Origin of the sequence: Burkholderia sp. BCC1993 (assembly GCF_905339865.1) — a bacterium.
Lineage (GTDB): Bacteria > Pseudomonadota > Gammaproteobacteria > Burkholderiales > Burkholderiaceae > Burkholderia.
Genome location: NZ_CAJPGZ010000011.1, coordinates 287,160 through 327,779, shown reverse-complemented (window position 1 = coordinate 327,779; position 40,620 = coordinate 287,160). Strand labels below are relative to the sequence as shown.

Below are 40,620 nucleotides of genomic sequence, written 5' to 3'. Positions count from 1 at the left end.
GGCGTCGCGCACGCAAGGCACGGGTGAGGGTGGCCCGTGCCTTGTTGCGTTTACCGGGGGGCAGGCGTGCGGCGTGTCGTATGCGTTGCCGGTCAGAACCCGCATGCCTCGGTCGTCGTCAACGTCGCGAACGGCCCGCCGAGCGTCGCATTGTGATGCGCGACGATCCGCTCGGCCGGTAACGCGGGCGTATCCATGCAGGTATGCGCATCGGCGACGAGCACCGCACGAAAGCCGAGATCGGCGGCCGCGCGGCACGCGGTGTCGATGCAGTATTGCGTCTTCATTCCCGCAATCACGATCTCGCCGATCCCTCTCGCATGCAACCACTCGGCGAGCCGCGTGCCCGCGAAACAACTCGGCCGGGTCTTGTCGAACACGATGTCGCGTGCCGTATCGATCGCGAGCGCCGGCAGCAATGCGGCGAGCGGCGCATCGGGCGCGATCGGCGAACCCGCCGGACCGGTGTGGCGCACGGCGAACACGGGCGCGCCGGCTTCATGCGCGCGGCGAATCAGCTGGTTGACGTTGGCCAGCACGCGTTCGCCGTCATGCGGACGATCGGGGCCATGGAACAGCCCGACTTGCATGTCGATGACGAGCAGCGCACGTTTCGGGGATGGGACTTCGGACATCGCGTTTCTCCTGAAGGGCCGGTTCGGACGGAGAAACGACGAGACCCCGTCCGGAACCGGCGGGGCCTGTGGAAATCGGTGAAGGGCGCTACGACCTTGCGCGCACTCGCCGCACGGGCCCGCCGAAGGCGGTCGTGCGCGTGGTCGTCGAAAGGGTGAGCGTGGCGTCGTGCATGGAGCGATCATGCACGATGTGCGTTCGCTGCGTCAATGACGTGTCGCACGTCCCGCGCCGCCACCGCTCAATCGAGCGCCTTCCCGGCCTTCTCGTCCATGCAGCGAATCGCGAGCAGCGTGAGCACGCCGCAGCCGATCGCATACCACGCGGGCGCATTCGGATTGCCGGTCGCCGCGATCAGCCACGTGACGAAGAACTGCGCGAAGCCGCCGAAGATCGCGACGCCCACGCTGTACACGAGCGCGCCGCCGGTCGCCCGCACCGCCCGCGGGAACAGCTCGCCGAGCATCGCACCCGTCGCGCCGATGTTGATCGCGTGCACGATCGACAGCGCGGCGATGATCGACAGCAGCGACGCGGCGCCCGGCCAGCGGTTCAGCGCGATGAACGCGGGATAGATCGCGGCCATCAGCACGATGCGCGTCCACCAGACGATCCGGTTGCGGCCGAACACGTCGGACAGGTGGCCGCCGATCGGCGTCACGAGCATCAGGATCGCGCCGGCGACGCAGCCGGCCGTCATCGACAGCCAGGTCGGCAGGTGCAGCACCTGCACGCCGTAGATCGCCATGTAGAACACGATGATGTAGTGGATCGACGTGCCGCCGATCGTCACACCGAGGCCCGCGAACACGGCCTTGCCGTGATGGCGCAGCACGTCGGCGAGCGGCAGCGACGCAACCGGGTCGTCGTGCGCGGCGGCCGGCGTGGCCGCCGGCACTTCCTCGACGGTGCGGCGCAGCCAGTAGCCGAGCGGCACGAACAGCGTGCCGATGATGAACGGCACGCGCCAGCCCCAGCTTTCGAGCTGCGCGGCGTTGAGCGTCGACGTCAGCGCGACGCCGGTGAGCGCCCCGGCGAGTGCGGCGAGCCCCTGGCTCGAGAACTGGAACGACGCGTAGAAGCCGCGGCGATGCTGCGGCGCCTGTTCGAGCAGCAACGTCGTCGACGCACCGACTTCGCCGCCCGATGCAAACCCTTGCAACAGGCGCGCAAGCACGAGCAGCAGCGGCGCGGCGAGGCCGATCTGCGCATAGGTCGGCGCGATGGCGATCGTCGCGGTGCCGAGCGCCATCAGCAACAGCGTCAGGATCATCGCCTTCTTGCGGCCGGCGCGGTCGGCATACATGCCGATCACGAGGCCGCCGAGCGGGCGTGTGACGAAGCCGACGCCGAAGCTCGCGACCGCGAGCATCAATTGCCCGAACGACGAATGCACCGGGAAGAACAGCTTGCCGATCAGGATGGCGAAGAAGCTGTAGACCGTGAAGTCGTAGAACTCGAGCGCGTTGCCGACCGCGGCGGCCGCGATCAGGCGGCGTTTCTTCGCGGCGGCGCGGGCGTCGGCCGGCGAGCCGGCGAACGGAAGGGCGGACGTTTCCATGAGGTTCCCCTGCTAAGGCGCGGAACTGCGTGATGAAGGGCCGTCAGGCCGCGAGCCAGGCTTCGGCGACGCGGACCCAGTAACTCGCGCCGATCGCGAGGATGTCGTCGTTGAAGTCGTAGCCGGGGTTGTGCACCATGCAGCCGCCCTTGCTGCCGATGCCGTTGCCGATGAACGCATAGCAGCCGGGGCGTGCTTCGAGCATGTAGGCGAAGTCCTCGCTGCCCATCAGCGGTGCGGCTTCGGTTTCAACGCGATCGGCGCCGAGCATCTGGCGGGCGATGTTGGCAGCGAATGCGGTCGGTTCGGGATGGTTCACGAGGACCGGATAGCCGTAGTCGTAGTCGACTTCCGCCGTGATGCCGAAGCTTTCCGCCTGGCCCTTCACGAGCGCGTCGATCCGGCGTGCGAGCAGCGCGCGCACGTCGGCGTCCAGCGCGCGCACCGACAGCTTCATCACGACGGTTTCCGGAATGATGTTGAAAGTCTCGCCGGCCTGCACGCTGCCGACGGTGATCACGGCCGCATGCTGCGCATCGACCTCGCGCGCGACGATCGTCTGCAGCGCGACCATGATGCTGCCCGCTGCCGACATCGGGTCGCGCGCGAAGTGCGGCATCGCGCCGTGACCGCCGACGCCGCGCAGCGTGATCGTCACGCGGTCGGCCGACGCCATCGCGGCACCGGTGCGGAACGCCATGTCGCCGGCGGCGCGGCCCGGCATGTTGTGGATCGCGAAGATCGCGTCGCACGGGAAGCGCTCGAACAGGCCGTCGTCCATCATCGATTTCGCGCCGCCGAAGTTTTCCTCGGCCGGCTGGAAGATCAGGTTCAGCGTGCCGGAGAACTGGCGCGTGGCGGCGAGGTGGCGCGCCGCGCACAGCAGCATCGCGGTGTGGCCGTCGTGACCGCATGCATGCATCTTGTTTGCGTGGCGGCTCGCGTACGGCAGGCCGGTGGCTTCGGCGAGCGGCAGCGCGTCCATGTCGGCGCGCAGGCCGACGGTGCGCGTGCCTTGTCCTTCGCGCAGCACGCCGACGACGCCCGTCTTGCCGATGCCGCGATGCACTTCATAGCCCCACCCCGTGAGCAGCTCGGCGACGAGATCGCTGGTCAGCGTTTCCTCGAACGCGAGCTCCGGATGCGCGTGGATGCGGCGGCGCACGTCGATCAGGTCGGGGGCGATCGCGGCGATGCCGGGGATGACGGGGTTCACGGCTTGCAGCATGGTGTCTCCTGTGGGGCAGGTGGGGCCGGTGGGCGTTTGACGCACATATGACGGCCAAGCATATAAATTTCTGTCGGGTACCAGAAGCTGCTAAATTGCTTTGGTGCTCACCACCGGTTGCCGCTCGGGAATACCCTGATCCGCTATGCGTGGCCGGGCGTCGGGTTTCCACGAATCACGCATGCCGCCATGAAATACCATCAGCTGAAAGCGTTCGTCACCGTCGCGGACGAAGGGAGCATCCGCGCGGCCGCGCGGCGCCTGAACGTGTCGCCGGCGGCGCTGACGAAGGCGGTCAAGGAGCTGGAGATCGCGCTCGGCGTGTCGCTCGTCGTGCGCACCGCGCGCGGCGTGCAGCTCACCGCGTTCGGCCAGCAGCTGCAGGTGCGCGCGCGGCTGATCGTCGCCGAGATGCAGCGGGCGCGCGACGACATCGAGCAGGCGCAGGGCGCGATGACGGGCTCGGTCGCGGCGGCGATCACGCCGGCCGCGGCGGTGACGATCCTGCCCGACGCGTTTCGCGCGTTCCGGCGGCGCTTTCCGGTCGCGCGCGTCAATCTGATCGAAGGGTTTCCGGGCGTCGCGCTGCCGCGGCTGCACGACGGCTCGCTCGATTTCGCGGTGGCCGTCGTCGTGCCCGAACTGCTGGCGGCCGAGTTCGACCACGCGGAACTCTATGCGAGCCGATCGTTGATCGTCGCGCGCAAGGGGCATCCGCTCGCATCGGCCACGTCGCTGGCCGATCTCGTCGAGGCCGACTGGCTGATGAATCCGTCGCCGGAAAGCTCGACCCAGGTGCTGTTCAACTCGTTCGTCGCGTACGGGCTGCCGGTGCCGCAGCGGGTCGTCGAATGCCCGAGCTTCGGGCTCGCGCACAGCCTGATGACGGGCTGCGACCTGATCGCGTCGATGCCCGAACAGCTGCTGCAGGGCGAGTGGGCGCGCGACCAGCTCGCGGTGCTGCCGATCCGCGAGCGGCTGCCCGGCGTGTCCGTGCAGGTCGTCACGCGTCGCGACAGCCCGCTCACGCCGGCCGCGTCGATGCTGCTCGACTGCCTGCGCGATTCCGCGCGGCGCAAGGGGCTCAGATGAGTCGGACAATGCATCGCGTAGTGGTCCTGATCATCTGCCGTGCACCCCCGACCGTTCCCGCTCGCGGCGTGCTCGCCGCGAGCCGGTATCATAGCGGCCGGCCCGCCGTTCCGGCCGGCTTCCGACAACACGCCATCCGGCATCCAGCAATCAGAGGCATCACATGACCAGTGCAACCCAATTCGACAACGTATCGGTCGTCAAGCGCGCGAACGTCTATTTCGACGGCAAGTGCGTGTCGCATACCGTGCTCTTCCCGGACGGCACGCGCAAGACGCTCGGCGTGATCCTGCCGTGCGCGCTCAACTTCGGCACGGACGCGCCCGAATTGATGGAAGTGCAGGCCGGCAAGTGCCGCGTGAAGCTCGACGGCAGCAGCGAATGGCAAACCTACGGCGCCGGCGAGTCGTTCTCGGTGCCGGGCAAGAGCCGCTTCGACATCGAAGTGCTCGAGACGCTCGACTACGTGTGCAGCTACCTGTAAGCGTATGAACACCGGCCGCAGCGCATGCGCGCGGCCGGCGCGCTGAAAGCAGAAAGCCCCGCCGAAGCGGGGCTTTCTCGTATGCGGACGGCGCGCTGCCATCCGGCGCGGAGCTTACAGGCAGGCGTTGATGTCGCCCGCGGAAGCGGCGTCGCCACGCATGCCGACCCACGTCTTCGCGCCCGGCTTCGACGACGGACGAACCATCGCGGCCGCGCCGTTCGGCGGTTGCTGGCCCGGTACGTAGACATCGGTCGCGAGGCCGTTGGCGAGCACGTTCTGCGTGACCACCTGTTGCTGCGACTTGTCGGCCCAGGTCTTGGCGATGCATGCCGAGACGTCTTGGGCGGACTTCTGACTTTGTCCCATATTCTGCGCGGCCGGGTCGGCTGCGTGTGCGGAAATTGCCACGGTCAATGCGATGAGCGGTAAGTATTTCACGTTCACGTGTTATCTCCCTCGAGTCGTGATTGATTGAATGCGATGCGCAGCAGAACTGCGTACTTGTGAGAGTGCGTCGGACAAGTGCGGTTCCGGCGATTCCGAAACAAGTTGTTAGCGCTTGTTAGCGCGCTTGCCAAGCGGCAAACCCAGGATGCTGGGCGTTCTGTTGCGCTGCCGCATGCATCGCGCGCGGCCCGTATGGAGGCGGGGACACGGCGACGACGTCATGCGTCGTGAGGTCGGCTCGCTGCCCTGTGGTGTGGCGGATTGACGGCCGCGGCGTGCTGCATGTATCTGCATGTCGCGCCGCGACGCTTCTTTATTGGATGACGAAGTGGAATGGCTGAAATGGTGGCCCCGTCGCATGAGTACCATGATGACAAACTTTCGTCCGACGAATTGTCAACCAAGTTTAAACGCCGGACGCGGCGGAATGCGAACCGGCGCGCAGGGTGCGCGCCGATCCGGAACGGCAGGGGACGGTGAAGCGCGCGGTACGTATCAGCTGGCCTTGCGCGCACCGGCGTCGCGCAGGTTGACCGGTACGACCGGGCGGAAGCGTTCGCGCTTGTGTTCGTCGTCGAAGTGCTGGAGCGCGGGCTTGATGAGGTCGCTGCGCGACACGATGCCGATGATGCGCAGCGATTGCGGATCGTCGACGACCGGCAGGCGTTCGAGGCCGAGCATCGCGAGCCGCGACGCGACCACGCGGCACGTTTCGTGCGCCTGCGCGACGGCCGGCGCACGATCGATGAACGCGTTCCCGAGCGCCGCGTCGGGACCGGCTTGCGCACGCTGCGCGTCGAGTGTCGCGCGATCGACGAGACCGAGCAGGCGACCGTTCTGCACGACGGGGTACGCACGGTGCGCCTGCTTCGCGCCGAAGTACTGCGACTCGACGGCGTCGAGCGTCGTGGCGCCGTCGATCGCGACGAGATCGTCGGCCGGCGTCATTACCTCGGCCACGTCATGGCGTTCGAGCGGATCGACGCCGTATTCACGGTAGATGTGGTAACCGCGGCGCGCGATCTTTTCCGTCATGATCGAACGCTTCATCACGACGGTCGCGAAGCCGTGCGCGACGAGCGTCGCCGCGAGCAGCGGCAGCAGCGCGTTCGCGTCGTGCGTGAGGCCGAACGCGAACACGATCGCGGTCAGCGGCGCGCCGAGCGTGGCGCCGAGCGTCGCGGCCATGCAGACGAGCGGCCACAGCGCCGGATCGCCGCCGGGCAGCACCGGCGACAGCACGGTGCCGAGGCCCGCGCCGAGCATCAGCAGCGGGGCGAGCACACCGCCGGACGTGCCGGAGCCGAGCGCGATCACCCACATCACGGCCTTCACGGTCAACAGTGCGAGCGCGATCTTCAGCGCGATGTGCTGGTGCAGCAGGTCGCCGATCACGTCGTAGCCGACACCGAGCGCGCGCGGCTCGAGCCAGCCGCCGATGCCGATCACGATCGCGCCGAGCGCCGGCCACCACATCCAGTGCACCGGCAGCTTCGCGAAGGTGTCCTCGACGCGGTACAGCGCGGCCGACAGGCCGCACGCGAGCACGCCCGACAGCAGGCCCGCGACGATGCACGACAGCAGCGCGACGGGCGTCGGCGGCGCCGTGGTCAGCGCAAACAGCGGGTCGACACCGAAGAACACGGCGCGGGCGAAACCGGCGACCGCGCAGGCGAGCGCGACCGGCAGGAAACTGCGCGGACGCCATTCGAACAGCAGCAGTTCGACCGCGAGCAGCACGGCGGCGACCGGCGTGCCGAACACGGCGGTCATGCCGGCGGCCGCGCCCGCGACGAGCAGCGTCTTGCGCTCGGCTGCGGTCACGTGCACGCATTGCGCGATCAGCGAGCCGAGCGCGCCGCCCGTCATGATGATCGGGCCTTCGGCACCGAACGGGCCGCCGCTGCCGATCACGACACCCGACGACAGCGGCTTGAGGATCGCGACCTTCGGCGACATGCGGCTCTTGCCGAACAGGATCGCCTCGATCGCTTCGGGAATGCCGTGGCCGCGGATCTTCTCCGAACCGAAGCGCGCCATCAGCCCGACGATCAGCCCGCCGATCACCGGCACGACGATCACCCATGCGCCGAGCGTGTGGTGCGCGGGCGAACGGTCGGCGAACGAAAACTGCTGGAAGAAGAACAGGTTCGTGAACAGGTGGATCAGGCTCGACAGCACGAACGCCGCCAGCGTGCCGAGCAAGCCGATTCCGGCCGCTAGCAACGCGATCCTGGGCAGGCGTTCGTTGGTCGAGAAGTCGCGTTTGTGTGGTGCGTTCATCGGCGTGAGGATAGGTCGGTAAAGCCTGGGTCAGTAATCGATCTGCGGAACCTGGAACGTGCCCTTGAGCGATTTCAGTTCCGCGCGGTGCATGGCCGCGAGGCGCGCGAGCAGCGTTTCGCCGGCTTCCTCGAGGTGGACCTCGACCTGCCGGCGGTCCGCTTCGCTCGTCTTGCGCTTCACGAGCCCGAGCGCCTCGCAGCGCGTCACCAGCGCGACGACGCCGTGATGCTGCGCCTGCAGGCGTTCCGCGAGTTCGCCGATGGTGGCCCATTCGCGGTGCGGGTAGCCCTTGATGTGCAGCAGCAGCAGGTACTGCAGCGGCGTCACGCCTTCGCTTTGCGCGGCGCGTTCGGAGAAGCGCTCGAAGCGGCGCATCTGGTAGCGGAACTCGGACAGTTGCTGGAAATCGCTTTTGGTCAGCGCGCGGCGGGTGTCGGTCATTGCGGTCGGTCGGGCAGCAGTTTCGGTAACGCTAAATATATCACAACATGATATAAATGGCCGAATTTCAGCGCAATACCTGCATTACGCTGTCGTCGGCCCGCTGATCGTCCGCGTTACGCGGCCTCGAGCATCTGCGTCTGCCGGTACAGGCCGGTGACGAGATCCGTCTGCGTGATGATGCCGACGAGCCGGCGCGATGCGTCGACGACCGGGATGTGGTGGTGGCCCGAATGCGTAAACAGCGGCACCAGCGCGGTGATCGGCATGGTCTGCGGCACGGATGCGACGTCGCGGGTCATCACGGTCGCGACGCTGGGCGGCCGGCCGCCGAACGACTGCGGCAGCCGCGCGGCCAGCCGCTGCCACAGCGGGGCCGGGCGGCGCAACGGGCGCGTGAGGTCGGCGCGCGTGACGATGCCGACCAGGCGATCGTCGCCGTCCACGACGGGCAGCGCCTTCACGCGATGGCGGTCGAGCAGCGTCAGCGCGGCCGTGATCGACGTCGACGGCGCGATTTCGATCGCGTTCTTCGTCATCAGGTCGGCGCACGCGAGCTGGCCGAACGTGCGCGCATAGGCCTGCATCTCGGTTTCGCGCAGCAGCATTTCGAGGTCGTCCGGGTCGACGTCGAGCCATTCGCCGCGGCGCTTCAGCACGGCGTCGAGATCGGCGCGCGTGAAGCCGCTGCGTGCCGGCGCGGCGCTGCCGCCTTGCGGCTTCGCGTCGTGGCGCACGCCGCCGTGCGGATAGCGGTGGCCCGTCAGTGCGTGGTACACGAGCGCGGCCGACAGCAGGATCGCCGATTGCAGTGCGATCGGCTCGACCACGAAGCCGAAGCCGAGCGCGTGGATCGCCGGGCCGCCGAGCACGGCCGTCAGCGCGACCGCGCCCGATGGCGGGTGCACGCAGCGCAGGACGAACATGCCGCCGATCGCGAGGGCGACCGCGACCGCGGCGGCCGTGATCGGATCGGCGATCCACTGCGCGCAGGCGACGCCGACGGTCGCCGCCACCAGATTGCCGCCAATGATCGACCAGGGCTGCGCGAGCGGACTCGCGGGCACCGCGAACAGCAGCACGGCCGACGCGCCCATCGGCGCGACGAGCAGCGGCACGAGGCCCGGCACGCCGGGCAGCAGCCGCATCGTGACGCCGACCGTCGCGATCCCGACGAGCGCGCCCGCGCACGAGCGCATGCGCTCGCGCCAGCCGAGCGTCATCGGATGGGGAATGAAGCTGTGCAGCCATTGGCGGAACGTGCGGCGCGACGGGGAGGAGCCTGACGACATGGACGGTTGAGCGGTAAAAATGACGATGCGGATGACGCAGCGCGAGGACGTCGCCGATTATATCGTGTTGTGATACAAATTGTCGCGCTGCATCAACGCGTTGCCTGCGCGCGCCGCATCCGTCTTGCAGGAACCTTTCATCGGATGAAAGCCTGGCGGCCCTGCGATCGCGCAAATTTGTCTGCAGCGGCGTACAATTCGGGCCACCGAATTCCCCGATATGCCACAACCACGCACGCGATGCCCGCTCTCCCGCCCGTTCCCCGGCATGGTGATCGCTTGCGCGTGGTTCGCGCGCACGCCCCGATTGCCGTCTGACGCGAGCGCCGCCGACGTTTCCCCACCGACACTCCCCAAGCCAATTCAATGGACATGCTCGAAAACATGCGCCTGTTCGTGCGCGTTGTCGAAGCCGGCAGTTTCACCGCGGTCGCCAAAGAAATCGATGCGACCACCGCGCAGGTGTCGCGCGCGGTGTCGAACCTCGAAGCCCACGTACAGACGCGCCTGCTGCATCGCACGACGCGCCATCTCGGCCTCACCGAAAGCGGCGAGCGTTACTTCGAGCGTGCGAAATCGATCCTGGCCGAATTCGACTACGCGAATGCCGAGGCGCGCAACGCGCTGCTGCGGCCGAGCGGCAAGATGCGGATCCATGCGATGACGGGGCTCGGGCAGAGTCATGTCGTGTCGTCGATCGTGCGCTACCAGGAAGACAACCCGGACGTGTCGGTCGAGCTGACGCTCGCGCAGCGGATGCCGAACCTCGTCGAGGAAGGCTACGACGTGTCGATCGTGACCGCGTCGCAGCTGCCCGATTCCGGCTACGTCGCGCAGACCTGCGGCACCAGTTGCAGCGTGCTGGTCGCATCGCGCGAATACCTCGCGCGGCACGGCACGCCGAAGACGCCCGACGACCTGCCGAACCACGTGTGCCTGCGCCTCGATACGCCGGCATCGCCGGCCAGCGAGTGGCGGCTCGAGCGCGACGACGACGAGGAGACGGTCTACGAACTGCAGCCGGCACCGTTCCAGGTCAACGTGCCGGATGCGCTGTGCGTCGCGGTGCGGGCGGGGCGCGGCATCGCGTGCGTCGCGCTGTATACGGTGCTCGACGACCTCCGCGCGGGGCGCCTGATCCGCGTGCTGCCCGAGTACCGGCTGCAGACGGTCAGCGTGTACGCCGTCTATGCGACGCGGCGCTATCTCGATGCGAAGATCCGCACCTTCCTCGACCATCTGCGTACGACGCTCACGCCCGCGCTGGAGAACGACCTGCGCGAACTCGACCGGCTTGCGGTCGCACCGATGCCGGGCAGCCGCCAGCGCGCGTGACGCTGCCGGCCGCTCGCCCGGCGGCGCCCGGTATCACGCGTCCGGCGTGACGCGAATCCGCTCGAAGCGGCCGGCGAGCCACGCGTAGGCGGCGATGCCGAGCAGCCCGTGCGCGGCGACGAACCACAGTGCGCCCGCGAACGAGCCCGTGTGCGCGACGAAGTAGCCGATCACGAGCGGCGTGACGATCCCCGCGATGTTGCCGAGACCGTTGAACACGCCGCCGCTCAGGCCGACCATCCCTTCGGGCGCGGTGTCGGCGAGCACGGCCCAGCCGACCGCCGCGAGCCCCTTGCCGAAGAACGCGATCGTCATCAGCGCGATCACGACGGCATTCGACGACGCGCCGTTCGCGAGCACGAGCAGCGTCGCCAGCGCCATCCCGACGACGAACGGCGTCTTGCGGGCGCGCGACGGATGCACGCCGCGCCGGATCAGCCAGTCCGACAGCACGCCGCCGAGCACGCCGCCCGTGAAGCCGCAGAGCGCCGGCAGCGCGGCCACCCAGCCGGCTTCCATGATCGTCATCCCGCGCCCCTTGATCAGGTAGATCGGGAACCACGTGATGAAGAAGTAGGTGAGCGCCGTGATGCAGTACTGGCCGATGTAGATCGCCCACAGGTTGCGGTGGCGGAACAGCTGCGACGCGTCGCGCCACGATATGCGCGGACGCTCGCGGACGCGGTTCGCTTCGAGATCGACGAGCGCACCGTGCGCGCGCAGGTAATCGCGCTCGGCGTTGCTCACGCGCGGATGGCCGTGAGGCTCGCGATACCACGCGAACCAGAGCGCCGACAGCGCGACACCGAGCATCCCCATCCACAGGAACACGTGTTCCCAACCGAGCGCGTGCGTGAGCCACGCCATCGCGGGCGTGAACAGCACGACGGCCATGTACTGCGCGGAATTGAACAGTGCGGATGCGGTGCCGCGCTCCGCGGTCGGGAACCAGCACGCGACGATCCGCGAATTGGCCGGGAACGCCGGCGATTCGACCAGGCCGAGCATGAAGCGCATCGCGAACAGGGCGAGCGTCGCGGCCGCCCCCTGCACGGCGAACCAGCCGACCGTGCCCTGCAGCATCGTGAAGACCGACCACAGCAGCAGGCTCAGGCCGTACACGCGGCGCGCGCCGAAGCGGTCGAGCAGCCAGCCGCCCGGGATCTGGCCGAGCGCATAGGCCCACGCGAACGCGGAAAACACGATGCCGAGCTGCATGGGCGTGAGGCCGAGGGCGTGCGCGACACCGGTGCCGGCGATCGACATTGTCGCGCGGTCAGCATAGTTGACGACGGTGACGGCGAAGATCAGCGCGAGGACCGTGTAGCGGACTCGGCCGATCGTGCGCGACGCGGTGGATGAGGCGGGAGAGGTGGAAGAGGCGGCAACGGCTGCGCCGCCGCTGGATCGATTGGGCATGCGAGTCTCCTGGCCTCCGTCGTGCGGAGGCGTTTCATTGGATGTCTTGGTCGGGGAGGGACGTGCGGCGGTCAGCCTGTGACGCTAGTCGGCGGCCGTTGGCCCGCGAAGCACGCGGCGAGGTTGGCGAGCACGATCCGGCCCATGCGTTCGCGTGTCTCGTGCGTGGCGCTTGCGCGGTGCGGCTGCACGACGACGCGCTCGAGTTCGAGCAGCGCGGCCGGCACGCGCGGTTCGTCGGCGAACACGTCGAGCCCCGCGCCGGCGATCGTGCCGTCCGCGAGCGCGCGCACGAGCGCGGCTTCGTCGACGAGCTTGCCGCGCGCGACGTTGATCAGGAATCCTTTGCTGCCGAGCGCGGCGAGCACGTCGGCGGTCACGAGCACCTTGCCGTGATCGGCCGACGCCGCGAGCACGAGCACGTCGCTGTCGCGCGCGAGCGCGGCCAGGTCGGGCACGTAGCGATAGCCGCTGTCGCGGTGTTCGCGCGGGCCGAAATAGCTGACCGGCATCCGGAATGCCTGCGCGCGCTGCGCGATCGCACGTCCAACGCGGCCGAGGCCGACGATGCCGAGCCGCTTGCCCGTCACCTGCGTCGCGAGCGGCTGCGCCGCCTTGCCCCAGCGGCCGGCGCGCACGATGCGCTCGCCGGCGCCGAGGTCGCGCAGCGTCATCAGGATCAGCCCCAGCGCCATGTCGGCGACGTCGTCGGTCAGCACGTCGGGCGTCGTCGTCACGTGAATGCCGCGTGCGCGGGCACGGTCGAGATCGACGGCGTCGGTGCCGATGCCGTTGATCGCGATGATCTCGAGCGCGCTCAACCGCTCCATCAACGCGGCCGGCAACCCGTTCGCGCCGCCCGTGACGACGCCGCGGATGCGCGATGCGACGCGATCGAGCAGCGCGTCGGGCTGGTCGGCCGCATACAGCCGATGCACCGCGTAGCGGGCGGACAGTTCGGCGTCGATGGTGTCGGGAAGCGGCTGGGTGAGCAGGAGGTCGATGGTCATGAAGGTCTCGGTCGGCGTGCGCGGCGCGGGCCGCGCATCAGGTGCAACCGAGTATAGGAATCGTATCGATATCGGTCTAACATCAAGAGGCTATCGATTGATTCAAGATTTGAATGATTGAACTGAACCAGCTTCGCTGCTTCGTCGCCGTGGCCGAGGAACTGCATTTCGGGCGCGCGGCCAAGCGGCTCTTCATGACGCAGCCGCCGCTCAGCCGGCAGATCCAGTTGCTCGAGCACGCGCTCGGCATCGCGCTGCTCGAACGCAGCAGCCGGCAGGTCAGGCTGACCGCGGCCGGCGAGCGCTTCTTGCGCGACGCACGGCACATCCTCGAGTTTTCGGCGCGGGCCGAACAGGCCGCGCAGCGCGTCGCACATGGCGGGGCCGGCCGCATCACGCTCGGCTTCACGGCTGTCAGCGCGTACCGGATGATTCCGGCGCTGCTCGCGCATGCGGCGCACGCGCTGCCCGACGTCGACGTCGAACTGCGTGAAATGGTGTCGACCGTGCAGATCGACGCGCTGGCGTCGCGCATGCTCGATGCGGGCTTCGTGCGCCAGCGTGCGGCGCGCCATCCGCTCGAATACCGGCTCGTGCAACGCGAGCCGATGCTCGTCGCGGTCGCGCAGGGCGCGCCGCTGGCCGCGTACGAGCGGATCGGCCCGGACGAGCTCGACCGGCAGCCGTTCATCGCGTATTCGCCGAACGAGGGCAAGTACTTCCACGACATGATCTCGGGGATGTTCGCCGGCGCCGGGCGCTTGCCGAACTACCTGCATTACGTCGGGCAGACGCATACGATCCTCGGCCTGGTGCGCGCCGGGCTGGGTGCGGCGCTAGTGCCGGCGTCGGCGCGCGAGCTGCATGTGGACGGCGTGGTGTTCCGGCCGCTCGCGGACGTCGACGTGGCGGCGGAGCTGTATCTCGCGTGGCGCGCGGACAACGACAATCCGGCGCTGCCGGTGTTCAACGCGATGGTCGAGCAGTTTCTGACGGAAGGGACGGACGGCGGCCTCGTTTAGATGAAGTCGGACCGAGCGCGGCGAATCGCGGCGTCGGCAACATCCTTACCGCTCCGAAAGCTGACGCGTCGTGCACGCTTTCGATCGCGAAAGGCAACGCACCGCGCCGACCGCTTGACGCTGCATGCCGGTCGGCGCAGGATACGTGCGTGCATTTGGAGCGGGGCGCGCTGGCCGCGCGTTCCCGCATCAGCGACGCGCACAAGAACAGCGATGAGCCTTCACGCACTCGTACCGGAATCCCGGCGCCGCAGCCACCGGCCCGCCGGAACCACGATCCTCCCGACGCCCGTCGCGTCACGTATCCGTCATCCCGTTTCGTACCGTGCGTCGGTACACTTTCCCGTCCGCGCGCTGGCCGCGCCGCTGAACGGTGCCGATCGGCGCCGGCGTGTCGTGCGCCAGCCCGCCGCACCCGAATACCGTATCGCGCATGACGCCTGCACCGGTGTCCCGTGACGCCGCCGCCGCGCGTCCACGCATCGTGGCGCCGACCGCCTTGCGCGCACGGCGTCACTGGAGTCCGAAGCATTTCGATTGAGCATGACGTAGCACACGCACGCAGTTCAGTTCGAGGTTCAAGGAGAGAAACTCATGTCGCAGCTTTCGAACGAAGCAAACGGCAGTTCGGGGAGTGGCAAGGCACGGCTGATCAAATGGGCGATCATCATCGCCGGCGTCGCGATCGCGGCACCGGCCGCGCTGTTCATCCTGAAGGGGGTGATCGCGCTGGTCACCGCGGCCGTGATCGGCCTCGGGGCGATCTATTTCGCGCCGGTCGTCGCGATGAAGTTCGCGAACCAGAAGGTGAAGATGATCGTCGAGGAAGCACAGGCGAATCCGATCGAGACGCTGATCAACCAGCTCGCGGAAAAGCGCCAGGCGGCGCAGAAATTCGCGGACAGCATTACCGCGTTCCGCACCGAAGTGAAGAACTTCGAGGACAAGACCGAGCTGTTCGAGAAGCAGTATCCGGACGACGCGCCACGCTTTCGCGCGCAGCTCGACACGATGAAGCAGCTGCTCGCGTTCCGCGAAGGCCGCTACAAGCAGGTGCAGGTCGAGCTGAAGAATTTCGCATCGGCGATCGACCGCGCGAAGGCGATGTGGGACATGTCGCAGGCGGCGCAGCACATGAACAAGCTCGCGGGCCGGCAGACGGCCGATACGTTCGAGCAGATCAAGACCGACGCGGCCGTCGATTCGGTGATGCGCTCGGTGAACAAGGCATTCTCCGAAATGGAGACGTCGCTGCTGGACAACCCCGAGGTCAAGCAGGCGCAACAGCAGGCGGTGATGAACGGCACCCCCGTGCCCGGCCCCGATGCGGCACGGGCCGCCGCATTGCCGTCGAAACAACAATAACTTTCCGCAGGCACGCAACCATGAAAAAACTTCTCGGTGCAGTCGTGTTCCTGGTGGTGCTCGTCGGCGTATGGATCGTCCACCAGGGCGGCCTGTCGACACTGATTCCCGCGCACGACGCGGCGCCTGGCGCGACGTCCGCGCAATCGGCCGGCGCAGGCCAGCCCGCGCCGCCGTCGGGGTCGGGCAACGTGCTGCCGGCCGGCTTCACGCCGCAGGCCAGCACGCTGAAATCGATCGCGGAAAACGGCATCGTGCGGGTTTCGGTGCAGAACCCGAGCGAGCCGTTCTTCGGCGAGGACAAGGGCGCGCCGCACGGCTTCAACGTCGAATTCGCGCGGCTGCTGTTCGCGGATCCGTCGTTCTCGCGCGGCGGCAAGCCGATCGTCGTCGATACGCGTCACGAAGTCGACACGTATCCGGGCGTGCCGAAGCAGTTGCTCGACACCGATGCGAAGGGCAACCATGTCGTCGACGTCGCGATGGACGGGCTTACGTTCCCGGACAACACGCCGGCGGGCGTCGTCTACTCGGTGCCGTACGTCGACGATTTCGGCTATTCGCTGATCGTGCGGCAAGGCTCCGCGATCCGCTCGGCGGACGATCTGGCCGGCAAGACGGTCGGCATCCTGAAGGGCGACCCGGACGTGCGTGGGTTCGTCACGCGCCAGTATCCGAACGTCCGTTTCGTCGAGATCGACGATTCCGATCCGGCATTCATTGCGAAGAGCCTCGACGGCCATGCGGTCGACGCGTTCGTCTACGACTATCCGTTCGCGGTCAGCTCGATCAGGGGCACCGACCTGAAGTTCGCGGTGACCAAGCTCGACGGCTCGAACATCGCGTACAAGATCGGCGTGCGCGCCGACGACCAGGACCTGCTGATCTACCTGAACGCCGCGATCGCGAAGCTCAAGCAGTCGCCGCAGTATCTCGACCTGCTGCGCAAGTACTTCGTCAGCGACCAGACGATGACGACCGCGGCCGCGTCCGGCGAGCATACGTACGTGGTGAAGGCCGGCGACACGCTGAACCTGATCGCGGCGAGCAAGCTCGGCAGCGGCCAGCGCTATCGCGAGATCCAGCGCCGCAACAACCTCGCGAACCCGAACCTGATCCTGGCTGGGCAGCATCTGGTGATTCCGGTGCGGTAGGGGCGGTGTGAAGCGAAGAAGGTGAAGCGGAAGAAGGTGAAGCGAAGAAGGTGAAGCGAAGAAGGTGAAGCGAAGAAGGTGAAGCAGAGGAAGGTGAAGCAGAGGAAGGTGAAGCGGCGCGGGGCCCGACGGAGAGAATCCGCCGGGCCCCGCGCCGTTTGCATCAGTGCGTGACCGACAGGAACAGGTATGCCGCGAACAGCGACAGATGCACGACGCCGTGCAGCACCGTTGTGCGTCCCTGGCTGAGCGTCAGCGTGCTGACGAGCAGCGTCAGCGACAGCAGCACGGTTTCCATCGCGCCGATGCCGAGCGTGAGCGGCTGGCCGACCCAGATGAACACGGCCGCGACGGTCGGGATCGTGAGCCCGATGCTCGCGAGCGCCGAACCGAGCGCGAGGTTCATGCTGGTCTGCAGGCGATTCGCCCGCGCGGCGGTGACGGCCGCGAGCCCTTCGGGCAGCAGCACCAGCGCGGCGATCACGATACCGACCGCCGCTTCCGGCGCACCGAGCCTCATCACCGCATGCTCGACGGCCGGCGACAGCAGCTTCGCGAGCAGCACGACCGCGACGAGGCTCACGAACAGCAGCACGAGGCTGATCAGCGCGGTGCGGCCGCTCGGCGGTGCCGCGTGCACTGATTCGTTCGCGCTGTCGTGCTCGGTGAGAAAGTAGTCGCGGTGGCGCACGGTCTGCACGAATACGAATGCGCCGTACAGCACGAGCGACGACACGCCGGCGAACGCAAGCTGCGATTTCGAAAAGAACGGGCCCGGCGCGGCGTTCAGGTAGTTCGGCATCACGAGCGACAGCACCGACAGCGACGCGAGCACCGCGAGCGCCTTGCTCGCGCCGCGCCCCTGGAAATCCTGCTCGCCGTGCTTCCACGCACCGACCAGCAGGCAGAGGCCGACGATGCCGTTGCAGATGATCATCACCGCGGCGAACACGGTATCGCGCGCGAGGCCCGATTTCTCGGGGCCGGCGCCGAGCATCACCGACACGATCAGCGCGACCTCGATGACGGTCACGGCGACCGCCAGCACGAGCGTGCCGAACGGCTCGCCGACGCGGTGCGCGACGACTTCGGCATGGTGGACGGCGGCGAACACGGCGCCGGCGAGGGCGGCGGCGAACACGGCGATGACGAGGCCTTCGGCCGGCACGACGCGCGACAGCGCGAGTACCAGCCATGCGGCAAGCGGGGCCCAGAGGGTCCAGCGCGGGAGCTGGTTGGACGAGAGCGGCATGGACGGTTTCCTATGCGAGTGGCGGCGCGCGACGCGCCGTCACGGGTTGACGAAGCCCGGCCGGATGATCCGCCGAACGTGGACGATGATGCTGATGGGCGGCAGCGCGGAGCCGTGCTGCCCTGGATTCGCCGCCGTGAAGCGGCGAGGGGCGCGGGCGGGCCGAAGCCCGTCGCGGGATGAAACGGTTCGATGCGACCGGGCGCCGAGGGCGGGGCGCGGGTAGGTCACGACAGGCGGACCGGTGGCGCGATTCCGACCCCGAAAAGGCGGCAGGCGGTGGACGGCAGCGGCGTGACACGCGATTTCCCCCTGAAATTCGGCGATTTGTCGAATTTTATCAGGCGTTCGGGGGACACTATCTCATAATCGAACGCTTTCATTGACCTTTCGGTTTCAAAAAAGTGCCCCGATCGTTCGATTTTTTGTTCTTGCGCTTTTCGTAACGATCTCTTGCACGACAAATTCGGGCTCGCCCTGACATAAATCTACCGACCGGTCGGTTTATAATTGCTCGCACTTCCACTTCATGACGGATCGCAAGCGATGGCTGTTTCTTCTGCACATTCGATGAATTCGGGCGCGCTGGCGCCGTCGGCGCTCGTCGGCGTGATCGGCGCGGGCGCGATGGGCGCGGGCATCGCGCAGGTGGCCGCGGCGGCCGGCCATTCGGTGCTGCTGTACGACCTGAACGAAGCCGCGTGCGACAAGGCGCTGGCCGGCATCCGCGCGCAGTTCGCGCGGCTCGCGGAGAAGGGCCGGATGGAACCGGCCCAGGCCGACGCGGCCGGCAGCCGGATTCGCGCGGTGCGCGCGCTGGCCGACTTCGCGGGCGCCGCGCTGATCGTCGAGGCGGCGGCCGAGCGGCTCGACGTGAAGCGCGAGATCTTCGCGACGCTCGAACGCCATGTCGACGACAGCTGCGTGCTGGCGACCAACACGTCGTCGATCTCGATTACGTCGATCGCGGCCGGGCTGCGCGCGCCGCAGCGCGTGGCCGGCCTGCATTTCTTCAATCCGGCGCCGCTGATGGCGCTCGTCGAGGTGGTCAGCGGGCTCGCGACCGCGCCGGACGTCGCGCAGGCGCTCTACGACACGGCTGCCGCGTGGGGCAAGCGGCCGGTTCTGGCGAAGTCGACGCCCGGCTTCATCGTGAACCGCGTCGCGCGGCCGTATTACGCGGAGGCGCTGCGCGTGCTGAACGAGCAGGGCGGCACGCCGGCCTCGATCGACGCGGTGATGCGCGACGCCGGCGGCTTCCGGATGGGGCCGTTCGAGCTGATGGACCTGATCGGCCACGACGTGAACTTCGCGGTGACGGAGTCGGTGTTCCGTGCGTACTTCAACGATCCGCGCTATACGCCGTCGCTGATCCAGCAGGAACTCGTGAACGCGGGCTTCCTCGGGCGCAAGTCGGGCCGCGGCTTCTATTCGTATGCGGACGGCGCGACGCCGCCCGCGCCCGCGTTCGAACCGCCGTGCGATGCGCCGGCCGACGTCGTGCTGTTCGCGCAGGACGGCCCGGCCGCCGCGCTGCAGGCACGCCTTGCCGAACGCATCGCGCTCGCGCGGCAGAACGGCGCGCATGCCGACGAACTGCTCGCCGTGGCCGGCCGCGCGTCGATCGCGCTGACCGACGGCCGCACCGCGACCGTGCGTGCCGCGCAAACCGGCGTGGCCGACCTCGTGCTCGTCGATCTCGCGCGCGATTACGCGCAGGCCGGGCTCGTCGCGCTGACGCGCGCGCTGCAGTGCAGCGACGCGGCTTACGCGGATGCGGTCGGCCTGTTCCAGCAAGCCGGTTTTCGCGTCGTCGGCATCGCCGACGTGCCGGGCATGGTCGCGATGCGCACCGTCGCGATGCTCGCGAACGAGGCGGCCGACACGGTGAACCAGGGCGTGTGCTCGCCCGCCGATCTCGATCTCGCGATGGAGAAGGGCGTGAACTACCCGTGCGGCCCGCTCGCGTGGGCCGATGCGATCGGCATCGGCCGCGTGCATCGCGTGCTGTCGAACCTGGCGGCGAGCTACGGCGAGGACCGCTATCGCGTGTCGCCGCGCATCGCCGCGCTGCACTCGGCCGGCCGCACGTTCCGCTAGCCGCCGGCCCCACCACCTCGATCACGACAACGACATCACTCCATTGGAGGAGCACCCCGATGACTCACCCGACGCACCCCGCCGCCGCCCTCGAGCCGATCGAGACCGCCAGCCGCGACGAACTGCAGGCGCTGCAGCTCGAGCGCCTCAAGTGGTCGCTGCGCCACGCGTACGACAACGTCCCGCACTATCGCCGCACGTTCGACGCGGCGGGCGTGCATCCGGACGACCTGAAGACGCTCGCCGATCTCGCGAAATTCCCGTTCTCGACCAAGCACGACCTGCGCGACAACTATCCGTTCGGCCTTTTCGCGGTGCCGCGCGAGCAGGTCGTGCGCGTGCATGCGTCGAGCGGCACGACCGGCAAGCCGACGGTGGTCGGCTACACCGCGCGCGACATCGACACCTGGGCGAACGTGACCGCGCGTTCGATCCGCGCGGCCGGCGGCCGCCCGGGCGACACGCTGCACAACGCGTTCGGCTACGGGCTCTTCACGGGCGGCCTCGGGATTCACTACGGCGCGGAGCGGCTCGGCTGCATGGTCGTGCCGATGTCGGGCGGGCAGACTGAAAAGCAGGTGCAGCTGATCCGCGATTTCGAGCCGAAGATCATCCTCGTCACGCCGTCGTACATGCTGAACCTGATCGACGAGATGGTGCGGCAAGGGATGGACCCGGCCGAGTCGTCGCTGCAGATCGGCATCTTCGGCGCGGAGCCGTGGACGCAGGCGCTGCGCGAGGAAGTGGAGACGCGCGTGGGCATCGACGCGCTCGACATCTACGGGCTGTCGGAAGTGATGGGCCCGGGCGTCGCGTGCGAATGCGTCGAGACCAAGGACGGCCCGGTGATCTGGGAAGACCATTTCTATCCGGAGATCATCGACCCCGTGACCGGCGAAGTGCTGCCGGACGGCAGCGAGGGCGAACTCGTGTTCACGTCGCTGACGAAGGAAGCGATGCCGGTGATCCGCTACCGCACGCGCGACCTCACCGCGCTGCTGCCGCCGACCGCGCGCGCGATGCGCCGGCTCGCGAAGATCACGGGCCGCTCCGACGACATGTTGATCGTGCGCGGCGTGAACGTGTTCCCGAGCCAGATCGAGGAAATCGTCGTCGCGCAGACGAAGCTGTCGGGGCAGTTCCAGATCACGCTCTCGCGCGACGGCCACATGGATCGGCTCGATCTCGCGGTCGAGCTGCGCTCCGAGGCCGCCGCGTGCGTGACCGACGCCGAGCGCGCGGCGATCGCGCGCGAGCTGCAGCACCGGATCAAGACGATGATCGGCGTGTCGGCCGGCGTGACGGTGCTCGCCGCGGGCGGCATTCCCGCGAGCGCGACCGGCAAGGCCCGGCGCGTGATCGACCGCCGGCAGGCCGCCTGAGTTTCGCCGTTCCCTGTTCTACCCCGAGGAAACCTGTTCGATGGATGGATTGAAAACCCTGGCCGTGGCCGTCGATGCGCGCGGCATCGCGACCGTCGCGCTGCTGCGCGGCGACGTGCTCAACGCGTTCGACGAGACGATGATCGCCGAGCTGACCGACGCGTTCACGACGCTCGGCCGGCGCGACGACGTGCGCGCGATCGTGCTGCGCTCGGACGGCCGCGCGTTCTGCGCGGGTGCCGACCTGCAGTGGATGCAGCGCGCGAGCGCGAACGACGCGGCCGCGAACCTGCGCGACGCCGAGCGGTTCGCCGCGATGATGCGGGCGATCCGGCAGTGCCCGAAGCCGACGGTCGCGCGCGTGCAGGGCCACGCGTTCGGCGGCGGCGTCGGCCTGTGCGCGGCTTGCGACATCGTGATCGCGAGCGATCACGCGCGCTTTTCGGTCAGCGAGGCCCGCTTCGGGATCCTGCCGTCGGTGATCGGCCCGTATCTGGTCGAGGCGGTCGGCCAGCGCCAGGCGCGCCGGCTCGCGCTGACCGCGACGCAGCTCGCGGCCGCCGAAGCCGTCGCGATCGGGCTGATCCACCAGGCCGTGCCGCTCGACGCGCTCGACGCCGCCCTCGACAAGACGCTCGCCGAGCTGAGCCGCAACGGCCCGAACGCGCTGATGGAGATCAAGCGCTTTTTCGACGCGATCGGCGAGTACCCGCCGTCGGACGAACGCGCGGCGTTCACCGCGCAGACGATCTCCCGCGTGCGGGCGACGCCGGAAGCGAAGGAGGGCTTCGCCGCGTTCTTCGCGAAGCGGCCGCCGGCCTGGGAGCCGGGCGCCGAATAAGGCCGCGGCGCGGCCCGCCGGGCCCGGGGCGCGATTTGCGTCTCGGGCGCGGGCGCTTGCTCTACAATGCGTGACCCCCGGCGCGCCGCCGGCCCAGCCCCGACCGCTTCTTCGCCCCGATGATCGTCAACCGCCTTATCTCCGAGATCCTGTTCGGCTTCACCGGCCTGATCGGCATCATCAATCCGATCGGCATCGCGTTCCTGTTTCTCGAACGCACCGAGGCGCTGACCGAGCACGAGCGCAACCTGCTCGCGAAGAAGGTGGCGTTCAACGCGTTCATCGTGTTGCTGGTCGCGTTCTTCGCCGGCACGCCGGTGCTGCATTTCTTCGGGATCTCGATGGAAGCGCTGCGGATCGGCGGCGGCTTCGCGGTCGCCGTCGCGGGCTGGCAGATGCTGAACGAGCCGGACGGGCCGGCGGGCGGCGGCGATACGCCGATCAAGCCGATCGATGCGAACGCGATCATGACCCGCGCGTTCTTCCCGCTGACCGTGCCGCTGACCGTCGGCCCCGGCTCGATCGCCACCGCGATCGCACTGAACGCGAACCGCACGCACAAGCTGTCGGAATTCATGCTGTCGAGCATCGTGTCGATCTCGGTGTCCGCGCTCGTCGCGGTCGTGATCTGGCTGACCTACAGCCGTGCCGCGCTGCTCTCCCGCTATCTCGGCACCGAAGGCACCAAGGTCGCGAAGCGCGTGTCGGCATTCCTGCTGCTGTGCATCGGCGTGCAGATCATGCTGACCGGCTTCTCCGAATTCCTGCAGCCGCTCGCCGACCAGATCAAGTAAGCCGTTCGTCGTTCGCGAGTAATCCGTTCGTTCGTCGACGCGGCAACCGGCGCGGCGCCACGCCGCGCATTCTGATCATGGATGCTGCGTGGCGCGTCGGTTTGCGCCGTCGAAGCCTTGCTCAAGTGCGATTGGGCTGCGGTTCCGGCGCGTCGGCGTTCCTGGGCGACCCGGCCGGGCAGCAGGCGGTCGCGTCGACTACGCGTTCGCGCGCTGCGCGATACCATGCGACGTCTGGCCGATGCAGCGCACGGCGTTCGTGCCCGGCGCACCGAACCGGGCCGCGCATCCGGCCGCAACCCCACTTCAATGACGAGGCGAGCGATGGAATACGTGAAATTCGGGTCGACCGGGATGGACGTGTCGAAGCTGGTGCTGGGCTGCATGACGTTCGGCGAGCCGTCGCGCGGCACGCACCCGTGGACGCTGCCGGAAGCGGAAAGCCGCCCGATCATCCAGCGCGCGATCGAGGCCGGCATCAATTTCTTCGATACCGCGAACATGTATTCGGACGGCACGTCCGAGGAGATCGTCGGCCGTGCGTTGCGCGACTTCGCGAAGCGCGACGACGTCGTGATCGCGACCAAGGTGTTCTACCGGATGCGCCCCGGGCCGAACGGCGCGGGATTGTCGCGCAAGGCGATCATGACCGACATCGACCAGAGCCTGAAGCGGCTCGGCACCGATTACGTCGACCTGTACCAGATCCACCGCTGGGACTACGGCACGCCGATCGAGGAGACGCTCGAGGCGCTGCACGACGTCGTGAAGGCCGGCAAGGCGCGCTACATCGGCGCATCGTCGATGTTCGCGTGGCAGTTCGCGAAGGCGCTGTATACGTCGAAGCAGAACGGCTGGACCCGCTTCGTCAGCATGCAGAACCACCTGAACCTGCTGTATCGCGAGGAAGAACGCGAAATGCTGCCGCTGTGCGAGGCCGAAGGCATCGCGGTGATTCCGTGGAGCCCGCTCGCGCGCGGCCGGCTGACGCGCAACTGGGACGAGTCGTCCGGCCGGCAGCAGAGCGACGAGGTCGGTCAGCGGATGTACGACGCGACGGCCGGTGCCGATCGCGCGGTCGTCGAGGCCGTCGCGGCGATCGCCGCCGCGCGCAACGTGCCGCGTGCGCAGGTCGCGCTCGCATGGGTCGCACACAAGCGCGGCGTCACCGCGCCGATCGTCGGCATCTCGAAGCCGCATCATCTGGACGATGCGCTCGGCGCGCTGCAACTGAAGCTGACGGACGATGAAGTCGCGACGCTCGAAGGCCCTTACGTGCCGCACGCGGTAGCCGGCTTCAACTGAGTTCGACCGCACGAAACCGGCGGGATGCCGCCGCCGCGCATGGCGTTCAGCGCACGGCGGCGAGCATCGGGTAGGTGAACAGCGCGAAGTGGATCACATTCAGCCCCGCATGCGCGAGCGCGGATGCGAGCAGCCCGCCGCGCCGCCATGCGAGGCCGTAGCCGATGCCGGCCACCGTGCCGAGCACGATCCAGGGCCAGCCGCCGGCCGCGTGCGCGGCGCCGAACAGCCCCGCGCCGATCGCGAGCGCGGCCCACGGCCCCCAGCCGAACCGTCCGAGCACGCGCGTGAGCCCGCCTTGCACGTAGCCGCGGAACAGCGCTTCCTCGGCGAGCGTGACGAGCAGCACGTTGTTGACGAGCCACATCCAGCCCGACGCCGGCCATTTCGGCGCCCAGCCGACCATGCCGAACGCGAGCGCGCCGGCCAGGCAGGCCGCCGCCGTCGCGACGGCCGCCACGGCACCGGTGCGCAGCGCGCGTGCCGGCGGGACGTCCGGCGCCACCCACGGCAGCACCCACAGCAGCCACAGGCCGACGAGCGGCTTGTCGAAATTCAGGTACATCGTGAACGGCACGGCATCCGGCGTGAAACGCGTCGGCTCGATCACGCGCGGATTGTGGAAGCCGGGAATCAGGTGCAGGCTCAGCGCGATCGCGAGCGCGGCAAACACGACGTGCGCGACGATCCGCACCACGAGCGGGCGGCCCGGCGCGACGCCCCACGCGGCGGCCGCGAGCAGCGCGAGCGGCGCGAGCACGATCGGTTCGAGCTTGCCGAACGCCAGCGCGCCGGCATAGCCGAGCGCGGCAACGGCGATGCTCAGGCCATGCAGCGGTCGCTGCCACGCGAACGCGGCGGCCGCGAACAGTGCGAGCCAGATCGTGGCACACGGGAGAAGCGAGAGAGACATGGGGCGATGCAGGGGGCGAACGAGAGGCGCGCATCATACCCCAGCGGCCGTGACAGGCGGTCCGGCAGGCCGCGCTCGCGCAGGCGGGGCGCAGGCGCTCAGCGGCCGGCGATTTCGGTGACGCCGTCGCGGGTCGGGATGTCGACGCTGTTGCGCTCGCGCATCCGCCGCCGGTACCAGAAGGTCCACAGCAGCAGCGTGCCGAACACCGTGTAGCCCATGATCGGCGACACGACGAGCACGCGCTCGACGGGCCAGGTGACGACCATCCACAGGCGCAGCAGCATCTCCAGCGTCATGCAGGCGCCCCACACGAAGGTCATCAGGCGGAGCATCTGGCGCAGCCCCGGCTGCTCGGCCCAGACCGTCTCGAAACGCGCGGCGCCGCCGGCCATCTCGCGGGCCACCGTCGCGCGCGCGAGATAGAAGATCAGCGGACGATCGCGGAACAACGACAGCAGGAACACGACGCCGATCGTGCCGGACGCGAGCGATTCGCGCATCAGCAGCGTGCGCGCGCTGCCGCCGAGCGCCATGCCGGCGATCGACAGCGCGATGCCGAGCAGCACGACGGCGGCCACCGCATCGATGCGGCGCGAGCGGATGAATTCGACGACGGACCAGACGATCGGCGGAATCGCCGACGCGTACAGCGCGCCGGTTTCGCCGAAAAACGGATGCGCGACCCGGTACGCGACCCAGGGCAGCATCAGGTTGACGAAGAGTTCGAGGATCAGGCCGGCTCGTGGTTTCACGGAAGCGGGCGCGCGGGTGGCGCGCGGGGCGGTGATGTCGCTTCGAGTATATCGAAGTCCGACCCCGCGCGCCGCACCCGGCGCGGTTGTGCACGCACCGAAAACGGGCGGAAACACGCGGCGGCCGGGGGCGGGGCCGCGCCAGGGATGCCCCGGGGCTGCCCCGGGACCGTTCGGCGCCGCGTCCGGCCGCCGAGCGGCCGTCATCGCCCGGTCAACGGTTCGTCAGGCGGCCGCGGGCTGGACGATGATCTTCACGTTCCGGTCCTTGTGGTTGACCAGCTCCTCGAAGCCGTGCGTGACGATGTCGCCGAGCGTGATCCGGCCGGTGATCAGCGGCTGCACGTCGATGCGGCCGTCCGCGATGAAGCGGATCACGTCCGCGAATTCGCCGTTGTAAGCGAGCGAGCCGATCACTTCCTTCTCGGTCGACACGATGTCGAAGAAGTTGAACGACGTCGGCTCCTCGAAGATGCCGACCATCACCGACTTGCCGGCCTTGCGGATCACGTCGATCGCGAGCTGCGCGGTGGCCGTGTGCCCGATGCACTCGAACGACACGTCGGCGCCGTAGCCGCCCGTCAGCGCCTTGACTTCCGCGACCGCGTCGGACGCCTTCGGATCGATCACGATCGTCGCGCCGACCTCCAGCGCCTTCTGCTTGCGCGCGGCCGACATTTCCAGCGCGATCACGCGCCCGGCGCCCGCGGCCTTCGCGCACATGATCGTGCACAGGCCGATCGTGCCGGCGCCGACCACGACGACGGTCTGGCCGACGATGTTGCCGGCCTTCTTCACCGCATGCAGCCCGACCGCGAGCGGCTCGATCAGCGCGCCGGCCTCCGTCGGGAAGTTGTCGGGCAACTTGTACAGCAGCTCGGCCGGCACGTTCACGAATTCGGCGAACGCGCCGTTGTTCATCAGCCCGGTGAACGCGAGGTTCTCGCAGATGTTGTACAGCCCGTGCCGGCAATACCAGCAGGTGCCGCAATGCTGGCATGCGTCGGCCGTCACGCGCTCGCCGACCGCGAAGCCCGTCACGCCCGCGCCGAGCGCCGCGATCTCGCCGCTGAACTCGTGGCCGAGGATGCACTGGCCCTTCAGGCCCGTCAGCGGGTGCGGTGCGTCGACGGGAATGAACACGGGCCCGGCGACGTACTCGTGCAGGTCGGAGCCGCAGATCCCGCACCAGTGCACGCGGATCTGGACCCAGCCGGCCGGCGGATGCGCCGGAACGGGAACCTCTTCGACGCGGATGTCGTGGCGGCCATGCCAGACGGCGGCCTTCATGCTGGGAGCGGTGTTCGATGCCGGTGTACTCACGTTGCTGTCTCCGTCAGGTTGTCGTCGGACGCGCGGCCCCAGGGGGCCGGTTCGTCCGTCGCGCGATTGCGCGAGCGACCGACATGCAGGAACGGGGCCAGCGTGAATCGGCGCTCGGGTGGCGAAGGCGCCGGGCGGGCAGTGTGCGATGCAGCAGGCCGCGTTGCATTGACATCAGCCGGGGCCGAGCGAATCACACGCGAAATTTGCTGCGATTGCGACGGGACGCGGCGGGTGAGACGCCGCGACATTCGTCTCAGCCGTTTGAGACGAAACGCGAGACGCGCGGTTCGGTCGTGGGCGTCGTAGCCGTGGCCGTTGCGGTCCATTGTGGCGATCAGCGAAACGCATCGTTGCGCATGTTTCCCCTTTACTTGAAGTTAACTTCAATTTGTATCATCTGCGGCAATGTCCGATCGCCATGCGTGCATGGTGGTTGCACCGGAGGCGGGGTGCATGACCGAATCGGTCGTTGCTGCCGTGCGAACGGCCGAGCGCGGCTCGTCTCAATCTTCACGGAATGTCGTCAAGCATGCCAAACGTTATCGAATGCCTGATCTGCGAGTACGTGTCGTACCACATGCTGGTAGCCGACGAGCGGGACGCGATACCGTTACCGGCAGACGTCGGGATGGCCCGGCCATCGGAGCGTGCCGATCGCGCGCCGTCTCCGGAGCCTGTCGCACCGGGCGTTTCACCGTTGCGGCCGCAACTGTTCGTGTCGGTTCTGGAGGCGGGCGACGACGGCTTGCTGGTGCGCTGGAGCGAAAGCGGGCGCTGCCATTACGGCGAGCAACGCTGGCGCTTGCGCGTCGCGTTGCAGGCGGGCCGCTGCGCGATCTCCGGGCAGGCGATCGAGCCGGGCGAACCGGTGTACCGTCCGGTGCGGCGGCCGGTGCCAGTCAACGGCGACGAGATGATCCACCCCGCGTCGGTGCCGCCTGCGGCTGGAGCCGCGTGTCACGCGGCACCAGCCTGCGGCGAGGCGACGGATCCGGTTGATGCCTTGGGCTGAGCGCGACCCGTTGCACTCTCGCGTTACTTGAGATCCTTCCGGTACTGGATGAACCCCGCGTTGTTCGCGAGCTTGTCGTACAGCGCGCGGGCGGTCGTGTTGGTTTCGTGCGTGAGCCAGTACACGCGGCTTGCGCCGGCTTCGCGGGCCCGCTCGTACATGGCTTCGATCAGTGCGCCGCCCGCGCCTTGCCCGCGGGCGTCCGCCGCCGTGAACAGGTCTTGCAGATAGCAGTACGGCCCTTCGGTCCAGCACGAGCGGTGATAGATCGCGTGCACGATGCCGACCAGCGTACCCGACGCGTCGAAGGCGCCGAGCACGAACATCGGTTCGGCGGGATCCATCAGGCGCGCCCAAGTCGTCGCGAACACGGCGTCGCTCAGCGCGGTCTCGTAGAAGGTCTGGTAGCCCTGCCACAGCGGGCGCCACGCGGCTTCGTCGGCGGCCACGAGCGGCCGGACCGTGACGCGCGTCGCGTCGTTCGCGCGGCCGGCCGCGTCGCGCGCACGCGCCTGCGCGTGGCGGATCGCGACGAGCGCCTCGCGCTGCGTACCGCTGGCGTCGAAGTTCTCCGGCGCGAGCCAGGCTTCGAACGCGGCGCGCACGTCCGGCCATTCGCCGTCGATGATCGAGAACCACGCGGTATCGCGGTTGCGGCCCTTGTAGATGATCGCCTGCCGGAACGTGCCTTCGTAACGGAAGCCGAGCCGCGCGGCCGCCTTGCGCGACGGTTCGTTGAGGTCGTCGCACTTCCATTCGTAGCGCCGGTAGCCGAGCGTTTCGAACGCGTACTTCATCAGCAGGTACTGCGCTTCGGTCGAAATCGGCGTGCGCTTGAGCAGCGGCGAGAAGGTGACGGAACCGACCTCGATCACGCCGTTGGCCGGGTCGATGCGCATCAGCGCGAGCGTGCCGACGGCGCGGTTCGTCGCGCGGTCGATCACCGTGTAGTGCAGTGGATCGGCGCTCGCCGCCGCGCCACGCGCGTAGTCGCGGTAGCCCGACTCGTCGGCGTACGGCCCGTGCGCGAGATAGGTCCAGTCGCTGTCGTCCGGCGCCTGCGCGTACGCGGCGTACAGGTCGGCGGCATGGCGGTCGGCGTCGAGCGGTTCGAGGCGGCAATAGCGGCCCTCGAGCACGACGCGCGCCGGTCGCGGGCGCGCGGACCAGTCGGGAACGGGGTGGCCGATGGGCTGCTGGAAGTCGTTGGTGAGCGTGGACAAGGTCGATCTCGCTTCGGTTGGCGGCCGGCGACATGCCGGCATGCAGACGATCGTAGTCCCGGCGAGGTACCATGAGAAGCGCCAGCCGACAGCAAATTTATGGTGCCACGAAGGTGCTGCCGAGGCGCCACGAACGCGCCGCGCCGGTGCCATGCCGGCGCCGCGATCGACGCGCCATGCCCCGAGGCTTCCACACCGCGATATCCCGATGACGACTGCCTTTCCTTCCGGCGACGCACCGCTGTTGCCGCTCGACGCGCCGCTCGCGCGCACGGCCGGCGCGCCTTCGTTGCAGCGGCAACTGCTGCGCCGCGTGCGCGACGCGATTCTCGGCGGCGCGATGCCGGCCGGCACGCGGCTGCCCGGCACGCGCGCGCTGGCCGAGACGCTCGGCGTGTCGCGCAACACGACGGCGGCGGTCTACGAGCAGCTCGTCGCCGAAGGCTTCCTGCAATCCGATCGCCGCGGCACGCGCGTGGTCGGCCTGTCGCGGCCGGCCGCGCCGCGCCGGCGGGCCGCACCGCCGGCCGTCGCGCAGCGGCTCGGCCGGATCCGCCCGAGCCTGATCGGCGCCGGCGAGTCGGAAGGCTTCCGGCCGGGCGTGCCCGCGCTGTCGCATTTCCCGGTGGATGCATGGAGGCATGCGATCGACCGCGCGCTGCGCCGCGCCGGCCGCGACCTGCTCGCGTATGGCGACCCGCTCGGCGAACGCGCGCTGCGCGAGTCGATCGCGCGCCACCTGGCCGTGACGCGCGGCGTGCGCTGCGATCCCGAGCAGATCGTGATCACCGAAGGCGCGCAGGGCGCGATCGCGCTGTGCGCGCAGTTGCTGACGAACCCCGGCGACACGGTCTGGGTCGAGGAGCCCGGCTATCGCGGCGCGCGCACCGCGATGCAGGCGGCCGATCTCGACGTCGTGCCGATGCCGGTCGACGCGGAGGGGCTGCGCGCGGCAGACACGGACTGGCGCGAACGGACGCCCCGGCTCGTCTACACCACGCCGTCGAACCAGTTTCCGACCGGCGCGGTGCTGTCGATCTCGCGCCGGCTCGCGCTGATCGACGCCGCACGCCGGCATCGCGCGTGGATCATCGAGGACGATTACGACAGCGAGTTTCGGCATACCGGCGAGCCGATCGGCGCGTTGCACGGGCTTGCGGCCGATTCGCCGGTCGTCTATCTCGGTTCGTTCAGCAAGACGATGTTTCCGGCCTTGCGGATCGGCTTTCTCGTGCTGCCCGACGCGCTGCTGGCCGCGGTGCGGCCGGCGTTGCCGGAGATGCTGCGCGGCGGGACGCGCCATGTGCAGCTCGCGCTCGCCGATTTCATCGAGACGGGGGAGTACGGGCGCCATCTCGGACGGATGCGGCGGCTGTATCGCGACCGGCGGCGCTCGCTGCTCGCCGCGCTGGACGACGCGTTCACCGTGCCGCATCAGGTCGAGGGCGGGCCGTGCGGGCTGCATCTGGCGTTGCGGTTGCCGGCCCGGTATCGCGACCGCGCGATCGTCGAAGCGGCGCGCGCGCACGGGATCGGGCCGTTCCCGCTGTCGGGGTTCTCGATTCACGCGACGTCGCCGGCCAACGGGCTCGTGCTCGGGTTCGGCAATACGTCGGCCGATGCGTTCGCGCCGATGCTGCGGACGTTGTCGACGATCGCGCATCGGGTCGCGGGCGAGTGACCCGGCGCGCGGGTGACGCCGCCCGGGAAGCGGCACGATTGCCGCGCGTCGTTACTTTTTCAGCATGTCGAGCACGGCATCGACCATCGGATGATGCCGGTTCGTATTCCAGACAGCGGCCGCCGTCACGACCATGACCTTTTCCTTCAACGGCCGCACGACGACGTTCTCCGGCGCGAGCTTGCGGGTCGACGCAGGCACCAGCGCCACGCCCTGACCGCAGCCGACATACGCGATCTGCGACGTGACCGACCGTACCTCGTGAATCACGCGCGGCATCAGCCCGTGCGTGCGGCAGACGGACGTCAGCATGTCGAAGTAGACGGGGCTGACCTGTCGCGACGACATGATCAACTGCTCATCCATCAACGCGCGCAGCCGCACCCTCGGCATGGCCGCCAGCGGATGGTCCTTCGGCAGCGCGACGGCCAGCCGGACCTCGGCCAGCGGCATCGTCGCGATGCCGTTCGCCACCTCGCCATCGACGCGTGCAAAGGCGAGATCAAGCTCGCCGGCCTCCAGGGCCGGAATCGCGTCGACGCTGTCGATCTCGTTGACGAACACGGTCAGGTTCGGATGCGCGCGCTTGAGCGCGTCCAGTAGCGGCGGCACCGTGTCGAGCATCGCGGACGTGATCGCGCCGACGTGCAGCACGCCCGACTGGCCGGCCGCGACCTCGCGCACGACACGCTGCAGCCGCTCGGCCTGGCCGGCGAATTGCCGGACGGCCGGCAGGATCGCGGCGCCCGCCGGGCTCAGTTGGGTTCCCTGCCGCGAGCGGTAGAACAACTGGATCCTGAGCGACTGCTCCAGTACCTTGATCTGCTCGGTCAACGGCGGTTGCGACATGTTCAGCCGCTTCGCCGCGCGCCCGAAATGCTGCTCCTCGGCGACGGCGAGAAACATCCAGAGTTGCCGAATCAGCCGGTAGTCGATCGTGTTGCTCATGGCGGGTATGCCCGGAGTGAAGCAGCGCGGAAAATGCCGCGGGGAGGGCGGCGCGGCGCGACATGGTGGCTGCCGGCCGCGCGCGATGTGAGGTTTTTCGTATTCCGGAAATCGTATCACGCAGATATGAAATACGAAATTTACTTGTCACGCTGCCGAAGCGACGATGGCTGCACTTGTCAACGGGAATCAGCATGATGAACCAGCCTTCCTTGCTCGAGCGCCTTGCGTCGCTCGACACCAATACCGTATCCGACGCGCTCGACTTTCTCGGCATGCCTGGCGCAACGGTCGGCCTGCGTCCACTGTGGAACTGCCCGAAGATCGTCGGGCGTGCCAGCACCATTCAGCTCGGACCGAAGACGGATGCCAGGCCGACCGTGCATCTCATTTCGCCGGTCGTCGACGCGGTCGCCACCGACGATCGCGTGCTGGTGATCGCCGGTGGCACGGACGGAATTTCCTGCTGGGGCGACATCCTGGCCAACGCGGCGACCGCGAAGCGGATTCGCGGCTCGGTGATCGACGGCCTGAGCCGCGACATCGACGGTAGCGAATCGATCGGTTATCCGGTGTACGGGCGCGGCGTCACGATGATCAGCGCGCGCAACCGCGTGATCCAGATCGATTCCGGCACACCGGTGCAGATGGCCGGTGTGACTGTCCATCAGGACGATTACGTGATCGCCGACCGATGCGGCACGGTGTTCATACCGGCGGGGTGCATCGAGGACGTGCTCGATCTCGGCGAGCGTATCGCGAAGCGACAGGATGGGATGGTCGCCGCCGTGCGTGCCGGCCGCCCGGTCGCGGACGTGATGCACGACAAGGAATTCGAAGCCATCGCGGTGCGCTGACCGCTCATCCTTCTAGCGGAGTTTTGATATGACGGATCCCAACAAGGCCACGGCGGAAGACCAGGAACTGGTCGCGCTGTTCGAAGGGCTCGACACGCCGGGCGTGTCGGACGCGATGGACAAGCTCGGGCTGCACGGGCAGGCGCTCGGCATCATGCCGTTGGCCAACTACACGAAGGTCGTCGTCGGCCCCGCCTTCACGGTCAAGTACGTGCCGGCGAGCGTGCCGCCCGGCACCGTCGGCGACTTCATCGACGACGTCGCGCCAGGCGACGTCGTCGTGATCGACAACGACGGCCGGACCGACTGCACGGTATGGGGCGACATCATGACCCAGTACGCGGGGCTGCGCGGCATCGCGGGCACCGTGATCGATGGCGTGTGCCGCGACGTCAACAAGGCACTGGGCGACGACTATCCGTTGTTCACCGCAGGGCGCTTCATGCGGACCGGCAAGGATCGCGTGCAGGTCGAATCGGTAAATACGACGGTCGCAATCGGCACTGTGCGCGTGGCGGCGCGCGACATCGTCGTCGCGGATGCGAACGGTGTCGTGATCGTGCCCCGCGGTCGAGCGCGCGAAGTTGCACAGGTTGCTCGCCGGATCGAAGAAGTCGAATCGCACATCCGCGAACAGATCGCACAGGGCAAGACGCTCGGCGAGGCGCGTGCGGCGCTGGGCTATCACACACTGCAAAGCAAGGCCTGAACGATGAACCCGATCGAGACTTATGAGCCTGCGCTGCTGGAGCAGGCGCGCAAACTCGGCACCTCCACGCTGTTCGAGGCCTCGGGCCTGTCCACCAGCGCCGTCGATCCGGCGATCCGCACGGTGTGGCCCGGCGCGTCGGTCGCCGGTCCTGCCTTTCCGCTCGAATGCTCGCCGGGCGACAACCTGTCGATTCATATCGCGATGGAGCAGGTGCCGCGCGGCAGCGTGCTCGTCATCTCGACGGGCGGCTTCGTCGCCGGTTACTGGGGCGAGGTGCTGACTGTCGCCGCCGAGGCGGCCGGCGTGGCGGGGCTGGTCATCGACGGTGGCGTGCGCGATATCGCGGCGCTGACCGCACGGCGCTTTCCGGTATTCACGCGCGGCATTTCCATGCGCGGCACGATCAAGGCGAGCACGCCGTCGGTCGGACAGCCGATCAGCTTCGCGGGAACGCCCGTAGCCGCCGGCGATCTGGTCGTGGCCGACGACGACGGCGTGCTGGTGATACCAGTTGCATATGTCGAGACGACGCTGGCCCAAGGGCAGGCGCGTGCTGACAAGGAAGCGCAAATGATGGACGCATTGCGCGCAGGGCGCAGCACGCTCGAGCTGATGGGTCTGACGAACTGGAGGAACGCTCAATGAGCGCACCGATCGATACGCTGAACCGCTTCCTCGCAGCCGCGCGTCCGTCGGCGACCTACAAGGTGATGGATCGTGTGGCCGCCCGGCGCGCGAGCGGTGCCGCGGTGATTTCGCTGAGCGCCGGCGAGCCGGATTTCGACACGCCGGAACACGTGCGGGAAGCGGGCATCGCCGCGATCCGCGCGGGCCACACGCGCTACACGCAGGTGGCAGGGCTGCGTGCGCTGCGCGAGGCGATTGCCGAGAAGTTCCGGCGCGAGAACGGCCTCGACGTGGACTGGCGCGATACGCTCGTGTGCAGCGGCGGCAAGCAGGTGATCTTCAATGCACTGGCCGCGACGCTGAACGAGGGCGACGAAGTCGTCGTCCCCGCGCCGTACTGGGTCAGCTATCCGGAGATCGTGCAGCTGTGCGGCGGCCGCTCCATCACCGTCCCCTGCGGCGCGGAAAGCGGCTTCAAGCTCACACCGGACGCGCTGCAGGCGGCGATCACGCCGCGCACGCGATGGCTGATCCTGAACTCGCCGTCGAACCCGACCGGCGCGGTGTATAGCCGTGCGGAGCTGAAGGCGCTCGCCGAGGTGCTGCTCGCGCATCCGCACGTGCTGGTGCTGTCCGACGATATCTACGAGCACCTGATTTTCGATGGCATAGAATTCTTCACGATCGCCCAGGTCGAGCCGCGCCTGCGCGAACGCGTGCTGACGATGAACGGTGTGTCGAAGGCCTATGCGATGACGGGCTGGCGCATCGGTTTCGGTACCGGGCCGCGCTGGCTGATCGACGCGATGGAGAAGTTGCAGGGGCAACAAACGTCCGGCGCGTCGACGATCTCGCAGCACGCGGCGCTGGCCGCGCTGACAGGGCCGCAGGACTTCATCGCGCATTCGCGTGTCGCGTTCGAGCGGCGGCGCGATCTGTTCGTCGAACAACTGAACCAGGCGCCGGGCTTGCGCTGCGATGTTCCGCAGGGCGCGTTCTATGCGTTCGCGTCGTGCGAGGGGGTGATCGGCAAGACGACCCGTGCGGGCGTGCAACTGGCGAGCGACGAGGATGTGGTGAATGCGTTGCTCGACGAAGCCGGCGTGGCCACCGTGCACGGGAGCGCTTTCGGGCTCGGCCCGTACATCCGGATCGCTTACGCGCTCGACGACAAGTCGTTGCTGCGTGCGTGCACCGCGATCCAGGATTTCTGCCGGATGCTGACGGCCTGAGCGTCGTTGCCCGGCGTCTGCCATTCCACCCCGGTCGACCCTGTCGCGCCGGGGCGGGCGCTACACCATCCTTACCCGGAATTCGATTAGATGAATGATGAGTTTTCCCAATCGCGTCTGTCGTTCGCCGTCGACGGCACCGAACTGGATGTGTCGGCCATTCATCGCGGCGGCGAGCACGCGCCCGTCGTGTTTCTCCACGGCTTCGGCTCGACCAAGGAGGATTACGCGGACATCGTGCGCCATCGCGAATTCGACGGCCGGCCTTTCGTTGCATACGATGCGCCGGGCTGCGGTGAAACGCGTTGCGCGGATCAGTCGAAGATATCGATTCCGTTTCTCGTCGAGACGGCGCTGAACGTGATCGACCGCATGGGCTTCGATCGATTCCATCTCGTCGGCCATTCGATGGGCGGGCTGACGTCGTTGATGCTCGCACATCTGTATCCGCGGCGCGTGCTGAGCTTCGTCGACATCGAGGGGAACATCGCGCCCGAGGATTGTTTCCTGAGCCGGCAGATCGTCGACCATCCGCGCGACAGCGCCGAGCGGTTCTTCGACGATTTCATCGACCGCACCCGTCGCGCGCCGGCCTACGCGAGCGCGCTGTACTCGGCGAGCCTGCGTCACAAGGTGCGGGCCGAAGCGGTCGGGGCGATCTTCCGCTCGATGGTCGACCTGTCCGACAACGGCGACCTGATGCGCAAATTCCTCGGCCTGCCGTTTCCCAGGATGTTCATGTACGGCGCGCAGAACGCGTCGCTGTCGTACCTGAGCGCGATCGAGGCGCACGGTGTCGTTCTGTCGGAAATCCCGGATTGCGGGCATTTCCCGATGTACTCGAATCCGGTGCTGATGTGGAAGGCGATCGCGAAGTTCCATGCGCGCGTGCGCTGACGCGATGCATGTGGTGGCGGCGCATGTCGTGGAGGCGGTTACCGCACGCGTTCCGCGCGAATGATCCGGTGCGCCGCCGCCAGGCCGAGCACGAGCAGCACCGCGACATACGCGACGACCGCGCTCCACGCACCGTGTTGCCAGAACGAGCCGCCGATGGAGCCCAGCACGCTCGACCCGAGGTAATAGGCCAGCAGGTAGAGCGACGCGGCGTGCCCCTTCGCGGAACCGGCGAGATGCCCGACCCAGCCGCTCGCGACCGCATGGGCGACGAAGAAGCCGATCGTGATCAGCACGATCCCGACGATGATCGCGACGAGCGAATGCGACAGCGTCAGCGCGAGGCCGGCCGCGAACACGAGCATGCCGCTGACGAGGACGGGCGTGCGCCCGAGACGATCGGCGAGCGCACCGGCGCTCGACGAAGACACCATCCCGAACAAATAGGCGCCGAAGATCAGCCCGCATGCGGTCGCGCTCAGGTTGAACGGCGCGGCCGTCAGCCGGAACCCGGCGTAGTTGTAGACGGTCACGAACGCGCCCATCACGAGGAAGCCGATCGCGAACACGAACGGCAGCCGCGCGTGATGCAGCTGCGCGTTCCACAGCCGCAGATGGTGACGCAGCGTCAGGTCGGTGCGCTTCACGAAGCGTCGCGACTGCGGCAGCAGCATCACGAACGCGACCGCCGCGACGAGGTCGACCACGCCGATCGTCAGCATCGCGGTGCGCCACGAGAAATACTCTTCGAGCGCGCTCATCCCGATCCGCCCGATCATGCCGCCGAACGCGGTGCCGCCGACGTAGAGTCCCATCGACAGGCCCAGCCCGTCGGCGGCGATTTCCTCGGCGAGATAGGCCATCGCCACCGCCGGGACACCGCCGAGCGCGAACCCTTCGAGCGCGCGCCAGAGCAGCAGCAGGTTCCAGTTCGGCGAAATCGCGGCGAGCAGGTTGAACAGCGCGGCCAGCGTCATCGACGAGAACATCAGCCCGCGTCGTCCGACGCGTTCGGACAGCGCGCCGGCGCACAGGATGGAGACCGCCAGCAGCCCGGTCGACAGCGACAGGGACAGCGAGCTCGACGCCGCGCCGATGTGGAACTCGCGTGCGAACGCGGGCAGCAGCGGCTGCACGCAGTACAGCAGCGAGAAGGTGGAAAAGCCGGCGAGGAACAGCGCCAGCGCGATGCGCTTGTAGGCTGCCGAGCGCGGCGACACGCCGGCAGGCAGCGCATCCGGCGCGGCGTTCGCGGCGCGAGTCGTGGCGGGTGACATTGCAGGAGTGGACATGACAGGTACCCGATGGGTCAGGGAATGCCCGAATTCTTGCGCACGCTCATGTATATGTCCAATATATGAAATGAACCGTAGCGATACGTTTTGCGACTGGCTCGAAAGCCGCTTCCATCTACCCCGGGATCACATCAACGCATGGAACTTCGGCATCTCCGATACTTTCTGGCCGTGGCGGCCACGTCCAACTTCACGAAGGCCGCGGAAACGCTCGGCATGGGACAGCCGCCGCTCAGCCAGCAGATCAAGGCGCTCGAGAACGAACTCGGCGTGGCGTTGTTCAAGCGGACTGCGCGCGGCGCCGAATTGACCGTGGCGGGAGAGGTATTCGCGGAAGAGGCACGGCGCGTGCTCGACGACGCGGAGCGCGCGGCGCGGGCGGCAAGACGGGCGGCGCGCGGGGAGATCGGGCAATTGCGGGTCGGGTTCACCGGGACGGCGGCCTTCAATTCGAAAGTAGCGGACCTGATTCGCCGCTTTCGCGAAGCGTTTCCCGATACGGATCTGACGTTGCAGGAGGCGACCTCCGGCGTGCTGCTCGACGCGCTGGCGGCCGGGCGGCTCGACGTCGCGATCGTGCGTCCGGAGCGCCGCATCGCGGACACGCTGCTGGCAGCGGACTGGGACGAGGAGCCGATGTTCGTCGCGATGCCGGTCGCACATCGGCTCGCGCAGCGGCGTCGGATCGATCTGGCGGAGTTGGCCGACGAGGCGTTCGTGCAGGTGCCGCGCGAAGCGGGCAGCGCGCTGTTCGACGACATCGTCGCCGCGTGCAATGCCGCCGGCTTCCAACCGCGCATGGCGCAGCCCGCGCCGCAAATCGCATCGGCGGTGACGCTCGTCGCGGCCGGGCTCGGCGTGTCGATCGTGCCGAAGGCGATCACGCAGGTGCAGGTCGCGGGCGTCGTGTATCGGCAGGTCGCGGGCAACGGGCTGCGCGCGAGGCTCGCGATTGCGTCGCGGCGCGACGATCCGTCGGCGGTGGTGCGCAATTTTCTGGCGCTGGCCTGGTAACGCGGGACGCATTTCGTCGCGCCTCGCCGCCGCGTCGGGGGAATGTTCCGATTGACGGACCGCGAACTTTGTCCGGAACGAACGCTGTCGCGGTTCCGCCGCTGCCCGACCATCCGGCATGCGGGTTTCGATTCGTATGTTCCGGATGTGGCGTGGACTATAAATGGAGGGGTGTACCGGTGCTTGTCGGGCGTCCGCGCGTCTCGCGCGGGTCGGCGCCGCGACTGCCGGGGGAGGTGCACCGTGGTTCGCCTGACGCTTGCTCGCGCCGTGCTTCGCACCGCGTTGATCGGGGGCGTATTCGCCCTGGTTTTGGCGGCGCCGCCGGCCGTTGCCGGGACCGTCGCGCCGCCCGCCACGCCACCGGTGATGAAGAACAGGCCCGCCGCGCGGTCTTACTCGATGCCGGTCGACTTCTCGGCGATCGTCGATCGCTACGGCCCGGCGATCGTGACCATCATGACTGCGGCGACCGACCAGCAGACCGGCGGGCCGTCCTTCGTTTACCTCGATCCCGACGATCCGCTTTCCGCGTTCTTCCGCCGCGGCGCGCCGCTGCCGCCTGCGCAAGGCACGCAGGCGCCTGCGCCTGATACGTCGCCGCGCGCGATCGCGGGCATCGGCTCGGGCTTCATCGTCGGCGCCGACGGGGTGATCCTGACTTCCGCGCACGTCGTCGCCGATGCGACCGACGTGACGGTGCGACTGGCCGATCGTCGAGAGTTGAAGGCGACGGTGGTGACCGTCGATCCGCAGAGCGACGTCGCCGTGCTGCACATCGACGCGACAAAGCTGCCGGTCGTGCATATCGGCGATTCGTCGCGGGTGCGTGCCGGCGAACCGGTGATGACGATCGGCGCGCCGGACGGCTCGGGCAACACGGTCACGGCCGGCATCGTCAGCGCGACGTCGCATGCGCTGCCGGACGGCAGCGCGTTTCCGTTCTTCCAGACCGATATCGCGGTGAACCCCGACAACTCGGGCGGCCCCGTGTTCAACCGCGCGGGCGACGTGATCGGCATCGCGGTGCAGGTCTATACGGACGCCGACCGCTATGCGAGCACGACGTTCGCCATTCCGATCGCGCTCGCCATCAAGGTGCGTGCGCAGGTGCAGGCGCAGATGCGGGCCAATGCGCAGGCGGCGCAGCGCGCGTCGTCCGGCAATGCGCTGGGCGTCGATGTGCAGGATGTCGGCGTCGGGCTGGCCGCGGCGTTCGGCCTGCCGCGTCCGGCGGGCGCGCTCGTCAACGGCGTCGATGCCGGCTCGCCCGCCGCCGCGGCCGGCGTGAAGCCCGGTGACGTGATCGTGAAGTTCGGCGGCAAGCCGATCGGACGGTCGGCCGAGCTGAACGACCTGGCCGCCGCGTTGCCGCCCGGCGGAAAGGCGCCGCTGCGGCTGATCCGCAACCGCACGCCGATGACGCTGACGGTCACGGGAGCGGGAGCGGGAGCGGGAGCGGCGGCCGGCGACGCGATCGACAACGTGGCCGCGACGGGCAGCAGTGCGGGCAGCGCGGGCACGGTCGGCGCGGCCGGTGCCGCCGGCGTGGCGATGGCCGCCGCACGGCCGGCAGACACCGGCGATCGGCTCGGGTTGACGATGCATCCGCTGAGCGACGCCGAACGGCGTTCGACCGGGCTCGCGGTCGGGATGATGGTGGATGCGGTGCACGGGCC

Annotated in this window: 37 protein-coding genes (1 of these 37 cut by a window edge); 20 read left to right on the top strand and 17 right to left on the bottom strand. The window is 68.4% G+C overall.

Annotated features, from left to right (window positions below):
• Positions 1-92 precede the first annotated feature (92 nt).
• The 3 genes from U4Y91_RS20675 to U4Y91_RS20665 all read right to left on the bottom strand — a co-directional run bounded on the left by U4Y91_RS20675 (position 93) and on the right by U4Y91_RS20665 (position 3,425).
• Positions 93-635, bottom strand: coding sequence for a cysteine hydrolase family protein (locus U4Y91_RS20675; RefSeq protein ID WP_321806635.1), 543 nt, complete (start codon positions 633-635; stop codon positions 93-95).
• 242 nt (positions 636-877) lie between these two features.
• Complete coding sequence (locus tag U4Y91_RS20670; protein ID WP_321806634.1) at positions 878-2,197, bottom strand: MFS transporter; 1,320 nt, start codon at positions 2,195-2,197, stop codon at positions 878-880.
• A 43-nt stretch (positions 2,198-2,240) separates the two neighbouring features.
• On the bottom strand, positions 2,241-3,425 hold the full coding sequence (locus U4Y91_RS20665) for a M20 aminoacylase family protein (protein WP_321806633.1): 1,185 nt from the start codon (positions 3,423-3,425) through the stop codon (positions 2,241-2,243).
• 189 nt (positions 3,426-3,614) lie between these two features.
• Between U4Y91_RS20665 and U4Y91_RS20660 the strand changes: the two genes are divergently transcribed.
• Both U4Y91_RS20660 and U4Y91_RS20655 read left to right on the top strand, forming a co-directional pair.
• Positions 3,615-4,517: a LysR substrate-binding domain-containing protein gene (locus U4Y91_RS20660; protein ID WP_044843294.1), complete on the top strand. Its 903-nt coding sequence runs from the start codon at positions 3,615-3,617 to the stop codon at positions 4,515-4,517.
• A 163-nt stretch (positions 4,518-4,680) separates the two neighbouring features.
• Positions 4,681-5,001 (top strand): pyrimidine/purine nucleoside phosphorylase, encoded by a 321-nt coding sequence (locus tag U4Y91_RS20655; RefSeq protein ID WP_006478890.1) that lies wholly within the window; start codon positions 4,681-4,683, stop codon positions 4,999-5,001.
• Between the two features lie 114 nt (positions 5,002-5,115).
• Here the strand turns inward: U4Y91_RS20655 and U4Y91_RS20650 are convergent, their stop codons facing one another.
• From U4Y91_RS20650 to U4Y91_RS20635, 4 genes are all read right to left on the bottom strand, one after another.
• Positions 5,116-5,448: a hypothetical protein gene (locus U4Y91_RS20650; RefSeq protein ID WP_321806632.1), complete on the bottom strand. Its 333-nt coding sequence runs from the start codon at positions 5,446-5,448 to the stop codon at positions 5,116-5,118.
• 498 nt (positions 5,449-5,946) lie between these two features.
• Positions 5,947-7,734 carry a chloride channel protein gene (locus U4Y91_RS20645; RefSeq protein WP_321806631.1) on the bottom strand — a complete coding sequence of 596 codons (1,788 nt, stop codon included), beginning with the start codon at positions 7,732-7,734 and terminating at the stop codon, positions 5,947-5,949.
• Positions 7,735-7,764: 30 nt separating this feature from the next.
• Entirely contained in the window at positions 7,765-8,178 is a 414-nt protein-coding gene (locus U4Y91_RS20640; RefSeq protein ID WP_321806630.1) for a helix-turn-helix domain-containing protein, read from the bottom strand.
• Between the two features lie 116 nt (positions 8,179-8,294).
• Positions 8,295-9,470, bottom strand: coding sequence for an HPP family protein (locus U4Y91_RS20635; RefSeq protein WP_321806629.1), 1,176 nt, complete (start codon positions 9,468-9,470; stop codon positions 8,295-8,297).
• Positions 9,471-9,836: 366 nt separating this feature from the next.
• On the opposite strand from U4Y91_RS20635, the gene U4Y91_RS20630 reads away from it, so the two are divergent.
• Positions 9,837-10,805 carry a LysR family transcriptional regulator gene (locus U4Y91_RS20630; protein WP_321806628.1) on the top strand — a complete coding sequence of 323 codons (969 nt, stop codon included), beginning with the start codon at positions 9,837-9,839 and terminating at the stop codon, positions 10,803-10,805.
• A 33-nt stretch (positions 10,806-10,838) separates the two neighbouring features.
• Here U4Y91_RS20630 and U4Y91_RS20625 read toward each other — a convergent pair whose 3' ends face one another.
• Complete coding sequence (locus U4Y91_RS20625; RefSeq protein ID WP_321806627.1) at positions 10,839-12,224, bottom strand: MFS transporter; 1,386 nt, start codon at positions 12,222-12,224, stop codon at positions 10,839-10,841.
• Positions 12,225-12,295: 71 nt separating this feature from the next.
• Complete coding sequence (locus tag U4Y91_RS20620; RefSeq protein ID WP_321806626.1) at positions 12,296-13,234, bottom strand: 2-hydroxyacid dehydrogenase; 939 nt, start codon at positions 13,232-13,234, stop codon at positions 12,296-12,298.
• 113 nt (positions 13,235-13,347) lie between these two features.
• Here U4Y91_RS20620 and U4Y91_RS20615 point away from each other — a divergent pair, with 113 nt between their 5' ends.
• The 3 genes from U4Y91_RS20615 to U4Y91_RS20605 all read left to right on the top strand — a co-directional run bounded on the left by U4Y91_RS20615 (position 13,348) and on the right by U4Y91_RS20605 (position 16,775).
• The gene (locus tag U4Y91_RS20615) at positions 13,348-14,256 is read left to right on the top strand and encodes a LysR substrate-binding domain-containing protein (RefSeq protein ID WP_321806625.1); all 909 of its coding nucleotides are present in this window, start codon (positions 13,348-13,350) and stop codon (positions 14,254-14,256) included.
• A gap of 594 nt (positions 14,257-14,850) precedes the next feature.
• Positions 14,851-15,621 carry a hypothetical protein gene (locus U4Y91_RS20610; RefSeq protein WP_321806624.1) on the top strand — a complete coding sequence of 257 codons (771 nt, stop codon included), beginning with the start codon at positions 14,851-14,853 and terminating at the stop codon, positions 15,619-15,621.
• A 20-nt stretch (positions 15,622-15,641) separates the two neighbouring features.
• Positions 15,642-16,775 carry a transporter substrate-binding domain-containing protein gene (locus tag U4Y91_RS20605; protein WP_321806623.1) on the top strand — a complete coding sequence of 378 codons (1,134 nt, stop codon included), beginning with the start codon at positions 15,642-15,644 and terminating at the stop codon, positions 16,773-16,775.
• 163 nt (positions 16,776-16,938) lie between these two features.
• On the opposite strand, the gene U4Y91_RS20600 is transcribed toward U4Y91_RS20605, so the two are convergent.
• Together U4Y91_RS20600 and U4Y91_RS20595 are read right to left on the bottom strand one after the other, a co-directional pair.
• Complete coding sequence (locus U4Y91_RS20600; RefSeq protein ID WP_321806622.1) at positions 16,939-18,027, bottom strand: ionic transporter y4hA; 1,089 nt, start codon at positions 18,025-18,027, stop codon at positions 16,939-16,941.
• Between the two features lie 227 nt (positions 18,028-18,254).
• On the bottom strand, positions 18,255-18,410 hold the full coding sequence (locus U4Y91_RS20595; RefSeq protein ID WP_321806621.1) for a hypothetical protein: 156 nt from the start codon (positions 18,408-18,410) through the stop codon (positions 18,255-18,257).
• Positions 18,411-18,573: 163 nt separating this feature from the next.
• Here U4Y91_RS20595 and U4Y91_RS20590 point away from each other — a divergent pair, with 163 nt between their 5' ends.
• The 5 genes from U4Y91_RS20590 to U4Y91_RS20570 all read left to right on the top strand — a co-directional run bounded on the left by U4Y91_RS20590 (position 18,574) and on the right by U4Y91_RS20570 (position 24,449).
• Complete coding sequence (locus U4Y91_RS20590; RefSeq protein ID WP_321806620.1) at positions 18,574-20,127, top strand: 3-hydroxyacyl-CoA dehydrogenase; 1,554 nt, start codon at positions 18,574-18,576, stop codon at positions 20,125-20,127.
• A 59-nt stretch (positions 20,128-20,186) separates the two neighbouring features.
• The gene (gene paaK / locus U4Y91_RS20585; RefSeq protein ID WP_321806619.1) at positions 20,187-21,509 is read left to right on the top strand and encodes a phenylacetate--CoA ligase PaaK; all 1,323 of its coding nucleotides are present in this window, start codon (positions 20,187-20,189) and stop codon (positions 21,507-21,509) included.
• A gap of 40 nt (positions 21,510-21,549) precedes the next feature.
• Positions 21,550-22,350 (top strand): enoyl-CoA hydratase-related protein, encoded by an 801-nt coding sequence (locus U4Y91_RS20580; protein WP_321806618.1) that lies wholly within the window; start codon positions 21,550-21,552, stop codon positions 22,348-22,350.
• 119 nt (positions 22,351-22,469) lie between these two features.
• Positions 22,470-23,144 carry a MarC family protein gene (locus tag U4Y91_RS20575; RefSeq protein ID WP_044843309.1) on the top strand — a complete coding sequence of 225 codons (675 nt, stop codon included), beginning with the start codon at positions 22,470-22,472 and terminating at the stop codon, positions 23,142-23,144.
• A gap of 324 nt (positions 23,145-23,468) precedes the next feature.
• Positions 23,469-24,449 (top strand): aldo/keto reductase, encoded by a 981-nt coding sequence (locus U4Y91_RS20570; protein ID WP_321806617.1) that lies wholly within the window; start codon positions 23,469-23,471, stop codon positions 24,447-24,449.
• Positions 24,450-24,495: 46 nt separating this feature from the next.
• Here U4Y91_RS20570 and U4Y91_RS20565 read toward each other — a convergent pair whose 3' ends face one another.
• The 3 genes from U4Y91_RS20565 to U4Y91_RS20555 form a co-directional block, all read right to left on the bottom strand.
• A complete protein-coding gene (locus U4Y91_RS20565; RefSeq protein WP_321806616.1) occupies positions 24,496-25,362 on the bottom strand; it encodes a CPBP family intramembrane glutamic endopeptidase in 867 nt (288 codons plus the stop codon).
• Between the two features lie 98 nt (positions 25,363-25,460).
• Positions 25,461-26,117, bottom strand: a complete 657-nt coding sequence (locus U4Y91_RS20560; protein ID WP_321806615.1) for a VC0807 family protein — start codon at positions 26,115-26,117, stop codon at positions 25,461-25,463.
• A 225-nt stretch (positions 26,118-26,342) separates the two neighbouring features.
• Positions 26,343-27,407 (bottom strand): 2,3-butanediol dehydrogenase, encoded by a 1,065-nt coding sequence (locus tag U4Y91_RS20555; protein WP_321806651.1) that lies wholly within the window; start codon positions 27,405-27,407, stop codon positions 26,343-26,345.
• Between the two features lie 565 nt (positions 27,408-27,972).
• Here U4Y91_RS20555 and U4Y91_RS20550 point away from each other — a divergent pair.
• Positions 27,973-28,455: a DUF3331 domain-containing protein gene (locus U4Y91_RS20550; RefSeq protein ID WP_321806650.1), complete on the top strand. Its 483-nt coding sequence runs from the start codon at positions 27,973-27,975 to the stop codon at positions 28,453-28,455.
• Between the two features lie 23 nt (positions 28,456-28,478).
• Here U4Y91_RS20550 and U4Y91_RS20545 read toward each other — a convergent pair whose 3' ends face one another.
• Positions 28,479-29,678, bottom strand: a complete 1,200-nt coding sequence (locus tag U4Y91_RS20545) for a GNAT family N-acetyltransferase (protein WP_321806614.1) — start codon at positions 29,676-29,678, stop codon at positions 28,479-28,481.
• 208 nt (positions 29,679-29,886) lie between these two features.
• Here U4Y91_RS20545 and U4Y91_RS20540 point away from each other — a divergent pair, with 208 nt between their 5' ends.
• Complete coding sequence (locus U4Y91_RS20540; protein WP_321806613.1) at positions 29,887-31,359, top strand: PLP-dependent aminotransferase family protein; 1,473 nt, start codon at positions 29,887-29,889, stop codon at positions 31,357-31,359.
• A gap of 51 nt (positions 31,360-31,410) precedes the next feature.
• Here U4Y91_RS20540 and U4Y91_RS20535 read toward each other — a convergent pair whose 3' ends face one another.
• Positions 31,411-32,307 (bottom strand): LysR substrate-binding domain-containing protein, encoded by an 897-nt coding sequence (locus U4Y91_RS20535; protein WP_321806612.1) that lies wholly within the window; start codon positions 32,305-32,307, stop codon positions 31,411-31,413.
• 197 nt (positions 32,308-32,504) lie between these two features.
• On the opposite strand from U4Y91_RS20535, the gene U4Y91_RS20530 reads away from it, so the two are divergent.
• From U4Y91_RS20530 to U4Y91_RS20510, 5 genes are all read left to right on the top strand, one after another.
• On the top strand, positions 32,505-33,164 hold the full coding sequence (locus U4Y91_RS20530) for an RraA family protein (RefSeq protein ID WP_321806611.1): 660 nt from the start codon (positions 32,505-32,507) through the stop codon (positions 33,162-33,164).
• A 28-nt stretch (positions 33,165-33,192) separates the two neighbouring features.
• Positions 33,193-33,873, top strand: coding sequence for an RraA family protein (locus tag U4Y91_RS20525; protein ID WP_321806610.1), 681 nt, complete (start codon positions 33,193-33,195; stop codon positions 33,871-33,873).
• Positions 33,874-33,876: 3 nt separating this feature from the next.
• Entirely contained in the window at positions 33,877-34,521 is a 645-nt protein-coding gene (locus tag U4Y91_RS20520; protein ID WP_321806609.1) for a dimethylmenaquinone methyltransferase, read from the top strand.
• Entirely contained in the window at positions 34,518-35,735 is a 1,218-nt protein-coding gene (locus U4Y91_RS20515) for a pyridoxal phosphate-dependent aminotransferase (protein WP_321806608.1), read from the top strand. The genes U4Y91_RS20520 and U4Y91_RS20515 overlap by 4 nt, the downstream gene beginning before the upstream one ends.
• Before the next feature lie 90 nt (positions 35,736-35,825).
• On the top strand, positions 35,826-36,632 hold the full coding sequence (locus U4Y91_RS20510; RefSeq protein ID WP_321806607.1) for an alpha/beta hydrolase: 807 nt from the start codon (positions 35,826-35,828) through the stop codon (positions 36,630-36,632).
• A 38-nt stretch (positions 36,633-36,670) separates the two neighbouring features.
• Here the strand turns inward: U4Y91_RS20510 and U4Y91_RS20505 are convergent, their stop codons facing one another.
• Positions 36,671-37,924, bottom strand: coding sequence for an MFS transporter (locus U4Y91_RS20505; RefSeq protein WP_321806606.1), 1,254 nt, complete (start codon positions 37,922-37,924; stop codon positions 36,671-36,673).
• 141 nt (positions 37,925-38,065) lie between these two features.
• On the opposite strand from U4Y91_RS20505, the gene U4Y91_RS20500 reads away from it, so the two are divergent.
• Both U4Y91_RS20500 and U4Y91_RS20495 read left to right on the top strand, forming a co-directional pair.
• Positions 38,066-38,941 carry a LysR family transcriptional regulator gene (locus U4Y91_RS20500; protein WP_321806605.1) on the top strand — a complete coding sequence of 292 codons (876 nt, stop codon included), beginning with the start codon at positions 38,066-38,068 and terminating at the stop codon, positions 38,939-38,941.
• A gap of 243 nt (positions 38,942-39,184) precedes the next feature.
• Positions 39,185-40,620 carry the 5' portion of a trypsin-like peptidase domain-containing protein gene (locus tag U4Y91_RS20495; protein WP_321806649.1) on the top strand. The gene runs 166 nt beyond the window's last position, so only the first 1,436 of its 1,602 coding nucleotides appear in the window; the start codon lies at positions 39,185-39,187; the stop codon falls past the right edge of the window.

Excerpts from the sequence above, each read along its gene's own strand:
- U4Y91_RS20675 (WP_321806635.1), bottom strand. The coding sequence starts at position 635 with ATGTCCGAAGTCCCATCCCCGAAACGTGCGCTGCTCGTCATCGACATG.
- U4Y91_RS20670 (WP_321806634.1), bottom strand. The coding sequence starts at position 2,197 with ATGGAAACGTCCGCCCTTCCGTTCGCCGGCTCGCCGGCCGACGCCCGC.
- U4Y91_RS20665 (WP_321806633.1), bottom strand. The coding sequence starts at position 3,425 with ATGCTGCAAGCCGTGAACCCCGTCATCCCCGGCATCGCCGCGATCGCC.
- U4Y91_RS20660 (WP_044843294.1), top strand. The coding sequence starts at position 3,615 with ATGAAATACCATCAGCTGAAAGCGTTCGTCACCGTCGCGGACGAAGGG.
- U4Y91_RS20655 (WP_006478890.1), top strand. The coding sequence starts at position 4,681 with ATGACCAGTGCAACCCAATTCGACAACGTATCGGTCGTCAAGCGCGCG.
- U4Y91_RS20645 (WP_321806631.1), bottom strand. The coding sequence starts at position 7,734 with ATGAACGCACCACACAAACGCGACTTCTCGACCAACGAACGCCTGCCC.
- U4Y91_RS20640 (WP_321806630.1), bottom strand. The coding sequence starts at position 8,178 with ATGACCGACACCCGCCGCGCGCTGACCAAAAGCGATTTCCAGCAACTG.
- U4Y91_RS20635 (WP_321806629.1), bottom strand. The coding sequence starts at position 9,470 with ATGTCGTCAGGCTCCTCCCCGTCGCGCCGCACGTTCCGCCAATGGCTG.
- U4Y91_RS20630 (WP_321806628.1), top strand. The coding sequence starts at position 9,837 with ATGGACATGCTCGAAAACATGCGCCTGTTCGTGCGCGTTGTCGAAGCC.
- U4Y91_RS20625 (WP_321806627.1), bottom strand. The coding sequence starts at position 12,224 with ATGCCCAATCGATCCAGCGGCGGCGCAGCCGTTGCCGCCTCTTCCACC.
- U4Y91_RS20620 (WP_321806626.1), bottom strand. The coding sequence starts at position 13,234 with ATGACCATCGACCTCCTGCTCACCCAGCCGCTTCCCGACACCATCGAC.
- U4Y91_RS20615 (WP_321806625.1), top strand. The coding sequence starts at position 13,348 with ATGATTGAACTGAACCAGCTTCGCTGCTTCGTCGCCGTGGCCGAGGAA.
- U4Y91_RS20610 (WP_321806624.1), top strand. The coding sequence starts at position 14,851 with ATGTCGCAGCTTTCGAACGAAGCAAACGGCAGTTCGGGGAGTGGCAAG.
- U4Y91_RS20605 (WP_321806623.1), top strand. The coding sequence starts at position 15,642 with ATGAAAAAACTTCTCGGTGCAGTCGTGTTCCTGGTGGTGCTCGTCGGC.
- U4Y91_RS20600 (WP_321806622.1), bottom strand. The coding sequence starts at position 18,027 with ATGCCGCTCTCGTCCAACCAGCTCCCGCGCTGGACCCTCTGGGCCCCG.
- U4Y91_RS20595 (WP_321806621.1), bottom strand. The coding sequence starts at position 18,410 with ATGAAAGCGTTCGATTATGAGATAGTGTCCCCCGAACGCCTGATAAAA.
- U4Y91_RS20590 (WP_321806620.1), top strand. The coding sequence starts at position 18,574 with ATGGCTGTTTCTTCTGCACATTCGATGAATTCGGGCGCGCTGGCGCCG.
- paaK (WP_321806619.1), top strand. The coding sequence starts at position 20,187 with ATGACTCACCCGACGCACCCCGCCGCCGCCCTCGAGCCGATCGAGACC.
- U4Y91_RS20580 (WP_321806618.1), top strand. The coding sequence starts at position 21,550 with ATGGATGGATTGAAAACCCTGGCCGTGGCCGTCGATGCGCGCGGCATC.
- U4Y91_RS20575 (WP_044843309.1), top strand. The coding sequence starts at position 22,470 with ATGATCGTCAACCGCCTTATCTCCGAGATCCTGTTCGGCTTCACCGGC.
- U4Y91_RS20570 (WP_321806617.1), top strand. The coding sequence starts at position 23,469 with ATGGAATACGTGAAATTCGGGTCGACCGGGATGGACGTGTCGAAGCTG.
- U4Y91_RS20565 (WP_321806616.1), bottom strand. The coding sequence starts at position 25,362 with ATGTCTCTCTCGCTTCTCCCGTGTGCCACGATCTGGCTCGCACTGTTC.
- U4Y91_RS20555 (WP_321806651.1), bottom strand. The coding sequence starts at position 27,407 with ATGAAGGCCGCCGTCTGGCATGGCCGCCACGACATCCGCGTCGAAGAG.
- U4Y91_RS20550 (WP_321806650.1), top strand. The coding sequence starts at position 27,973 with ATGCCAAACGTTATCGAATGCCTGATCTGCGAGTACGTGTCGTACCAC.
- U4Y91_RS20540 (WP_321806613.1), top strand. The coding sequence starts at position 29,887 with ATGACGACTGCCTTTCCTTCCGGCGACGCACCGCTGTTGCCGCTCGAC.
- U4Y91_RS20535 (WP_321806612.1), bottom strand. The coding sequence starts at position 32,307 with ATGAGCAACACGATCGACTACCGGCTGATTCGGCAACTCTGGATGTTT.
- U4Y91_RS20530 (WP_321806611.1), top strand. The coding sequence starts at position 32,505 with ATGAACCAGCCTTCCTTGCTCGAGCGCCTTGCGTCGCTCGACACCAAT.
- U4Y91_RS20525 (WP_321806610.1), top strand. The coding sequence starts at position 33,193 with ATGACGGATCCCAACAAGGCCACGGCGGAAGACCAGGAACTGGTCGCG.
- U4Y91_RS20520 (WP_321806609.1), top strand. The coding sequence starts at position 33,877 with ATGAACCCGATCGAGACTTATGAGCCTGCGCTGCTGGAGCAGGCGCGC.
- U4Y91_RS20515 (WP_321806608.1), top strand. The coding sequence starts at position 34,518 with ATGAGCGCACCGATCGATACGCTGAACCGCTTCCTCGCAGCCGCGCGT.
- U4Y91_RS20510 (WP_321806607.1), top strand. The coding sequence starts at position 35,826 with ATGAATGATGAGTTTTCCCAATCGCGTCTGTCGTTCGCCGTCGACGGC.
- U4Y91_RS20505 (WP_321806606.1), bottom strand. The coding sequence starts at position 37,924 with ATGTCCACTCCTGCAATGTCACCCGCCACGACTCGCGCCGCGAACGCC.
- U4Y91_RS20500 (WP_321806605.1), top strand. The coding sequence starts at position 38,066 with ATGGAACTTCGGCATCTCCGATACTTTCTGGCCGTGGCGGCCACGTCC.